The sequence below is a fragment of the Streptacidiphilus melanogenes genome, assembly GCF_000787835.1.
GTDB lineage: Bacteria > Actinomycetota > Actinomycetes > Streptomycetales > Streptomycetaceae > Streptacidiphilus > Streptacidiphilus melanogenes.
The window spans coordinates 1-57,383 of record NZ_BBPP01000021.1; the positions used below are offsets into that span (position 1 = coordinate 1).

General features: G+C 74.0%; 46 protein-coding genes (1 of these 46 running past the window's edge). 26 read left to right on the plus strand and 20 right to left on the minus strand.

Annotated elements, in window-relative coordinates; genetic code table 11:
• Positions 1-3,046 (plus strand): type I polyketide synthase (locus TR49_RS21875; protein WP_042384050.1); only part of this gene is annotated, 3,046 nt, incomplete at its 5' end.
• Between the two features lie 80 nt (positions 3,047-3,126).
• Positions 3,127-6,600, plus strand: a complete 3,474-nt coding sequence (locus TR49_RS21880; RefSeq protein ID WP_084725237.1) for a type I polyketide synthase — start codon at positions 3,127-3,129, stop codon at positions 6,598-6,600.
• Positions 6,601-6,732: 132 nt separating this feature from the next.
• On the opposite strand, the gene TR49_RS21885 is transcribed toward TR49_RS21880, so the two are convergent.
• Together TR49_RS21885 and TR49_RS21890 are read right to left on the minus strand one after the other, a co-directional pair.
• Positions 6,733-7,014: a hypothetical protein gene (locus tag TR49_RS21885; RefSeq protein ID WP_042384051.1), complete on the minus strand. Its 282-nt coding sequence runs from the start codon at positions 7,012-7,014 to the stop codon at positions 6,733-6,735.
• Between the two features lie 121 nt (positions 7,015-7,135).
• Entirely contained in the window at positions 7,136-8,335 is a 1,200-nt protein-coding gene (locus TR49_RS21890; RefSeq protein WP_052434523.1) for a geranylgeranyl reductase family protein, read from the minus strand.
• Positions 8,336-8,738: 403 nt separating this feature from the next.
• Here TR49_RS21890 and TR49_RS21895 point away from each other — a divergent pair, with 403 nt between their 5' ends.
• Complete coding sequence (locus tag TR49_RS21895) at positions 8,739-11,462, plus strand: ATP-binding protein (RefSeq protein WP_052434524.1); 2,724 nt, start codon at positions 8,739-8,741, stop codon at positions 11,460-11,462.
• A gap of 57 nt (positions 11,463-11,519) precedes the next feature.
• Here TR49_RS21895 and TR49_RS21900 read toward each other — a convergent pair whose 3' ends face one another.
• On the minus strand, positions 11,520-12,053 hold the full coding sequence (locus TR49_RS21900; protein WP_042384257.1) for a hypothetical protein: 534 nt from the start codon (positions 12,051-12,053) through the stop codon (positions 11,520-11,522).
• A 190-nt stretch (positions 12,054-12,243) separates the two neighbouring features.
• Here TR49_RS21900 and TR49_RS21905 point away from each other — a divergent pair, with 190 nt between their 5' ends.
• The 4 genes from TR49_RS21905 (at position 12,244) to TR49_RS21920 (ending at position 18,676) form a co-directional block, all read left to right on the plus strand.
• Positions 12,244-13,512 (plus strand): alpha/beta hydrolase family protein, encoded by a 1,269-nt coding sequence (locus TR49_RS21905; protein ID WP_052434525.1) that lies wholly within the window; start codon positions 12,244-12,246, stop codon positions 13,510-13,512.
• 646 nt (positions 13,513-14,158) lie between these two features.
• Positions 14,159-14,587, plus strand: a complete 429-nt coding sequence (locus TR49_RS21910) for a hypothetical protein (RefSeq protein ID WP_042384053.1) — start codon at positions 14,159-14,161, stop codon at positions 14,585-14,587.
• Between the two features lie 62 nt (positions 14,588-14,649).
• Positions 14,650-15,597 (plus strand): hypothetical protein, encoded by a 948-nt coding sequence (locus TR49_RS40240; protein ID WP_052434526.1) that lies wholly within the window; start codon positions 14,650-14,652, stop codon positions 15,595-15,597.
• A gap of 295 nt (positions 15,598-15,892) precedes the next feature.
• Entirely contained in the window at positions 15,893-18,676 is a 2,784-nt protein-coding gene (locus tag TR49_RS21920) for an ATP-binding protein (protein ID WP_042384056.1), read from the plus strand.
• A gap of 40 nt (positions 18,677-18,716) precedes the next feature.
• On the opposite strand, the gene TR49_RS45040 is transcribed toward TR49_RS21920, so the two are convergent.
• From TR49_RS45040 to TR49_RS21935, 3 genes are all read right to left on the minus strand, one after another.
• Positions 18,717-18,947, minus strand: coding sequence for a WD40 repeat domain-containing protein (locus tag TR49_RS45040; RefSeq protein ID WP_042384263.1), 231 nt, complete (start codon positions 18,945-18,947; stop codon positions 18,717-18,719).
• A 124-nt stretch (positions 18,948-19,071) separates the two neighbouring features.
• Entirely contained in the window at positions 19,072-19,995 is a 924-nt protein-coding gene (locus TR49_RS21930) for an LLM class F420-dependent oxidoreductase (protein ID WP_042384057.1), read from the minus strand.
• 148 nt (positions 19,996-20,143) lie between these two features.
• On the minus strand, positions 20,144-20,653 hold the full coding sequence (locus tag TR49_RS21935; protein WP_042384058.1) for an SRPBCC family protein: 510 nt from the start codon (positions 20,651-20,653) through the stop codon (positions 20,144-20,146).
• A gap of 420 nt (positions 20,654-21,073) precedes the next feature.
• Here TR49_RS21935 and TR49_RS21940 point away from each other — a divergent pair, with 420 nt between their 5' ends.
• Entirely contained in the window at positions 21,074-21,628 is a 555-nt protein-coding gene (locus tag TR49_RS21940) for a nuclear transport factor 2 family protein (protein ID WP_042384059.1), read from the plus strand.
• Between the two features lie 15 nt (positions 21,629-21,643).
• Here the strand turns inward: TR49_RS21940 and TR49_RS21945 are convergent, their stop codons facing one another.
• From TR49_RS21945 to TR49_RS21955, 3 genes are all read right to left on the minus strand, one after another.
• A complete protein-coding gene (locus TR49_RS21945; RefSeq protein ID WP_042384061.1) occupies positions 21,644-22,486 on the minus strand; it encodes an ATP-grasp domain-containing protein in 843 nt (280 codons plus the stop codon).
• A 65-nt stretch (positions 22,487-22,551) separates the two neighbouring features.
• Positions 22,552-22,878 carry a putative quinol monooxygenase gene (locus tag TR49_RS21950; protein WP_052434527.1) on the minus strand — a complete coding sequence of 109 codons (327 nt, stop codon included), beginning with the start codon at positions 22,876-22,878 and terminating at the stop codon, positions 22,552-22,554.
• A gap of 239 nt (positions 22,879-23,117) precedes the next feature.
• Complete coding sequence (locus TR49_RS21955; RefSeq protein ID WP_084725219.1) at positions 23,118-24,281, minus strand: serine hydrolase domain-containing protein; 1,164 nt, start codon at positions 24,279-24,281, stop codon at positions 23,118-23,120.
• A gap of 148 nt (positions 24,282-24,429) precedes the next feature.
• Between TR49_RS21955 and TR49_RS44580 the strand changes: the two genes are divergently transcribed.
• The gene (locus TR49_RS44580; RefSeq protein ID WP_169790000.1) at positions 24,430-24,597 is read left to right on the plus strand and encodes a hypothetical protein; all 168 of its coding nucleotides are present in this window, start codon (positions 24,430-24,432) and stop codon (positions 24,595-24,597) included.
• 67 nt (positions 24,598-24,664) lie between these two features.
• Here TR49_RS44580 and TR49_RS21960 read toward each other — a convergent pair whose 3' ends face one another.
• Entirely contained in the window at positions 24,665-25,579 is a 915-nt protein-coding gene (locus TR49_RS21960) for a LysR family transcriptional regulator (RefSeq protein WP_042384063.1), read from the minus strand.
• 129 nt (positions 25,580-25,708) lie between these two features.
• Between TR49_RS21960 and TR49_RS21965 the strand changes: the two genes are divergently transcribed.
• The 3 genes from TR49_RS21965 to TR49_RS40850 all read left to right on the plus strand — a co-directional run bounded on the left by TR49_RS21965 (position 25,709) and on the right by TR49_RS40850 (position 27,155).
• Entirely contained in the window at positions 25,709-26,071 is a 363-nt protein-coding gene (locus TR49_RS21965; RefSeq protein WP_042384065.1) for a DoxX family protein, read from the plus strand.
• A gap of 93 nt (positions 26,072-26,164) precedes the next feature.
• The gene (locus tag TR49_RS21970) at positions 26,165-26,500 is read left to right on the plus strand and encodes a DUF3040 domain-containing protein (RefSeq protein WP_042384067.1); all 336 of its coding nucleotides are present in this window, start codon (positions 26,165-26,167) and stop codon (positions 26,498-26,500) included.
• Between the two features lie 103 nt (positions 26,501-26,603).
• Positions 26,604-27,155, plus strand: coding sequence for a COG4315 family predicted lipoprotein (locus TR49_RS40850; protein WP_042384068.1), 552 nt, complete (start codon positions 26,604-26,606; stop codon positions 27,153-27,155).
• 109 nt (positions 27,156-27,264) lie between these two features.
• Here TR49_RS40850 and TR49_RS21980 read toward each other — a convergent pair whose 3' ends face one another.
• Entirely contained in the window at positions 27,265-28,812 is a 1,548-nt protein-coding gene (locus tag TR49_RS21980) for an FAD-binding oxidoreductase (RefSeq protein ID WP_042384071.1), read from the minus strand.
• A gap of 534 nt (positions 28,813-29,346) precedes the next feature.
• Between TR49_RS21980 and TR49_RS43010 the strand changes: the two genes are divergently transcribed.
• A complete protein-coding gene (locus TR49_RS43010; protein ID WP_152627397.1) occupies positions 29,347-29,550 on the plus strand; it encodes a hypothetical protein in 204 nt (67 codons plus the stop codon).
• A 10-nt stretch (positions 29,551-29,560) separates the two neighbouring features.
• On the opposite strand, the gene TR49_RS21990 is transcribed toward TR49_RS43010, so the two are convergent.
• From TR49_RS21990 to TR49_RS22025, 8 genes are all read right to left on the minus strand, one after another.
• On the minus strand, positions 29,561-30,781 hold the full coding sequence (locus TR49_RS21990; protein WP_042384075.1) for a protein phosphatase 2C domain-containing protein: 1,221 nt from the start codon (positions 30,779-30,781) through the stop codon (positions 29,561-29,563).
• Complete coding sequence (locus TR49_RS21995; RefSeq protein WP_042384077.1) at positions 30,778-31,857, minus strand: hypothetical protein; 1,080 nt, start codon at positions 31,855-31,857, stop codon at positions 30,778-30,780. Before TR49_RS21995 ends, TR49_RS21990 begins: the two co-directional genes overlap by 4 nt.
• Entirely contained in the window at positions 31,850-33,580 is a 1,731-nt protein-coding gene (locus tag TR49_RS22000; protein WP_152627398.1) for a coiled-coil domain-containing protein, read from the minus strand. The genes TR49_RS21995 and TR49_RS22000 overlap by 8 nt, the downstream gene beginning before the upstream one ends.
• The gene (locus TR49_RS22005) at positions 33,580-37,122 is read right to left on the minus strand and encodes an acetate and sugar kinases/Hsc70/actin family protein (protein WP_042384082.1); all 3,543 of its coding nucleotides are present in this window, start codon (positions 37,120-37,122) and stop codon (positions 33,580-33,582) included. Before TR49_RS22005 ends, TR49_RS22000 begins: the two co-directional genes overlap by 1 nt.
• On the minus strand, positions 37,119-39,743 hold the full coding sequence (locus TR49_RS22010; protein WP_042384084.1) for a GTPase domain-containing protein: 2,625 nt from the start codon (positions 39,741-39,743) through the stop codon (positions 37,119-37,121). Before TR49_RS22010 ends, TR49_RS22005 begins: the two co-directional genes overlap by 4 nt.
• Positions 39,744-39,803: 60 nt before the next feature.
• A complete protein-coding gene (locus tag TR49_RS22015; protein ID WP_152627399.1) occupies positions 39,804-40,349 on the minus strand; it encodes a hypothetical protein in 546 nt (181 codons plus the stop codon).
• Positions 40,346-42,103: a coiled-coil domain-containing protein gene (locus TR49_RS46450; RefSeq protein ID WP_152627400.1), complete on the minus strand. Its 1,758-nt coding sequence runs from the start codon at positions 42,101-42,103 to the stop codon at positions 40,346-40,348. Before TR49_RS46450 ends, TR49_RS22015 begins: the two co-directional genes overlap by 4 nt.
• A gap of 126 nt (positions 42,104-42,229) precedes the next feature.
• Positions 42,230-42,592 (minus strand): hypothetical protein, encoded by a 363-nt coding sequence (locus tag TR49_RS22025; protein ID WP_042384087.1) that lies wholly within the window; start codon positions 42,590-42,592, stop codon positions 42,230-42,232.
• 149 nt (positions 42,593-42,741) lie between these two features.
• Here TR49_RS22025 and TR49_RS22030 point away from each other — a divergent pair, with 149 nt between their 5' ends.
• From TR49_RS22030 to TR49_RS22060, 7 genes are all read left to right on the plus strand, one after another.
• A complete protein-coding gene (locus TR49_RS22030) occupies positions 42,742-44,298 on the plus strand; it encodes a helix-turn-helix domain-containing protein (RefSeq protein WP_201776214.1) in 1,557 nt (518 codons plus the stop codon).
• 27 nt (positions 44,299-44,325) lie between these two features.
• Positions 44,326-44,931 (plus strand): TIR domain-containing protein, encoded by a 606-nt coding sequence (locus TR49_RS40255; protein WP_084725221.1) that lies wholly within the window; start codon positions 44,326-44,328, stop codon positions 44,929-44,931.
• A 28-nt stretch (positions 44,932-44,959) separates the two neighbouring features.
• A complete protein-coding gene (locus tag TR49_RS22040; RefSeq protein WP_152627401.1) occupies positions 44,960-45,712 on the plus strand; it encodes a hypothetical protein in 753 nt (250 codons plus the stop codon).
• A 17-nt stretch (positions 45,713-45,729) separates the two neighbouring features.
• Positions 45,730-49,239: a CHAT domain-containing protein gene (locus TR49_RS22045; RefSeq protein ID WP_042384092.1), complete on the plus strand. Its 3,510-nt coding sequence runs from the start codon at positions 45,730-45,732 to the stop codon at positions 49,237-49,239.
• A gap of 149 nt (positions 49,240-49,388) precedes the next feature.
• Positions 49,389-49,922: an RICIN domain-containing protein gene (locus TR49_RS22050; RefSeq protein ID WP_042384097.1), complete on the plus strand. Its 534-nt coding sequence runs from the start codon at positions 49,389-49,391 to the stop codon at positions 49,920-49,922.
• A 153-nt stretch (positions 49,923-50,075) separates the two neighbouring features.
• On the plus strand, positions 50,076-50,372 hold the full coding sequence (locus TR49_RS22055; RefSeq protein WP_042384100.1) for a hypothetical protein: 297 nt from the start codon (positions 50,076-50,078) through the stop codon (positions 50,370-50,372).
• 148 nt (positions 50,373-50,520) lie between these two features.
• A complete protein-coding gene (locus TR49_RS22060) occupies positions 50,521-50,757 on the plus strand; it encodes a hypothetical protein (RefSeq protein WP_042384104.1) in 237 nt (78 codons plus the stop codon).
• Positions 50,758-51,047: 290 nt separating this feature from the next.
• Here the strand turns inward: TR49_RS22060 and TR49_RS22065 are convergent, their stop codons facing one another.
• Entirely contained in the window at positions 51,048-51,374 is a 327-nt protein-coding gene (locus TR49_RS22065; RefSeq protein WP_052434530.1) for a hypothetical protein, read from the minus strand.
• A gap of 242 nt (positions 51,375-51,616) precedes the next feature.
• Here TR49_RS22065 and TR49_RS22070 point away from each other — a divergent pair, with 242 nt between their 5' ends.
• The 6 genes from TR49_RS22070 to TR49_RS22095 all read left to right on the plus strand — a co-directional run.
• Positions 51,617-52,975, plus strand: coding sequence for a hypothetical protein (locus TR49_RS22070; RefSeq protein WP_042384111.1), 1,359 nt, complete (start codon positions 51,617-51,619; stop codon positions 52,973-52,975).
• Between the two features lie 64 nt (positions 52,976-53,039).
• Positions 53,040-54,392 carry an AAA family ATPase gene (locus TR49_RS22075; protein ID WP_084725223.1) on the plus strand — a complete coding sequence of 451 codons (1,353 nt, stop codon included), beginning with the start codon at positions 53,040-53,042 and terminating at the stop codon, positions 54,390-54,392.
• Between the two features lie 5 nt (positions 54,393-54,397).
• Positions 54,398-55,624: a vWA domain-containing protein gene (locus TR49_RS22080; protein WP_042384114.1), complete on the plus strand. Its 1,227-nt coding sequence runs from the start codon at positions 54,398-54,400 to the stop codon at positions 55,622-55,624.
• 158 nt (positions 55,625-55,782) lie between these two features.
• Positions 55,783-56,421, plus strand: coding sequence for a hemerythrin domain-containing protein (locus tag TR49_RS22085; protein WP_084725225.1), 639 nt, complete (start codon positions 55,783-55,785; stop codon positions 56,419-56,421).
• 142 nt (positions 56,422-56,563) lie between these two features.
• A complete protein-coding gene (locus tag TR49_RS46785) occupies positions 56,564-57,091 on the plus strand; it encodes a hypothetical protein (RefSeq protein WP_369405334.1) in 528 nt (175 codons plus the stop codon).
• Positions 57,092-57,321: 230 nt separating this feature from the next.
• Positions 57,322-57,383: the start of an aldehyde dehydrogenase family protein gene (locus TR49_RS22095; RefSeq protein WP_042384285.1), read on the plus strand. 1,333 nt of this gene lie beyond the right edge of the window; the window shows 62 of its 1,395 coding nt (coding positions 1-62); the start codon lies at positions 57,322-57,324; its stop codon lies off the right edge, out of view.

The window sequence follows — 57,383 nt, forward strand, 5'->3', positions numbered from 1 at the left end:
TGTCCGTGGCATCCGCGTGGACTGGCAGTCCTTCCTCACCCACGAGGGTGCTCGCCGGGTCGACCTGCCCACCTACGCCTTCAACCGCGAGCGCTACTGGGTCGAGCCCGCCCTGACGACCGGCGGGGCCGATGTTGCGTCGGCCGGCCTGGCCTCCGCCGAGCACCCGCTACTGGGCGCCGCCGTCGAACTGCCCGACTCCGACGGCTACCTGTTCACCGGTCGGCTCTCGCTGCGCACTCACCCCTGGCTCGCCGACCACGCGGTCGGCGACACCGTGCTGTTGCCGGGTACTGCGTTCGTCGAACTCGCCGTCCGCGCCGGCGACCAGGTGGATTGCGGCGTCGTCGAGGAACTCACCCTGGAAGTACCGCTGGCACTGCCCGAGGAGGGGGCGCTCCAGCTGCGGCTGGTCGTCGGCGACCAGGACCACTGCGGCCGCCGGTCGGTGAACCTGTACGCACGCCCCGAGGAGTCGCGCACCGGCGAGCCCTGGACCCGGCACGCCAGCGGCACCCTGGTCGGCAGCACCGCATCCGCCATGGCCACGCCGGTCGACCCGGCTTCCTGGCCACCGGCCGGTGCGCGCGAGCTGCCGGTCGAGGGTCACTACGAGCGACTGGCCCAGGCGGGCCTGTCGTACGGCCCTGCGTTCCAGGGCTTGGAGAAGGCCTGGCAGCTCGGTGACGCCGTCTACGCCGAGGTTCGGCTGCCGGAGGAGCAGCAGGCCGAGGCGGGCGCGTACGGCCTGCACCCGGCGCTGCTCGACGCCGCCCTGCAGGCCCTGGCGCTCACCCCTGCCCCGGCCGAGGATGCGACGGCCGAGGACGAGCCACAGAGCCGTCGCCCGTTCGCATGGAGCGGCTTCACCCTGCACGCCGCCTGCGCCTCCGCGCTGCGGGTGCGGCTCACCCCGGCCGGGCCCGACGCCGTCTCGCTGAAGGTGGCCGACAGCGCCGGCGAACCCGTCGCCTCGGTGGACTCCCTCGTGCTGCGTCCGGTCTCGGCCGGGCAGTTCAGCCGGGGCTCGGCGGCCGGGCAGCACGACTCGCTGTTCCGCGTCGAGTGGACACAGCTGCCGTCGCCGTCGCCCGCGGCGAACGGCGTGAAGGGCTCGAACTGGGCCGTCCTCGGCGACGACCTCCTCAAGTTCGGCCCGGCGCTCGAACGGACGGGTGCGGCACTCCAGTTCTACGCCGACCTGGACGCGCTCGGTGCCGCGGTGGCTGCAGGCCGTCCCGTGCCGGACGCCGTCCTGGCGGCCTGCGCGTTCGAGTCGGCAGGTGACGGCCTGGTGGCTGACGTCCACACGGCGACCCACCGCGCCCTGGCCTTGGTGCAGGAGTGGCTCGCCGAGGACCGACTCGCGGCGTCCCGCCTGGTCCTGGTGACCAGCGGTGCGGTGGCCGCCGGTCGCGAGGACCGCGAGATCGACCTGGTCCATGCCCCGATCTGGGGGCTGGTGCGCGCCGCCCGGCTCGAGAACGAGGACCGCCTGGCGCTGGTGGACCTGGACGACGACGAGGAGTCCCGTCGCCTGCTCCCGGCCGCGATCGCGGCCGGCGAGGCCGAGTTCGCGCTGCGCGCAGGCGCCGTGCACGTGCCGCGGCTGGCCCGGGTCGCGCGGCCCGCCGAGGACGACCACGCATCGGCACAGCAGGGGACGTCCCGGGCCTGGGACCCCGAGGGGACCGTCCTGATCACCGGCGCCACCGGTGGCCTCGGGGCGCTGCTCGCCCGGCACCTGGTGACCGAACGCGGCGTCCGCCACCTGCTGTTGACCAGCCGTCGCGGCCCGGACGCGCCCGGCGCGGACGAACTTATCGCCGAACTGGGCGCGTTGGGCGCGCACGCGGAGCTGGTGGCCTGCGACGCCGCCGACCGCGATGCGCTGACCGCCCTGCTGGCCGCGGTGCCCGCCGAGCACCCGCTGACGGCGGTCGTGCACACCGCCGCCGTGCTGGACGACGGCGTGATCGGCGCGCTCACCCCCGAGCGGGTCGACCGCGTGCTGTGCCCGAAGGTCGACGCGGCGGTGAACCTGCACGAACTCACCGCGCACCTGGACCTGGCCGCCTTCGTGCTCTTCTCGGCCGCCGCCGGCACGCTGGGCGGCGCGGGCCTGGGCAGCTACGGCGCGGCCAACGTCTTCCAGGACGCGCTGGCTCGCCACCGCCACGCCCGCGGCCTGACCGCGGTCTCCCTGGTGTGGGGGCTGTGGGCCGAACGCCGTGGCATGGCAGGTCGACTGAGCGAGGTGGATCTGGCCCGGTCGGCGCGCGGGGGAGTGCTCCCGATGACCGCCGAGCAGGGCCTGGCCCTCTTCGACGCCGCGCTCACGGTGACCGACGAGCCGGTGCTGGTGCCGATGCACCTGGACCTGAAGGCGCTGCGGGCGCTGGCTGCCGTCCCCGACGCGCTGCCCGCGGCCTTCCGGGGCCTGGTGCGGACGTCGGCCCGGCGGGTCGTGCAGGGAACGCGCACCGGCGAGCAGCCCGAGGCGGACGGCCTGGCGCGCAAGCTGTCCGGCCGGTCGGCGGCCGAGCAGCAGCGGCAGGTGCTCGACCTGGTCCGCGACCACGTGGTCGCCGTGCTCGGCTACACCTCCGTGGACCTGGTCGGCGCGGGGCAGGCCTTCCGGGAGCTGGGCTTCGACTCGCTGACCGCCGTCGAACTCCGTAACCGGCTGAACGAGGCCACCGGGCTGCGGCTGCCCGCGACCCTGGTCTTCGACCACCCGACCCCGGCGCTGCTGGCGGAGTACCTGCTGGCCGAGGTCGCCCCCGACAGCCGTCCGGCGGCCTCCCGCCTGACCGACGAACTCGACCAGTTGGAGGCGGTCCTCGCCTCGCTCAGCCCGGACGACCGCGCGGCCGTCGCCCCCGACGACGCCGCCCACGCGCAGATCGCGGCGCGTCTGCAGACCCTGCTGGCGAGCTGGAACGCCGTCGGCGGCGCCGACGGGAGCGTGGACGCGGGCGGCATCGACGACGCGACCGACGACGAGATCTTCGACTACATCGACAAGAGGTTCGGCAAGGGCTGAGCGCAGCACCGCACACCCTCCCCCCGCAACCCGCGACCCCGCCAGCCTTCACCCCGACGATCCGAATGGGCACCGCTCCGATGGCCAATGAAGACAAGCTCCGTGAATATCTCAAGCGCGTGCTGAAGGACCTCGACGAGGCCCACACGCAGTTGCGCGACCTCGACGAGAAGGCGCACGAGCCGATCGCGGTCGTCGCGATGAGCTGCCGCTTCCCCGGCGGGGTGCGGAGCCCTGAGGAGCTGTGGCAACTGGTGGCCGCAGGCGGCGACGCGATCTCCGGCTTCCCGACCGACCGCGGCTGGGACGTCGAGGGGCTGTACGACCCGGACCCGGACGCCCAGGGCGCCTCCTACACCCGTGAGGGCGGGTTCCTGGCGGGCGCGGACCGGTTCGACGCCGGGCTCTTCGGCATCGCGCCGCGCGAGGCGCTCTCCATGGACCCGCAGCAGCGCCTGCTGCTGGAGACCTCCTGGGAGCTGTTCGAGCGGGCGGGCGTCGACCCGGCGACCCTGCGCGGCAGCCGGACCGGCGTCTTCGTCGGCACCAACGGGCAGGACTACGTGCCGGTGCTGATGCGTTCGGCGGAGAGCTTCGAGGGCCACCTCGGCACCGGCAACACCGCGAGCGTGATGTCCGGCCGGCTCTCCTACACCTACGGCCTGGAGGGGCCGGCGGTGACGGTGGACACCGCCTGCTCGGCCTCGCTGGTCTCCCTGCACCTCGCCGTCCAGGCGCTGCGCACGGGGGAGTGCGCGCTCGCGCTGGCCGGTGGCGTCACGGTGATGCCGAACCCGGGCACCATCATCGAGTTCAGCCGCCAGCGCGGCCTGGCCGCCGACGGCCGCTGCAAGTCCTTCGCGGGTGCGGCCGACGGCACGAACATGGCCGAGGGCGTGGGCCTGCTGCTGGTCGAGCGGCTCTCCGACGCCCGACGCAACGGGCACCCGGTGCTCGCCGTGGTGTCCGGAAGCGCCGTCAACCAGGACGGCGCCAGCAACGGCCTGACCGCCCCGAACGGTCCGTCCCAACAGCGGGTGATCAAGCAGGCGCTGGCCAACGCGCGGCTGACCGCCGACCAGATCGACGCGGTCGAGGGGCACGGGACCGGCACGACCCTGGGCGACCCTATCGAGGCCCAGGCCCTGCTGGCCACCTACGGCCGACGTCGGTCCGAGGACCGGCCGGTGTGGCTGGGGTCGGTGAAGTCCAACATCGGGCACACCCAGGCGGCGGCCGGCGTCGCGGGTGTGATCAAGATGGTGATGGCGCTCCGGCACGGCGTACTGCCGCGCACCCTGCACGTGGACGAGCCCACGCCGCACGTCGACTGGTCGGCCGGTGCGGTGCGGCTGCTGACGGAGAACCAGCCGTGGCCGGAGACCGGGCGTCCGCGCCGGGCGGCGATCTCGTCCTTCGGCATCAGCGGCACCAACGCCCACGCGGTCCTGGAGCAGGCTCCGGAGACCGGGGAAGAGACGGTCGTCGAGGTGACGGGTGCGCCGTCGGTGCTGCCCGTCGTGCTGTCGGCGAAGAACGACGCCGCGCTGCGGGCCCAGGCCGAGCGTCTGCGCTCCTTCTCCGACGAGGTCGAACTCCTCGACCTCGCGCACTCGCTGGCGACGACTCGGGCGGGGTTGGAGCACCGCGCGGTGGTGCTGGCGGCCGACCGGGACGAACTCGCGCGCGGCCTCGACGCGTTGGCCTCGGGCGAGCCCGCCGCCCAGTTGGTGCGGGGGACCGTCGTCGAGGGCAAGCTCGCCTTCCTCTTCACCGGGCAGGGCAGCCAACGCGCCGGCATGGGTGCCGGGCTGTACGAGACCCACCCGGCGTTCGCCGAGGCCTTCGACGCGGTCTGCGCGGAGCTGGACCGGCACCTGGACCGCCCGCTGAAGGACGTCGTCCTCACCGGTGAGCAGCTCGACGAGACCGGCTACACCCAGCCCGCGCTCTTCGCCGTCGAGGTGGCGCTGTTCCGGCTCGCCGAGTCCCTGGGCCTGCGACCGGACTTCCTGGCCGGGCACTCCGTCGGCGAGCTGGCCGCCGCGCACGTCGCCGGGGTGCTCTCACTGGCGGACGCGGCGACGTTGGTGGCGGCGCGCGGTCGTCTGATGCAGGCACTGCCGGCCGGTGGTGCCATGGTGGCCGTCGAGGCGACCCAGGACGAGGTCCTGCCGTTGCTTGCCGCTCGCCAGGACGAGGTGGGCATCGCCGCCGTCAACGGCCTGATGTCGATGGTGATCTCCGGCGCCGAGGACGCGGTCCTGGAGGTGGCCGAGAAGCTGGCCGCCGACGGTTGCCGGACCAAGCGGCTGATGGTCAGTCACGCGTTCCACTCGCCGTTGATGGAGCCGATGCTGGCGGAGTTCCGGGCCGTCGCGGAGTCGTTGGAGTTCCACGAGCCGCAGATCCCGATCGTCTCCAGCCTCGACCAGGGCGCCGACCTCACCACGGCCGAGTACTGGGTTCGGCATGTCCGCGAGGCCGTCCGATTCGCCGACGCGATGCGGGCCCTGGAGCGCGAGGGCGTCCGCACCTTCCTGGAGCTGGGCCCGGACGGAACCCTCGCCACACTCGGTCAGGACTGCGTCGCGGACGCTTCCTTCGCCACCGTGCTGCGCCGCGACCGCGCGGAGGCGGAGACGTTCACCACCGCGCTGGCGCAGCTGCACACCCGCGGCGTCGCGCTGGACTGGCCCGCGTTCTTCGCCGGCACCGGCGCCCGCCGGATCGACCTGCCCACCTACCCCTTCCAGCAGCGCCGCTACTGGCCGGATCCCGCCGAGGACGCCTCGGAGACCGCGCGTGCGGCCGCCGTGGACGAGCAGTTCTGGTTGGCCGTCGAGCGCGAGGACCTGGACGCGCTGACCGTGACCCTCGGCCTCGACGGCGACCAGCCGCTCAGCGCGGCCCTGCCCGCGATGTCCGCCTGGTTCCAGCGCCAACGCACGGAACGGCCGACGGCGACACCGACGACGACCGCCGAGGAGGGAGCCGAGGGCGTCGACTCCGAGGAGCCGCTGCCGGTCCGGCTGGCGAGGCTCTCCCCGGTCGAGCGCGACAACGCGCTGCTTGCCCTGGTCCGCAGCAGGGCGGCGATCGTGCTGGGCTACCCGGGACCCGAGGACATCCCGCCGGCCCAGGCGTTCAAGGATCTCGGCGTCGACTCCCTGATGGCGGTCCTGCTGCGCAACGGCCTGGCCGAGGCGACCGGTCTGTCCCTGCCCCCCTCGCTGGTCTTCGACCAGCCGACGCCCGCGGTGCTCGCGGCCCACCTGCGGGACCAGCTGTTCGCCGACGGCGCGAACTCGGCCGCCTCGGTGACCGACGAACTCGACCGCCTCGAGGCCGCGCTGGCCGCGAGCACCGCCGACGGCGTCACCCGCGCTCGTATCCAGATGCGCCTGCAGGCTCTGGCCGCCCGCTGGTCCGAGCCCCCGCAGCCGGGCTCTGCGACCACCTCCGACACCCCCGACGACCTCCTCGACGTCGACCACCTCGACGCAGCCTCTGACGAAGAGCTCTTCGCCTTCATCGACGACAGCCTCACCTGACGCGAGGACGACGTGAACCGGACCGGGTCCCGGGCCCGGCCCGGTTCAGCTCACGTCGAGGCTCGGCAGACCTCGGAGTCGACGGCGTACTGGACCAGCAGGGAGGCCCGGATCTCCGGCTGCGGCCGGAGCTCACAGCCCGCGGATGGCCTCGACGAGGTCGGACCCGTAGGAGGCCCAGCAGATGAGTGAGCCGTCGGTGTCGAGTTGCCCCATGTACCACTCGTCATCGGCTCGGGCGAGGCACAGGTCGTGAAAGGACAGGATGAGGTCGGGCTGGAGGACCTCGTAGTCGACATGTCCGTGCTGCTCGACGACGACGAGTCGTTCGAGTGAGAGCGGAACCGCTTCGGCATCGCCCGACGCCGAACGGACCCGCTCGATCGTCCACCCGTCCGGGAGATCTGCGTTCACTGCCGCATCGTCGCAGCCCTCGCGTCACTCGGCCAGTCGTTGCATTGCGGATGAGTTGCCGGAGGCCTTCCGGGCCTGGGAGACCGAGCTGCGCTCCGCCGCCCGGCGGCTCAGCCGACTGTCAGGATCGCAGGTGGGCGAAGAGCCTGGCCAGCAGGCGGGTCGTCATCTTGCTGCCCATGACGGCCGGGTTGAGCAGTGGGCGGTAGCCGTAGCGGGCGAAGACCTGTTCGGCGACGAGGTTGCCGAGTCGGTAGTGGGTGCGCCAGCGGCGGTCGACCTCGGTGGGGTAGTGCCGGAGGGCCTGCTCCCTGCGGGCGCCGGGAGGCCGGGTCAGAGCCAGGGTGACCGCCCCTGCGGCGATCTCGCCCGCCTCCATGGCCTGTGCGATGCCCTCTCCGCTCCACGGGCTGACCATGCCCGCGCTGTCCCCGACCACGAGCAGGCCGTCACGGTACTGCGGCCGCCGGTTGAGACCCATCGGCAACGCGGCGCTGCGCAGCGGGGACTCCGCGGCGGACTCCTCGAGCTTCCATTGCCGGGGAAGCCGGGTGACCCACTGCTGGAAGGTGGCGCGCAGGTCGGTGGCGCCGTGGCGGTGGTGGGGGACTCCGCCGAGGCCGAGGTTGATCCGCCCGTCGGCGAGCGGGAAGAGCCAGCCGTAGCCCGGCAGGGCGGCGTCGTCGCCTGCGCGGCTCACGTCCGCCCACAGGTGCAGGCGGTCGTCGTCGTGGAAGGCGTCGGTGCGGTAGTAGCGGCGCGCGGCGGTGGCGATCGGGGTCCTGGTGTCGCGCGGCCACCCGGTGGCGAGGGCGGAGCGGGCCGAGACGCCGTCCGAGGCGACCACGATCGCGGCACGGTATTCGACCGGTTCACCGTCGGCGGAGGTGGCGCTGACACCGACGACGCGTCCTGCGGCGTCCGTCAGCGGGGCGGTCGCCTTCGTGCGGGTCCGCAGCCGTGCGCCGGTGGTCTCCGCGTGGCGGGCGAGGAGCTCGTCGAAGTCGTGCCGGCTGCGGGTGAGTCCGAAGTCGGGGTAGCGCCCGGTGTCGGGCCAGTCCACCTCGATCTCGCGGCCGTCGCAGTGGACGTGCACGCCGCGGTTCCGTCGCCAGCCGGGCGCCGTGATGTCGACGCCCATACGGAGCAACTGGTGGACGCCGCGCGGGGTGAGTCCGTCGCCGCACACCTTGTCCCGAGGGAACGCGTCCTTCTCCAGCAGCACGACGTCCACGCCCGCGCGTGCCAGATGCACCGCGGTCGCGGAACCCGCCGGGCCCGCGCCGATGACGACGACCTGCGCGTCCAGTCCTGTCGACATGCCGACTCCCCTGTGTTCGGGCCAAAGTAGCAGTCGGTAGCGGCAAGCTGACGGTGATGCTGTGAACGTGTTGGAAGTGTCGTGCGGCGAGACTTCGAGATCCCGCCTCATGAAACACGGTCAGGCGTGGGCCGGGAACGCCTTCGGGGCGGTGGGCGCCGGCGGTGGTCGCCGGCCCCGCGGCCACGACCGCCAGGGACGAGGCGAGGATGCGGGGCACGGACAGGCCAGTGGCGAGTGATCGCCTCATCGCTTGTCCGAAAGATCGACTACTTCGATGCCTCATCCTCGTTCCCGGCCGGTCGACCGGCCGTGGCGTCGGCTGGGCGTCCGCCTGTCGTTTCGCTGCGCGCGCGGAGGCCAAGGCCATAGGGTCGAACGAGGGGACCCGGCGCCGGATGGCATGGAGATCCGGTTCGCACTGGGCACGATGGAGGGGACGTCCGTGGAGTTCGGGTCGCTGCTGCGTGGCCATCGCGTGAGGCTCGGCTGGACTCAGGAGGAGCTCGCTGACAGGTCCGGTGTCTCCACGCACGCGATCAGCGTGCTGGAACGAGGCCGACGCCGACCACGGCCGTCGTCCGTGCTGCAACTGGCGCGGGCCCTGGGCCTGGACGAGGCCGATCGGCAGCAGCTGATCGGGCTGGCGCGGGAGAACGAGCCCGACAGCCGACAGGGCGAGGCCCCCTTGTCGGGGCCCCGCTGCCAACTGCCCGCCGATACGAGGTTCTTCGTCGGACGAGACAAGGAAGTGGGCTGGTTGCTGGGTCTGGCGGAGCCCCTGTCCAGGGGCCCGGTCCCGGCCCCTCCGACGGTGGCGGCGATCGCCGGAATGGGCGGAGTCGGCAAGTCGGCCTTGGCCGTCCACGCCGCGCACCGGCTGCGTGACGGTTTCCCCGACGGACAGCTCTTCATCGACCTGCACGGCAACACCCCGGGTCTGGACCCGCTGACCCCGCGTGACGCCCTCGGCTCGTTGCTGCGCGGGCTGCAGGTGCCCGCCCAGGCGATTCCGCACGGCGTCCAGGAGTGCGCCGCCCTCTACCGCGAACGTCTGGCCGACACGCGCGCACTTGTCGTCCTGGACAATGCGGCGAGCACCGGTCAGGTCCGTCCGCTTCTCCCCGGGACGGGGGGCTGCCTGGTCCTGATCACCAGCCGTCGACGGCTCACCGGCCTCGACGAGGCGAGCCTGCTGGACCTGGGCGGCCTGCCGGACGGGGAGGCCGTGGACCTGCTGCGCAGCGTGTCAGGCCGTGGGTTGACACCCACGGATGCCCCGGCGGTCCAGGAACTGATCACCCTGTGCGAGCAGCTTCCGCTGGCCATCAGGATCGTCGCCGCCCGTCTGCGCGACCGCCCGGCACTGAGCATGCAGGTGCTCGCCGGACAGCTCCGCGACGAGCAGGGGAGACTCGGTCGCCTGAAGGACGACGACCGCGATCTGACAGCGGTGTTCGAGTCGTCCTTCAAGGGGCTTCCCGAGACCGAGCGGCAACTCTTTCGCCTGCTCGGTCTCGTGGTCGGACCGGACTTCGACACGTACGCCGCCGCCAACCTGGCTGCGACCACGACCGATCTGGCGGAGCAGTCCGTCGACTCCCTCGTGCGCGCCAGTCTGGTCAGCGAGCAGTCACCCGGGCGCTACCGCTTACACGACCTGACCCGCTTGTACGCCAGGAGCGTCCTGGCGCGATCCGACCGGGACGAGAGGGAGGCCGCTCTCGCTCGGCTCCTCGACTACTATCAGCGCGTCACCCAGGCGGCGGACCGCTTCATACGACGTCACGACCGCCCTGGCGAAACGCCTCAGGCACCGAGCGTGACGGCAGGCCCGGAGATCCAGGACGAGGCGGAAGCCCTGGCCGTGCTGCGCGCCGAACGCCCGAACCTCCTGGCGACCGCCGCAGCCCTGGCGACGGACGAGCCGTCCCGGCTCGTCGCGCTGTCCGGCTCCGTCGCGGCCTTCCTCCGGCAGGACGGTCCGTGGCCGGACGCAGTCGCCCTGCACACCCAGGCGGTAACGCAGGCACGAGAACTGCACGACCGGCTGGCCGAGGCCAACTCCCTGCACGACTTGGGGCGGGCCCTGTTCATGATGGGTGATCTCCCGGGGGCCACCGAGGCCGTCGAACGGGCCTTGACGTTCTACTCGGAGCTGGGCGACGACTTGGGCGAGGCGAACGCCCTCCAGGAGCGCGGCCGGTTCACCATGGCCACGGGAGACTGGGAGACGGCCGGGAAGGACCTCTCCCATGCCCTCGAGATCTACCGGGGCATGGGGAACCGGCTGGGTGAGGCGTTCACCCTCTACGAGCTGTCCCGGGCCGGACGACTGGCGGGCGACGGATCCGAGGCCGTCGGTCTGCTCGCGGCGGCCGGCGACATCCTCGAACTGCTGGGACATCGCTTCGGGGAAGCGGCTGTCCTGCTGGAGCTGGGCCAGCTCAAGCGCACGGCCGGTGTCCATGCCCAGGCTCTGGCCCTCCTGGAACGAGCCGTGGTGAACTTCCGGCTTCTCGGCCACCGCCAGGCCACCGCGGTAAGCCTGCTGGAGATCGCCCGCGTGCACGAGGACGCCGGTCGGCATCAACCCGCTGGTGAGTTGGCACAGCGGGCGGTGAGTCTGCACCGGTCTCTGGGCGACCGCCAGGGCGAGGTCACCGCCCTGTGGGTATTGGGGCGGGTGCAGCGTGGGGCTCTCAAGCTCAGCGCGGCGGTCGACTCGCAGGAGCGAGCGCTGGCCCTGAGCCGCGAGCTCGGCTACCGGCTCGGGGAAGCCGGCGCCCTGAACGAGCTGGGCCGTCTGTGCACCGCCAGGGGCGAGTACCGCGAGGCCGAGCGACTGCTCCAGCAGGCCCTTGCCCTCCACCGATCGGTCGGCATCCCGCAAGGGGAGGCCGAGACGCTCTCGAGCACCGGCGATCTGCTCGCCGCGACGGGGCACCCGCGAGACGCCCTGACCGCATACCGTCAGGCCGCCCGGCTGGCCCGCGAGATCAACAGCGCCGCCGACGAGATCCGAGCGCTCCAGGGCGCGGCCAAGTGGGAGAGCGGCCCCCAGGCGGCATCCGACCTCCGACGGCTCAGCGAACTCCGTGAACGAGCTGGTACAGAAGTCGGATGAACGTCGGCGTCAACACGTCGCGCTGATGACGGTCGCGATCGCGGCGGTCGCGGCCCCTCAGCGGTGGGGCGGCCCGGCAGGGTCCCCGGACGGCCACGCCAAGGTGACGCTGCCGCCCACCGGCAGTGCGTGCCAGCACGCGGCGAACTCGTCCAGGCGGGCCAGGATGCGCTCGACGAGCGGCGGGTCGCTGATGCCCGATGCCGACGCCCTTGAGGCGAACCAGATCGGAAGGTCCGCCCGCTGCCCCGCCCGCTGCTTCCACAACGGCTCGCACAGGGAGGCCAGCGTCTCGGACCGGGCCATGTCGGCGTGCTCGGCCTGGCTCGGCGGCCGCTTCGCCTCCCGGCGGGCCTGACGCCTCCTGGCGACCGGGTCGGCTGCCCAGAAGATGTTGTTCCGTCCGGCCGCGATGCGGCCGAAGGCGCCGCGGGACAAGCCCGCCTCGGCTTCGACCAGGAAGTGCACGGCGTCATGCGGCAGGTAGTCGTCGTAGCCCGGCCCCTGACGCGGTGCCAGTTCCGGACCGTGTTCCCGGACGACCGCCATCCGGTAGCGGCGCCCGGACAGCTTGGTGAACGTCACATCCATGCCCAGGACGGTAGCCACCGCCGCGGGAAGATCGCACGCGAATACCGCCCCGGTGCGGGGGCCGCCGCCCATCGGCGGTACGGCTCTCCCGAGGAGCGACACGCGTGGTGGCACGATGGCCCGCCGGGAGGCGCGTTGCGAAGATCGAATGCGTCCGCACACCACAGCGCCGCCTTCGAAGGAACCTCCCATGCGCAGTTCTCGTCTCGTCGCCGCCTCGGTGGCCTGGGTCATCGCGTCCGGTCTCGTCGTCTCGACCACGGTCCCGGTCTGGGCCGTGGCCGCCCCGCATGCCGCACCCGCGCCGACCGCGTCAGCGAACCCGCCGAAGGGAGTGACGCTCACGCTCCCTGCGCCGCGGGGGCAGTACGCCACCGGAGAGTCGACCTTCCGGCTCGTCGACCACGACCGCGCCGACCCGTGGGTGCCCAGCCGGCCCTACCGGGAGCTGATGATCAGCGTCTTCTACCCGGCGGTGCACACGGGCGGGCAGCCGTCGACGCACCAGTTTCCGCCGTCGGTGGCGGCGGCGGTCGGGCGATCGGTCGAGGAGAACGCGCAGTTGCCCGCCGGGCTGGTGGACTGGGCCGCGACCAGGACGCACTCGGTGAAGGACGCCGCGACGGCGCCGGGCCGTTTCCCGGTCGTCCTGTACTCGCCCGGCGCGGGGGACGCGCGGGACTGGAACGTGTCGCTGGTCGAGGAACTCGCCTCGCACGGCTACGTGGTGGTCACCATCGACCACACCGGGGAGGCCCCGGCGACGCAGTTCCCTGACGGTCACGTGGTCGGCAACGCCACGGTGCTGGCGGCCTGGGACCAGGCGTTCCGGAACGGCACGACACTGGCCTTCTTCACGAAGCTGATGGACGCGCGGCAGGCCGACACCGAGTTGGTGCTGGACCGGTTGGGGTCCCTGCCGCACCGGCTGACCGAGGGCATGGACCTGGACCGGATCGGCATGTTCGGGCACTCCGCGGGCGGGTTCACCGCGGCGAACGCGATGTACGCCGATCCGCGGATCAAGGCCGGCGTCAACATGGACGGCACTCTGGAGTACACCGTCAAGCCCGACGGCACCAACCTGAGCGAGGTCGCGCTGCACGGGCTGAACCGGCCGTTCCTGCTGATGGGCAGCAGTGGCCAGGACGCGAGCGATGTGCACATCGAGCCGTCGTGGGCGTCGTTCTGGCAGCACCAGCACAGCTGGAAGGCCGACGTCACCCTGGACGACTCCGAGCACGCCTCGTTCACCGACGCCGAGGCCCTGCTGCCGCAGCTGGCCGGCCGGGTCCCGGCGGCCACGCTGGCCGCTGCGGTCGGGACGGTCGAGTCGCACCGCGCGGTGGCGGCGGACCGGGCCCTGGTGACCTCGTTCTTCGACCGCTTCCTGAAGGACTGCGACGACCGCCTGCTGGACGGCGGACCCTCGCGGTACCCGATCACCTTCGTCCGGTAGCGCGTGCCCCGCCCCCGGTGGGCGATCGGTCAGGAGCCCCCGGTCGAGGGCAGGGAGTGCCAGGCCAACGCCGGGGAACGCCATGCTCGACCATGAAGCCGTGGCCGTGGGCGGCCGGCTGAGGTGCCATCGCCCGCTACCTGGACGCGTTGGCGGGCAGGGCAGCTCGTTCGGGGCCTCCGGGGTGGACGTCGCCGTGACCGGGGCGGGCGACACCCCCGTGGCCCCCGCCCCGGTCACGGCCGGCGGATCCGGACTCCCTGCCGGACGCGACCATCCTGGGCGCGGGCCGCGCTCGGCTCCATGGCGTTCGCCTGGCGTTTGCCTGGTCCTTGCCGCGTCGGCGCGGGATCGCCCCGGCTCACGCCCCGGCGCCGCTCTCACGCGCCCTGACCCTACGTGGGCTGCGGGTTTTCGAACGGGGCCGTCGAGCGCGGTGCCCGATCGGCGGTTGGCGGTCGGCTGTCGGCAGCGCACGCGGCAAACGCCATCCGAACGCCATGGAGAAGACCGCGGGTCCGGCCAAGAATCCTTCTGCCGGACGACCGGCGCCCAGGCGCAGATGCATGCATCGACGCGCCCGGAGACAAGCGGTTCCGACCGTCCGTCCATCCATGTGACAGCACGAGCAAAGGATCACCGCATCATGTCGGCTACGCGTACCAAGATCGCAGCCCTCGCCCTGACCGCCACCGCGCTTCTCGGCGGCGCCGTCATCACCGCCGCCCCGGCCGGCGCCGCCAGCGGATCGGCCAGCGCCCAGTTCATCCCCGACGGCTGCGGCAGCGACGTGCAGGGCCTGCGCGTCTGGGAGGCCAACGGCTACGCCGGGGAGTGCGCCGAGGTCTTCGGCACCTGGCACGACACCACCGGCCTGACCTGGCCCAACGACGGGCACGCGCTGTGGGGCAGCGCCGGCAGCGCCGAGAACGACAAGCCCGGCTACCTGGCGTCCCTCTACACCAAGCCCTGGGGCCAGGGCAGCGTGGTGAGCCTCGCCTACGCCCACTCCTCCTCCAACTTCGGCAACCACGGCTTCGCCGGCTCCATCGGCTGGTGGCCCGCCTGGAACTGACCGACCCACCCGGGGGCCGGTCGTCGGCCCCCGGGCCCGCCCGTCCCGGAAGAAGAACCAGAGTGGTGCCGAAACTCGTCCAAGCGGCGGCCGTGCTGCTCGCCGTCGCCGTCCTCACCTCCTGCGCGGGCCACCCCGCTGCGCCGCCACCCGACGGCACCGGCCCCTACGCGGGCGTGCCGGTGCCGCAGGCCGTGCCGGTGACCGCGGCGCCGGCCCTGGCACAGGACTTCACGCTGCCCGTCGACGCCTACGAACTCACGTCGCAGCAACAGGCATTGGTGCAGAACGCGCGCAACAGCCTGACCGATTCCTGCCTGCGCAGGTTCGGGCTGAGCGGCGACCTGCCGACGGTGTTCCGCGCCACCACGCCGCCGAACGCCTTTCGCTACGGCCCGGTCGACCTCGGGCAGGCCGCCGACGGCTACCACTGGATGAAGGACCAGGGCAGGCGTCAGAACCCGCACCTGGACGCCGACCAGAGCTTCAGTCCCGTCGAGCTCGACGTGCTCAGCGGCAAGGGGCCGCGCGAGGTGCACGGTCTGCCGGTACCGCAGGGCGGGTGCGCGGGGGAGGCCGACCGCGCCCTCGCGGCGGGCGGCGGCAGCACCTCCGAGCCGGTGCTGGCCGAGCAGATCGACGACTCGTACACACAGTCCCAGTCCAGCCCGCAGGTCCAGCGGGTGTTCCGGGAGTGGTCCGCCTGCATGGCACGCCACGGTTATGACTACGCGACCCCCACCGGGCCATCCGAGGATCCGCACCTGCTCCCCGCCCCCTCCAGCCCGGACCCGGGCCCGAGCGGCAAGGAGATCGCGGTGGCCCGGGCCGACGTCGCGTGCAAGGACAGCGTCGACCTGGTGGCCGTGTGGTCCTCGGTCGAGGCGGCGATGCAGCGTCAGGCGATCCAGCGGCACGCCGGGCAGCTGCGGACGCTCCAGCGGCAGAACGCTGTCACCGTGCGCAACGCCGCCGCGGTGCTGGCCGCCGCCGGCGGGACGTCCAACTGAGGCCTTTCTTGCGGATCAGGCCGGGGGCGTTGCCTTCCCCCAGCCTCGGGCCGGGGTACCCCCGCCTCTGGCCTGAGATCCACGCATCCTGACGCCGCGGGCCGTGCGGCGGAGCACGCAGACTGCCTGCGGCCGAGCCGGCCACCCGTTCCGATTCCCACCCATTCCGACTCCCGCACCCGGAGGCCGATGACGCTCAGTGATCTTTGACGCACAGCCGGTCCCCAGGGATACCATACGAACGACCTTGCTCAGCCTCAGCGCAGGGCGTCGGCCACGGGGGACGGGGACAGCGATGAGGTTCGGATCGGCGCTGCGTGAGGCCAGGCTCAAGCGCGGCTGGACGCAGGAGGAGCTGGCCGCCCAGTCGGGTGTCTCGACCCACGCGATCAGCGTCCTGGAGGCGGGTCGCCGCCGCCCCCGGCTGTCCTCCGTGTCCCGGTTGGCGCAGGCCCTCGGTCTCGACGACGCCGCGCGTGAGCATCTCGTCGATGCCGCCCGCGCCCAGGTCCCCGCAGCTGCCGCGGGCCGCGCGCCGGACGCCCGCACACCCGCGCCGCATCGGTCCGGCTCCGGTGGCGCTGTCTTCCAACTGCCGGGCGACACACGCATGTTCACCGGGCGCGTCGCCGAGGTCGACCGGCTGGTCGCCCTGGCCCGCCGCTCCCGTGGCGCGGGCCGCTCCCGGGCCGTGGTGATCTCGGCGATCAACGGCATGGGCGGAGTCGGGAAGTCCGCCCTCGCCGTCCACGTCGCCCACAGGTTGAAGGACCGTTTTCCCGACGGCCAGCTCTTCCTCGACCTGCGCGGCCACACCCCGGGCACCGAACCCCTGTCCCCGCTGGACGCGCTCGGCCACCTGCTGCGCTCCCTCGGGACTGCGCCGCAGCAGATCCCGGCAGACCTGGGCGCACGCGCCTCCCTCTACCGGGACCGCCTCGCCGGCACGAGGTCCCTGGTGTTGCTGGACAACGCGGCAGGCAGCGCGCAGGTTCGCCCGCTCCTGCCCGGTGAGCCCGACTGCCTGGTCCTGGTGACCAGCCGCAAGCGCCTGTCCGGTCTCGACGACGCGCACAGCCTGCCGCTCGACACGCTCTCCGAGGCCGAGGCGTGCGAACTGCTGCACGAGGCGGCAGGATCCGGGCGGCTGGAGGCCGAGGACCCGGCGGTGCGTGAACTGGCCGGCCTGTGCGGACGGCTGCCCCTGGCGGTGCGGATCACCGGGGCGCGACTGCGCCACCGACCGGTGCTGCGCGCCGAGGACCTGGTCGCCGAACTGCGGGACGAGCGCCGCCGACTGGAGCGCCTGGAGGACGAGGACCGGGGCCTCACGGCCGTCTTCGACAGCTCCTACGAGGCCCTGCCGCAGACCGAACGACGCCTCCTGCGGCTGCTGGGGCTGGTCCCCGGGGACGACTTCGACCCACTGGCGGCGGCCAACCTGCTCGGGACCGACGAGCGCACCGCGGCGCGCCTGCTCGAATCGCTGCTCGACCACAACCTCCTGGCCCAACATGCCGTCGGCCGCTACCACTTCCACGACCTGGTCCACCTGTACGCCCGCGGCCTGCTCGACGAGCCGGCGCTGACGCCCGAGAACGACGCCGCACGGGAGCGGCTGCTCGACTACTACACGTTCACGGCCCGCGAGGCCGACGGCGCACTGGCCCACTACGCCCGCCCGAGCCGCCGCTCCGCCGGCAAGCCCCCGAGCGCCGCCGGACGGCCCCTGGACCGGAACGGCGCCCTGGAGTGGATGCGCGCCGAGCGCAGCAACCTTCTCGCGGCCGTCGCGGGCGCCTCCGGCCGGCGCGCCGCGGTGCTCACCGCCGCCCTGTCCGCCTACCTGTACCTGGACGGGTCGTGGGCGCTCGCCGCCCCGCTGCACGAGGCGGCGGCCGCCGCCGCGCGGGACTGCGGGAACCGTTCCGCGGAGGCCGCCGCCCTGTGCGAGCTGAGTCGGATCAGGCATGCCATGGGCGAGTACCCGGGCTCCGTCGAGGCGGGTGAGCGGTCACTGGCCGCCTTCCGGGAGCTGGAGGACCGGCACGGCGAGGCGGAGGTCCTGTGGGACCTGGGGCGGACCGAGTACGTCCTCGGCAACTACCCGGCGGCGTCGGCCCGGATCGAGGACGCGCTCGACCGGTTCCACCGGCTCGGCGACGGCCGCGGCGAGGCGGGCACCCTCAACGACCTCGGCCGCGTCCGCATGCTGACCGGCGAGTACGCGGCCGCCGGCGAGCTGCACGAACGCGCCCTGCGGATCTGCCAGGAGCTCGGCGACCAGTCGGGCGTGGCGACGGCCCTGCGCGACCTGGGCCGCGCCCGCTACTCCAACGGCGACCCCGTCGCCGCCGTCGACCTGCTCGGCCGCTCCTTGCTGATCCTGCGTGAGATCGGCAGCCGCATCGGAGAGGCCAGCTCCCTCCACGACCTCGGCCACGTCCACCACGAGACGGGACGCCACGAGGAAGCGGCGGTGCTGTACGAGCAGGCCCTGACCATCTTCCAGCAGATCGGCAACCGCCAGGGCGAGGCCAACTCCCTGTGGAACCTCGGCCGCACCCGCCAGGAGGCGGGCGACTACGCGTCCGCGACCGACCTCTACGACCGGGCCAGGGTCATCCACGAGGCCACCGGCAACCGTCACGGCGTGGCGGCGACCCTGCGCGAGAGCGGACACGCGCACCATCTCGCCGGCGACCTCGCGACCGCCGAGGCCCTCTACACCCAGGCCCTGCCCCTCCTCCGGGAGATCGGCAGCCGACCGGGCGAGATCACGCAGCTGACCCTGATGGGAGCCCTGGCACTCGACACCACCGGCCCCGAGGCGGCCCGGGCCCACTACCAGGAGGCTCTGGGCCTGGCCCGTCTGACGGGCAGCTCGGTGGAGTCAGCCCGCGCACTGGAGGGGTCGGCCCGCGCCGCCGCGATGCTCGGGCAGCGTGCCGAGGCACTGCACGACCTGCGCGAGGCGGTCTCCCTCTACCGCAGCGCCGAGGCGCCGGAGGCCGCATCCGCCGCCGTGCTCCTCTCCGAGTGGGAGACCGCCCCGGCCCCGGAACCGCTCCGGACCTGATCCCCCGCCGACCGGACCGGCCCCATGCGGACGCACCCGTTCAGCTGCGGTGCCACAGGCGGACCGTGGAGTCGTTGCCGCCGCTGGCGAGGGTCGTGCCGTCCGGGCCGAACGCAACCGAGTCGACGAGGTCGCCGGTACCGGTGAGGACGGCGGTCGAGGTGCGGGAGGCGAGGTCCCACAGGCGGACCGTCTCCTCGGCAGCGACGACCTGCTGTCCGTGGTCGGCGGCGTGGGCCACGAGAGTCGCCCGGGGACGGTCGACAGCCATCTCGTCTGGCTGATCCGGATCCTCGACGGTCGGATGGCCGAGATGTGGACCTACCGCCGGCAGACGCCCCTGACACTGCGGTCCCCGCGGGTGTCGGCGGCGCTCTCGCCTGCGTCGGGCCCGGTCAACCCAGCTGGGGCATCACCTGGTCGGCGACGAGCGCCAGGTGCTCCAGATCGTCGAGGTCCAGGATCTGCAGATAGATCCTCGTGCTGCCGGTCTCCGCATAGCGGCCGATCTTCTCGACGACCTCGGCGGGAGTCCCGGCCAGACCGTTCTCCTTGAGCTCCGCCACCTCCCGTCCGATGGCCCTCGCGCGGCGGCTCACGTCGGCGTCGTTGCGGCCCACGCAGGCGACCAGGGCGTTGCCGTAGATGAGGGAGTCGGCTGCTCGTCCGTGGGCCTGAGCGGCCTCGCGGACGCGTGTGATCTGGGCGGCGGTTTCGGCGACCGAGGCGAAGGGCAGGTTGAACTCGTCGGCGAAACGCGCGGCGATCTCGGGCGTGCGCCGGGCGCCCATGCCCCCGACGATGACGGGGATCCGCTCCTGCGCGGGCTTCGGCAGCGCGGGGGAGTCCTTGAGCCGGTAGTAGCGGCCCTCGAAGTCGAAGGTCTCGTCCGGTCCGGTGCTCCACAGGCCGGTCACGATCGCCAGCTGCTCCTCCAGCCTGCCGATCCTGGCGGAGGGGAAGGGGATCCCGTAGGCCGTGTGTTCGGCCTCGTACCAGCCCGCGCCGAGACCGAGTTCGATCCGGCCACCGCTCATCTGGTCGACCTGTGCGACCTGGATGGCCAGGACTCCGGGCAGCCGGAACGTCGCGGCGGTCATGAGCGTCCCCAGCCGGATCCGGGAGGTCTCACGCGCCAGGCCGGCGAGCGTGATCCACGCGTCGGTGGGCCCGGGCAGGCCGCTCACGCCGCCCATCTTCAGGTAGTGGTCGGAGCGGAAGAACCCGTCGTAGCCGAGGTCCTCGGCGGCTTGGGCGACGCGCAGCAGCGTTCCATAGCTCGCACCCTGCTGAGGCTCGGTGAAAATGCGCAGATCCACGCGGCCACGCTACGCCGATCGGCGGCGGCCTGACGACAGACGCGCGGCACCAGGCCGGTCCGCGGCCACCACGTCAGCCGCCCGTCCGGGAGCTCGGCGGGCCGGCTGATCGACCCCCGCCTGCAGGTTCCCGGCAACGGCGCCTGCGTCAGCGATCGTGTGCGCCGGCCGACGGGGTGGTCGTCTCCAGTGAGCGCTTCAGCGCGGCGAGGGTCGCCGTCATGTTCCGGCGGTTCCACTCCGCACGGCCGCCCGTGCGGAGGACGGTCTCCGTGGTCCAGGCGCTGAGCCGGTCGCGGCGGTCCTGCCAGAACTGCTCCACCAGGGTCAGGCCCCCGTCGGCGCCGCCCGGCGTGAGGCGGAACCCCCAGCGGGCGACCGGAATCGGCCCGAAGCTGACGTCCCAGGCGAAGGCGCGCCCCGGCTCGGCCTCGACGACGCGGCAGACGGTGCTCCAGCGGATGCCGCCCTTGCGGTTGTGTCCCTGGAACCGCGCGCCCGGCACCGGACCGGCCGGGGTGCCGCGCCAGGCAGCGCCGGTGCACTCCGGGCTCCACTCGCCCATCCGCGTCACGTCGCTGACGGCGGCCCAGACGGCCTCCGGCGCAGCGGCGATCTCCGTCCGGACGGAGACGGATTCACGGCCGGCACTGGTCATGCGGACCTCCTCGTGAGGCATGGTGTCCACCGCATCGCACCGCGCGCGGGCCCGGCGCGTCAACGTGCGCCGGGTCACCCTGGCGTCGGCTCAAGACCGCCCCCTCATCCTGCGGGTGCGCTGCCGACGACCTTCGCCAACTCCTCGTCGGACTCAGGGGTCAGACGGTAGAACCCCTGCAGGCTGATCGCCCGCTCCAGGCGGCCGTCCACACCGGGGTCGCTACTCGGTTCTCGGCCGGTCGGGTCGGAACCGGGCGGACAGCCGTGGACAGGGGTGAACAGCCTCCGCTTTCGGTAGGCGTGGAGAGTGGACACCGCCCCTGGCGAGACTCGTCCTGTTGCGACTCGGGGTGCGTGGAAAGCATGCCGCGCCCCGTAGTTCATCAATCGACATATCGCCACCTGAAGGGGCATCACCATGAAGTCCAACCCGGCCCGTGTCATGACCGCGCTGATCGGCGCCACCGCTGTCTGCGCCGTGATCGGCACCACCGCCTCGGCCGCCGCACGGCCCACGCAGTCCGCACGGCCCACGCAGTCCGCACGGCCCACGCAGTCCGCCGGGCTGCACCTGCCGAGGGCCGTCGCGGACTGGGCCGCCGCCTGGAACGGGCTCGTTCCGCAGGCGCTCGGTGCCGTGTTCACCGACGACGGCAGCTACACCGACCAGGGCGTGGGCGTGACCTTTCACGGCCGCGCAGCCATCTCCGGCTGGAAGGCCCACTCCGACGACCTCATCGACGACGTCCACGTCGTCGTCCGCGCTGCCTACCGCGACCACGACCGCATCACCGTAGAGGCCGTCTACTCCGGCCACCTCAAGGGCGCACCCAAGCCCTTCGCCGTGCCGATGGCCACGCTCCTCGAGGTCGACAGCCGCCAGCGGATCAGGTCCGACCAGGACTACTACGCGCTCAACGACGTCCTCTCCCAGTCCGGCCTGCCCGCGGACTGGACCCCGCCCACGCACTGAGCGTGCGCGCTGCTGCTACCGGCCCTCGGCCGGCGTCTCGAGGAAGCGGTGGAGGGAGGCCGTCGTGGCGGTGACGAAGGCGTCGCGGGTCCGGTCCGGGAGGAGGTCGAGGGACAGGTAGGGGTTGAGGTCCTCCAGCTCGACCAGAAGGAGTTCGCCGTGCTGGTCGCGGCAGGCGTCCACGCGCTGGATCCCGTGGTCGAGGGTGTTCCAGTCGACGAAGCGGCGGGCGAAGGCGAGGTCCGCGTCGGTCGGCTCGTAGGGCTCCAGCGCCCAGCGCCGCTCGGGGTCGGGAGCGTAGAGGGCGTACTGGCAGGTGTCGTCGACGAAGTAGAACGACACCTCGTAGCGGAAGTCGATCCGCGGCTGGACCAGGATGTCGCCGAAGCGTAGCTCGCCGAGCCGCTCGGGCGGGAGAAGCCGCAGCCCGATGGAGTCGGCGCCGACCTTCGGCTTGACCACGTACTGCGCGACGTCGGGCAGAGCGCCCAGATCCTCCGGTCGGTCGACGGTGGGGATGACCGGGTACCCGGCGGCGGTCAGGTCGAGCAGGTACTGCTTGCCGGCCATGTCCCCCCGCCCCGTGAGCGGGTTGTAGACGCGTGTCCCGCGCGCGGCGGCGCGCTCCCGGAACGCCTCGTACTCGGCCTGGTAGTGCAGCACCGGGCCGCTGTTGCGGACGACCACCGCGGAGAACACGTCCAACAGCGCGGCCGCGTCCAGCGGGTGGCACAGGGCGAGGTCGAAGTCGCTCCGCAGGCGCGAGGTCAGGAAGATGTCCTCGTCGCAGTAGCGTCGGCCCCGGGCCTGGTAGGCGAGGTCCGTCACGAACAGGACGCGGGGGCGGGCGGCCGACATGGTGCACCTCTCGGTTCGGTGGCGGCCAACCTACACGCCCGGTCCCTCGGCCGCGGCCGCGGGGATCAGGACCCGGAGTCCTGGCCACCGACGTGCACGGCATGGCCGTACAGGCCCTCCGGCTGGCGCGCCAGAAGCGGAGGAACCCGGCGGGACACCGCCGCCACCGCCTCGGAGCGCGTCATCGCGTCGTGTGCGGCCTTGTCGGTCCACAGCTGGGTCAGCCAGAGCGTGTCCGGGTCGTCGACGACCGCGTTGATGCTGTACGCCAGCAGGCCGCAGTCCTCGCCTCCGGCGCGGAACCCGTCGCGGAGCAGGGCCATCAGCTCGTCCCGCCGTCCGGGCAGCGCGGTCATCCGCCCGTAGACGCTGAACATCTTCTCCCCGGACATGCGCGTTCACCCTCTTGCTCGATCAATTCGACTGGGAGCCTGCCATGTTGGTCCGCCCAGTCTGTCACGCCGCCCCTTCCGGCGGCGGCGGACGACCTCCGGGCGGCGTGGCGGCGCCGCTGAGTCCGTCCGAGGATGTTCAGCAGCCGGTCGCGCTGCTCCTGCGGGAGCCGTGCAGTGCTGGTACCGTCGCGCGGTGACCATGCCCGAGTCCTGACGAACGCCGGCAGGGGTACGGATCAGGAGCAGAACACGGCCGTCTGGACCGGGCCGAAGGCGGACGACCGGGGGACCGGGGGCTGGTGGAGGAGGTCCTGGCCGAGGTCGAAGACCGTGCCGACCAGGATCAGTTGGCGGTCGGCGTCGGCCGAGGTGAGGGAGAGGCTGGTGAAGCCGGGACCGCCGCCGTCGGTCTCCCAGACGGGCGCTTCGCGGCCGTCGCCGCAGTCGACCGCGCCGCGGGTCACGCCGAGTGCGTAGCCGTCGTTCCCGGGGACGTCCGGGACGGTCTCCAGGGCGCGCTGCTCGGCCGGGGGCAGCAGGCGACCGGCGAACAGGGCGTGGTCGAAGGCGGCCAGGTCGCCCAGGGTGGAGATCATCGCGCCGGCCGTCCAGTCGTAGGACGGGCTGAACACGGTGACGTCGCGGTGCGACAGGTCGTAGCCGTGCAGGTGGGGGCCGTGGATCTGCGGATCGGTGAGCGGGAGGGTGGTGTGGGTCAGTCCGAGTGGGCGCAGGATCCGGTCGGTGATCTCCTGGCCCGCGCTGCGGCCCGTGACCGCCTCGATCACCAGCCCGGCCAGCAGGTAGTTGGTGTTGGAGTAACTCCAGCGGGTGCCGGGGGCGAACAGCGGCGGGTGGGCCATCGCCTCGGCCACGACCTGGCGCGGAGTGTAGACGTAGCCCATGTCGTGGCGTTGCAGGTACGGCGCGAAGAAGGCCGGGTCGGTGGTGGGGTCGTCGATGCCGCTGGTCTGGTTCAGCAGCTGGCGCACGGTGACCCTCCGGCCGTCGTTGCCGGAGCCGGAGACCACGCCAGGCAGCCACTTCTCCACACTGTCGTCCAGGCCGAGCCGGCGCTCGGCGACCAGTTGGAGCAGCACGGTGGCCACGAAGGACTTGGTGTTGCTGGCGATCCGGAACCGGTCGCCGGCGTCGGCCGGACGCCCTGTGGCGACGTCGGCCCGCCCGGCCGCGGCCGTGGCGCGGTCGTCGCCCTGGCGGGCGTAGGCGATGGCGGCCGGGTACCCGTCGGTGACGGCCTGGGCGGTCGCGGTGCGCAGGGCGGCCGCGAGCGGCGGGCGCGGCGCGGTGCCCGAGGTCGCGGGGACGGCGCTCGCGGGAGCGGCGGCACAGGCGAGCAGGGTGGCGGCGGTCAGCAGGACAACGCGGCGGCGGCGCATAAGGGAGACCTCGTCGTGGGGTGCGGGCGTACGGTGATCGTTCCTGCGCCCAGCCTGGCAGCGGCCGCCCCGTGCCGCCCATGGGGCCGGCACCCGATGGCGCCCGGGGGACAACCCCACGGGCACCGGGCCGGAGTAGAGTCGGGCCATGGGACGACAGGCTGGGGTCGCGCTCTACGTGCTGGCGATGGTGGCCGTCGTGGTCGGCGTGGACGTCCTGTTCTTCCGTCACCAGTTCTGGCCGCGGCTGATGGTGAACGTCGGGATCGTGCTGGTCTTCGGTGCGTTCTACCTGAGGTTCCTGAAGCACTCCTGAAGCACTTCCTGAGCACATCCGCCTGACCGCATCCGCGCGGCTCGACGTCAGGTGACGGTCGGACGGTTCAGTCGACCGGGTGATCGAAAGCCACCGCCGTGACGTCGCGGCAGCACCGAACGAAGTCCTGGACGACGGGGTTGGCGTCGTCGGCCGGGGTCCAGGCGACCGCGACCTGGCTCGGGCCGACGCCGGTGACCGGACGGTAGGCGATGCCGGGGCGGGCGTAGAAGCGTGCGCTGGACTCCGGTGCGAGGGCGACGCCGTAACCGTTGGCGATCGCGCTGAGCCAGTCGTCCGGATGCTCCGTGACGGCGCCGATCCGCGCGGGGTGGCCGCCGCGTCGGTCCAGGGCCAGCCAGTACGCGCGCCAGGAGCCCGTCTCGGCCGGGGCGGCCACGAACGGCTCGTCCAGGAGGTCCTGGAAGGGGACCACCTCGCGGGCGGCCAGCGGGTGGGAGTCGGCCAGCGCGACGCAGCGGGGCTCGGCGAACAGCACCTCCAGACGCAGCGCGTCCTGGCCGGGGAAGGGGGTCCGGACCAGGGCGACGTCGACATCCCCGCCGGACAGGCCCGCGGCAGGGTTGGACCAGGCAGCCTGCCGCATGTCGGCGCGCCAGCCGGGCCGGAGGCGGGCGAACTCGGCGACGATGCGCGGGGTCGCCTCGTTGGCGGCGCTGGCGATGAAGCCGACCCGCAGCACGCGGGCGGCCCGGCTCGCGGCGGCTTTCGTCTCCCGCAGCACGCGATCGACGTCGTCCAGCAGGGCGGGGACCTGCCTCGCCAGGGCCCGGCCGGACGGGGTGAGGGCCATGCCGCCCCGGGAGCGGAGGAACAGCGTCACGCCGAGTCGGGCGTCCAGCTGCTTGATCTGCTTGGTCAGCGCCGGCTGGGAGACGAACAGGCGCTGCGCGGCACGGGTCAGGTTTCCCTCCTCGGCCACCGCGGCGAACGCGCGCAACAGGCGGGTGTCGACATCCATGCCATCAGGTTATGGACAACGCTATTGGACCCAGGATCGGGGCCTGGCCAGGCTGGTGGGCACGGGGGAGACCAGCCACCGCAGACCAGCCACCGCCGCGGGGTGACGCGGCCGAACGGAGGAGGACGGGTGTCGACGGCATACTCGACGGCGTACGTGATCGTTGCCGGTGTCGTGATCGTCGCGAACACGTGGAGCGCATGCGCGAACTTCACGCGGGCGCAGTTCGTCATCGCCAACATGGCGGAACTGGGCATCCCGCAGTCGTGGCTCCCGGGGCTCGGCGTGCTGAAGGCCGCCGGCGCGGCGGGGCTGCTGCTGGGGCTGCTCGGCGTCCCGTCCGTCGGCCTCGCGGCCGCGGTCGGGCTGGTCCTGTACTACGTCGGCGCCGTCGTCGCGCACGTCCCACGGCGTGCCTACCGGCTGGTGCCGTTCGCAGGCGGCTACCTGGCTCTGTCGGCGGCAGCGCTGTCGCTGGCGGTCGCGCGATGACCGGGCCGGTGGCCACTTCCGGTCGGTTGCGCCTCGCACGCTGACACCGGGCCTCCAGCGGGTACACCTAGAGGGAGGGGACGGAGGTGGGCCATGCTGTCACAGCAGGAACGGCGAACCCTGGCCGCGATCGAGGAGCGGCTGAGCGGCGAGGATCCCGAGTTGGACCGGCTGCTGGCCACCTTCGACCGGCCGCAGGAACCCGCCCGGTGCCGGACCCGCCATCGGGCGGCCTGGTGGACACTGTTCCTCGGCCTCTGGCTGCTGGGCGCCGCGTTCCTGTTCCGCAATGCCGACGTCCTGGTTCTCGCCTTCATGGCGCTCCTGGCCGGGGCCGGGTGCTGGCTGGTGGTCGCCGCGCGGGCGGCGCGCCGCCGTCGTGAACCGTGGGGGCCGGCCTCGCGTCCGGAAAGCGGCAAACAGGGCTGAACCCGCGCATGGCGGGGAGCGTATCCCTGGACAGGCCCCCGCCTTCGGCGGATCGACCGCTTCGCAGCAGGTGACGCGGTGGCCCCAGCGGAAGAAGCCCGTCATGAACCGTGTTTTCGCCGTCCCAGCCGTCGCCCTCGCCGTCGCGGCCCTGGCCGTCGGATGCAGCTCAAGCACCAAGAACGCGGTCTCCACGCCGCCCACCTCCGGCGGAGCGTCCGCTTCGACGTCCACTGCGGCCCTGCACACCGCGAGCTCGAAGTACGGACAGATCCTGGTCGACAGCTCCGGCCGGACGCTCTACCTCCTGACCGCGGACACCGGCGGGAAGTCCACCTGCTCCGGCACCTGCGCCTCGTTCTGGCCGCCGGACGTCACGACCGGCACGCCGAGCACCAGCGGCGTCACCGCCTCCATGGTCGGCACGACCACCCGCACCGACAACACGACGCAGGTCACCTACAACGGTCACCCCCTGTACACGTTCGTCAAGGACGCCAAGGCCGGCGACGTGAACGGTGAGGGCATCACGAACTTCGGCGGCACCTGGTACGTGGTGGGCCCCAACGGCAACGCGATCATGAGCGTACCCGCGGCCTCGACGCCGAGCCCCACCGGCGGCAGCAGCTCGGGCGGCGGGGGTTACGGCTACTGAGGTCCGGGCCCGGGAACACCCGGGCGGCGCGGCGCGTGGGTCGGGGCCCACCGGTAGGCGCCGCGCCGCCCGGGCCGTGCCTCTCGCCCGGGCTCTGGCCTTCGCTCGTTCAGGCGAAGGCCACGTTCTGCCGGAAGGCGAAGACCCGGTCGGGGTCGTAGTGGCGCGCCACCGACTTCAGTCGGCCGAGGTTGGCGCCGTAGTAGGCCTGGCCCCAGTCGGGCAGGCCCGCGTCGATGTAGTTGACGTACGCCCCGGTCGCGCCGAGCCTGGCCAGCCCGTCGCGGATCTCGTCGACGGTCCGGGTCACCGCCTTCTTGGTGCCGGGCGTCGCACTGGCGTAGATCTGGGCACTCGCGAGCGACGTGCGGTGCGGGAACGCGGTGGCGTCGGGGCGCAGTTGCGAGACCGCGCCGCCGAGGGAGTCGAGCAGCAGGGAGACGCCGGTCCGCCCGTGCATCAGGTCGGCGACGCGGCCCGCGTCGAGCGGGTGGGGCCCGAGCATGCGCGAGACCGCGACGAAGGACTCGCGTGGGAGCTTGCCGCCCTCCGAGACCGGGTGGCACTGCGCGAGGGTGTCGTTGGAGCAGCCGGCCATGTACTTCATCGCGTCGAGGTAGCTCTTCGGCTGCACGCTGCGCGTGCTCGGCTTCACACCCGCGGCGGCGATCAGCCGGTCCAGCAGCCGGTTCGCCTCGGTCTCGCCGCCGACGTAGCAGCCGACCAGGCGCGGGGTCGACGGGTTGCCGCCGGCGACCTGGCAGCTGGCCCACAGCTCGAACGGGGCCTTGGCGACCCACTCCTGCCACGCCCCGATCAGGGCGGCGGACGAGCCCTTGGGGAAGCCGAGCGAGAAGACCGTCAGCCCGGGGGCGGGCGCGGTCTTGAACGTGAACTGGGTGACCACGCCGAAGTTGCCGCCGCCACCGCCGCGCAGCGCCCAGTACAGATCGGGCTCGGAGCCGGGCGAGGCGGTGCGCAGGTGTGCGTCGGCGGTGACCACCTCGGCCGCCGCGAGGCGGTCGCAGGTCAGACCGTACTTGCGGGTCAGCACGCCGATCCCGCCGCCCAGGGTGAGTCCGCTGACGCCGACCGTGGGGCAGGAGCCGGCCGGCAGCAGCCGGCCCGCGTTGGCCAGGGCCGCGTAGACCTCGATCAGCCGTGCGCCGGCGCCCACCAGTGCGGTGCCGTCGGGGCGCACGTGGACCTGGGCCATCAGCCGCAGGTCGATCACCAGCCCACCGTTCGGGATGCAGTAACCGAGGTAGCTGTGACCGCCGCTGCGGGCGGCGATCGGGATGCCGTGGCCGCGGGCGACGTCGAGGCAGGCCTGGACGTCGGCCGGTGAGGTGCACCGGGCGATGGCGGCGGGACGCTGACCGTCGTTCAGCTCGTTGAAGCCGAGCCGGTAGACGGCGTAGCCGGGGTCGGCGGGCAGCACCAGCCGACTGCCGAGCCGTGCGCGCAGCGCGCGCCAGTTGGGCGGCGTGTGGGCCAGGAGGCGGGCCCGGGTCGGCCACGCGTCGACGGACGGCGCGTCACCGGCACCCGCCCGGCGGACGGCGCCGCCGAGTGCGGCCGCCTGGTGGGCTCCTGCCAGCACTGCCGCCCCGCCCGCGCCCAGCGCGGCGAGGAGCCTCCGTCGGTCGACCGTCATGCCTGTGCCTTCTTTCCGGTGGTCGGGGCGCGCTGTGCGGCTGACGCCGCCACGATCCGTACCCGCTCCCGCGCGTGTGGCGCGCCGCGCTCCCCCGTTCGGCACACGGTCGTACACGTTCGACCTACCGGCGTGCGGCGTGGCGGGCCGTCAGAAGAGCGGCAGGACCGCAGGAGCCGGTTTCCCGCAGTGGCGTGACACGGTGTCACTCACGACCGCTCCGCCCGCAGTCACGCCCGGGACGCGTGCGTGGTTCCCGGTGGGGATCGTCGGGCACGGGGACGCCGGTTCGGACGGGCTGCCGGGCGTCCGCCCAGGACGGTCGCGGGCCGAGCGCGTGCGTCAGCGCGGCGGTGCCGACGGGGGTGAGCGGACGGCGACGGCCCGCTCGGTGCCCGATCCGGCCCGCCTCGATGAGGCCGGTGAGCAAGGCCGTGCCGAGGGCCGCCGAGATGGGGACGCTGTTCACCATGCCGGTGGTGGCCGCCTCCGTGCGCGCCGCCCGCCGGGGCCGGCCGGGCCGGCCCCGGCGGGGTGACCAATGCGCTGCGGCAGACCGGCACTGCTCCCGGCGTGGCCGTCTCCGGGACGATCGCCGGATCCGGCGCCTCCCCGGACCGGTTCGTCGCCCGCCCGCACGACCTCGCCGCCCTGGGCGGGGCGCTGTGGCTGGCGGCCCCCACCCTGACCGTCTTCGCGGTGCCGACGACCCGAGGGGCCGAAGCACGGTGCGGCTGAAGCCGCGGGCTCAGTGCGTGCGGCCGTGGTCCCAGACGCAGGCAACGGTGCGGTCGCCGTCCGCGGAGCGGATGTTGGCGTTGACGTCGGAGAGGAACGTGATCAGGTGGGGCCGCCGGGTGCGCCAGCGCCGGGCGAACCAGGCGCCTGCGCCCGGGGCGCGGAGCAGCTCGGCCATCGGGCGGGAGGCGAGCACCAACAGGTCGCCCGGCCGGGTGGTGACCCTGGCCCACTGGAGCTCCGCCGACTCGCCGGACCGGCCGGGCAGCAGCGCGCCGCGCAGCCCGGGGTCCGGCTCGAACAGGGTCTCCCAGGCGGCCCCGGCGTCGGGCCCGGACCCGCCGGCGCGCAGCCCCAGCAACACCGCGTCGCCCGCGCCGAACAGCACGTGCTGCCGCTCGTCCAGGTCGCCCAGCTGACTGATCAGCGCGAACACCGAGGTGCCGGCCTGACGGTCGGGGTCGGCCGCGCCGCTGTCGACGGCGTTGGCCCGGGCGACCAGCCGGACCGACTCCGCCGCACCCGCCAGCGCCGAGCGCAGCGCCGCCTCGAGGGCCGCGTCGCGGTTGCGGGCGAAGACGGCGACGCCGGAGGCCAGCGCCCCGGCGGCCAGCCGCGTGGCCAGGGCCCGGCAGGCGGCGTCGGCCCCCGTCTGGGAGAGGGGCGCCTGCGCGGCGCCCGCCGCGACGGTGCTGAGCAGCACCGGCGCGCCGAAGCCGTCCACGAGGCGCAGGTTGACCGCGTCGCGGCGCTGCTCGCGGTCCTCGCGGTGACGGCTGCCGCGTACCGACGCCGCCCGCACCACCACCGGACCCAGGTCCGCGCCGTCCACCACGCTGTCGGGGGCGGCCTCGCGTCCGATCGGCAGAGAACGCGGCACGGTCGGGGCGGCCGTCTCCAACTCCGGTGGCAGCACGTCGTCGTGCTCCGCGAGCCGCGCGGCCAGTTCCTCGGCGCGCCCGCGCTGCTGCTGCCGTTGCTCCGTGACCAGCTCCAGCTCCTCGCTCAGCCCGCTCTTCTCCAGGACGAGCCGCTCGGCCCGCTCGGTCTCGACGGCGCGTGCGGTGCGCTCGGTGTCGAGCTCGCCGGAGAGCCGGGTCGTCAGCGTGTTGGCGGTGGCCAGCTGCCGGGCGAGACCGCTCGCCACGGCGCGCTGGCGCGCCAGCAGGTAGATCCCGGTCGCGAGCAGGACCGTCAGGATCGCGACGGCGGTGTAGCCGATGGCGTTCATGGTCTCTCCGTCTGGGGCGAGGTCTGCCGCGCAGGGTCGGCGGACGTGGTGGGGGACGGGCGCTCGGCGGTGGTGACGAGTCGTCGATGCAGGCGGCGGGCCGGGGCGAGGGCGGCGAAGGTATGACAGCGCCGCCAGGCCTCGGCGGGGTTGGGCAGGGTGGCCGGGCCGTCGGCCGGGGCGCCGCGCGGGGTGTCGTTCGAGGCGTCGGGCGTCGTGTCCGTCGGAGTGGCGACACGGGTTTCGGCCAGGACTTCGGCCACGGCTTCGGGCAGGGTGCCGGGTTGTCCGTTCGGCCGGGAAGCCTGGGCTGGATGCGGTCGAGTCGGCCTGGCGGAATCCGCCTGCGCGGGTACCGCCGCCCGCAGGAGCAGCAGGCGCAGTGCGGACACGAGGCGCAGGCGGGTCAGCCGTACGGTCAACGGTTCCTCGGTGCCGTCGTGCGCGGAGGCGCCGGCGTTCGCCGCCACCGCCTGGTCCGCCGTCAGGTCCGCGGCGGCCGGGTTCGTGCGCCACGTGCAGCGGTCCAGAACGTCCCGCAGCAGCGGCGTGAGGCCGCTCTGCGTGGGGCGGTCCGCGAACCAGGCCGGGATCACGGCACGGACCGGGACCGTGGGCCACGGCGCCGGCCAGGACGCGGTGCGGCCCAGGCACCAGCCCGCGACGGAGTCGAGACCGAGGCCGCGCCAGTCGTCGTCGGCGGCGACGACCAGCACGGTGGCCGGGGCGCCCGGTCCGGCGAGGAGCGAGGTGAGCCGCAGCCCGGGCGGGTTCGGGCCCGCGTCCTGCCGCGGGTCCGGCACGACGTACCAGAGCAGGTGGGCGTCGACGGCGCCGGCCGCCCACCCGACCGACCCGGCCGGGAGCCGTGCGGCCGCCCGGTCCCGCAACTTCCGTGCCCCGGACGCCCATCCGGCGACGGCCAGGCGCAGCCGCGGCACGCCGCCCGAGGCCACCGTCCGCACGTCCGCCGCGAGCGCGGGCGTCACCCCGCAGGCCCGGGCCACCGGCAGCGCGGCCAGCGCTTCCACCTGCTCCGCCGCGTGCGCGGGGAACCGTCCGTCGGGCTCAGACATCGACGACTCCGCAGACCAGACGCCCCTTCTGGACCACCTGGCCGTCGCGCTCCCGAACGACGGGGACCGACTCGACCCACTGCAGCACCGGCTTCGGCCGCGGGCTCAGGTCGTTGCGCTCCAGGTACGGCCCGGACGCGTCGCCCAGTGTCAGCAGCTGCAGCAGTTGACCGGGGTCGGTGAGGGCACGGCACCCCGCCTGCTGCCAGATCGAGGCGAGCTCGGGCAGCGCCGCGTCGCGGTGGCGGCGCCACCAGCTGTCCGCCGCGGCCGGGCAGCGGTGGTGGACGGCCAGCAACTCGTCCAGCTGGTGCAGGCGTTCGGCCACCGGCCGGGACCAGCGGTCGCCCGAGCCGCGGGCGGCGAGGGCTACGCCGAGCCGGGCCAGCTGCTGGACCGCGTCGTTGCGCAGGCCGTCCGCCTGCCAGGGCCGCCACTCGCGGGCCTGGGTGCCCAGATGGCGGCCGAGCAGCGGGTCCAGGCGCAGCAGCAGCAGGGTCTCCCGCACCCGGACCGCGCCGCGCAGCAGCAGGTCCCCGGGCTCAGGGGCGTCCAGGGTCCGGTTCGCCAGCTTCTGGTGGTCGCCGTTCACCGCGGCCACCTCCCGCAGCAGTGACCTGACCTCCTCCTGCGCGTCGGTATCCAACTCGGGCCAGGAAGGCGTCGCGACGGTCAGGCGCAGCGCGGGCACGGCCTCGGCGAGGGGCAGCGGCGGGACCGCGAGCACGACGGTCGCGGCCCGGGAGTCGTCGGAGGGCTCCGCCGTTCCCGGGTCGATGCCGAGGTCGCGGGCCACGTCGGCGAGCGCACGGGCCTCCGCGCGCCGCTCCTCCTCCGGCAACCGGAGCAGGGCGAGGTGGAGGACCGTCCACAGCGCGGCGGCGCCGTCGGCCTCCGGGCACAGGTCGTCGCCGAAGCGGCGGTCCCGCTGCCGGGCACGCTCCCACAGGTCGTCGGCGGCACGGGAGAGCCCGACGTGGAGCAGCAGCTCCCGCTCCCGGGCGCGCTCCGCGCGCGCCTGACGCAGCGCCAGCTCCTCGCGCTCCAGAGCGGCCCGGTCCTGGGCCAGCAGACGCAGCTCCTCGTCGGCCTGACGACGTGCGTCCGCCGCGCCCGCGCGGCACCTGGTCCGCTCGTCGACGAGCCGCCGCAGTTCGGCCTCGTGGGCCTCCAGCGCGGTGCGCTCCCGCGCGAGTCCGGCGCGTTCCTCCTCCAGGCGGGACAGGGCGGTCCCGGCGGAGGCGCGGGCCGCGTCCCGTTCGCCACCGAGCCGGGCCTGTTCCTCCTCCGCTTCCCGCCGCTGCTGCTGCGCCTCCTCGCAGTCGGCGCGCGCCTGCCCGGCCTCGGCCGACAGGCGGGTCAGGGCCTGCTGATGGCCGTCGCGGTCGCGGCGGGCCCGGTCCCGCTCCACCTCGGCGCCGGGCAGCGCGGCCGTCAGCTCCGCCGACTCCGCTTCGAGCGCGGCTCTTTCGCGACGCGCCTGGTCCAGCAGCCACTCGGCGTCGCCGCGGTGACGGCGCAGATCCGCAAGACCGTGGGAGACCCTCTGCGCGGCGTGCGCGGCCTCGAAGGCCGCGCGGGCCGCGGCCGTGGCCCAGTCGACGGGGTGCGGATCCGCCTCCAGCGCGCGGGTGCGCAGCTGCTCCAGCGCCTCGGGCGACAGCGCCCGCGCCGCCCCGGTCACGTCGGCCCGGTCCGGCCCGGTTCCCTCTTGACGAGTCATCAGTGTTCCCCGCTCTCCGGGTCCCAGCCCCGGACGTAGTCCCCGGCACGGCTCTCCATCGGCACCCGGTACACCCAGCCGGGGCGGTCCACGGCCTCGGTGAAGTTGGCCGCCTGGGGATGCGGGAGCGCGCCGCGGTGCACGCGCAGGATGCCGCGCGCGTCGAGCGTCATCCGCAGCCGGCCGGTGCGCACGTCCGGGTTGCCTGCGGGCAGGTGGAGCCGGCCGAGCGGCAGCGGCGCCTCGGAGCCCGGGGCGCGCAGGTAGAGGTGGAGGTGCTCGGCCGGCCGGTCGAGCGTGAACTCGGCGACCCGCCCCGGCGTCGGCGCCACCAGCGGGTCGGGGTGCGCACCGACGTGGAACAGCTCGGGGAAGTAGGAGAGCACGTCCTGCTCGCCGTCCTCCGCCCCGGCGGGGAAGAGGTCGACGGGGGCGAACTCCGCGCTGCCCCACTCCCCGGGTGAGGCGCAGATCGTGCCGGCCAGCCGGATCGTGTCCCGGCCCGCGCCGGTGCGGACCCGCGGGTCGGCGACCTCGCGCAGGTCGATGGTGCCGCCCGGGGTCGGCGGCTGCTGGTCGGGCAGCGCCAGGTGCTGCCGCTCGCCGTGGCAGAACTCCAGCGTCAGGGTGAGCCGCTGGTCCACCACCACCCGGAACCGCATGCCCGGCGTGCCGTCGAAGTCCCAGGCGGGGGAGGCGAGATCGCAGCCGTCGCGGGCCGCGCGCTGCGCGATGTCGACCGCACCCCACGGCAGCGGTCCGCTGCCGTGGCGGGGGCGGCGGATCTCCGCGACCTGGATGACCCGGCGCCACCGGGAGGTCAGCCCGAGCGTGCCGGCCGCGTCCAGCTCCTCGTAGGGGGTGCCCGAGGCGAACAGCGGCGCGTCCCGGCCCGCCATGGCGCGCAGCGTGAAGTCGCACGGCAGGCAGGAGAGCAGGCTGCGGGAGACGAAGGCGAGCTCGGAGTGGGCCATCGGCCCGCCGCCGTCGCCGAACACGCCCGCCCGGGCGCGCATGTCGTACAGCCAGGCCGCGCCGATCGAGGTCGCCTGCTTGGCCAGGAAGCCCGACTCGGTGGCGAGCCGGCTCGGATCCCAGCCGGGACCCGCCCCGTCACCGCCGGTGGTGGCCTCCACCAGCGCCTCGCCGACCAGTTGGCGCACCTCCGGCATGGCGCTGCTGCGGCCGCAGAGCACCACCTGGTCCAGGGACGGGACGGTGCCGCCCGTCACGCCCTCCTCCTCGATGCGGGTGAAGGCGTCGCGCACCAGCCCGGCGGCCATCTCCGCGACCTCCCGCAGCGCGGGTTGCAGCAGCTGCCGCAGCTCGGCGGTGGGCAGCGGGACCGGCGGCGGGGAGGCGTTGCCCTTGCCGACCTTGCCCAGCAGCTCCGACAGCTCCTGCCGGGGGAAGAGGAGCGTCCCGTCGGCGGCGGTCTCGAGCCCGGTGTCGGTGGCCCCGCCCAGCGCGCGCTTGACCCGTTCGGCGACGATCCACAGGATCGCGAACGCCTCCTCGCGGGACTCCCGGACGCTGGTGTCCAGGCCCAGCTCACGGCCGTGCAGCCGGGTCTCGGTGGGGACCGCCCGGCTGAGTACCCGCCGGACCTCCGGGCTGACGACGGTGTCGCGGTGGTGGCGGACCTGACGGGCCAGCAGGCCGGACAACGTCTCGCCCTCCGCGAGGGCCGGCATGCCGCCGAGGACCAGGCTCTGGCCGAGCACGTCCACCAGCCGGGCCTTGAGCCAGTAGAAGACGTGCAGGGTGAGCAGGTCGCCGCCCAGCTGGCGGTGGCCGATGGTGCCGAGAATCCGCGGCTCCAACTCGTAGTCGCGGCCCGAGACGAACGCGTCCGCCGCGCTCAACCGGGGCGTGCGGTCCCGCAGCTCCAGTTCGAGCAGGGCGATGTCGGTGGTGCCGCCGCCGATGTCGACGACGAGCATGGTGCGCGTCCACGTTCCCGGTCGGCCCGGCACCGGCCGGGACGCGGCGCGCATGGCCTCAAGGCCCAGGTCCAGGTCCGCGGTCAGGTCGCGCATGACGAAGTAGAGTCCCGCCGCCAGTCCTTCGTCGACCGTCAGCTGCACGTCGGGCACGGACAGGCCCTGCTGGACCAGGCGGCGCAGCAGCACCCGGTACTCCGGGTAGGCGGAGGTGGGGTAGGTGAGCAACACCGTGCCGAGCTGCGGCGGCTTCCCCGGCGCGCCCGCGTGGTTGGCCTGCTCGGCGCGCTTGACCAGCAGGTGGAACAGGTGCTGAGTCAGGTGCGCCGCCGACGGGCCCTCCGCGCCGTCCTCGGCGATCGCCTGGGTCAGCAGACGTCGCTTGAAGGCGCGCAACGTGCCCTGCCCCTCGGGCGCGAGGGTGAAGCTGTCGTCGCCGTACCGGGAGACGCGGACCGCGTCGGCGGCCGTCTCGTAGCGCAGCAGTTCGCTGGCGGGAGCCGCGGTCTCCGCGCCGCCCTGGAGGTAGCGGTAGAAGACGGGGCCGAGCTGGTGGAAGTCCAGTGCGGGGGTGCGCACGGCGGCGGTGACGATCTCGTGCATCCGCTGCGCGAGCCAGTCGCGCAGTGAGCGGTCGTCGCTGAGCGAGCGGGTGTTCTCAACCCAGAGCAGCAGCCGGGTGGCCGCCTCCGGCTCGTCCAGCCGGGTCAGCAGTTCGGCGCCGGAGACGCGGACGCTGCCCAGGTCCAGATGTCCGCCACGCAGGTCGTCCAGGTGCTGCTTCCACGCCACCGGCGCCTCCTGCGGCGGCGCGGTGAGCGCGCGCAGACCGGCCGCCAGGCGGGCGAGCTGGTCCCGGTCGACGACGCCACCGGAGCTGCGCGACAGCACCAGGGTGACCGTCGACGCCGTGCTGCCGAAGTCGACCGCGGCCGCCCAGCCGTCGCCACGACGCCGGTCGGCCGGGCGGAGCACCAGCTGGTCCGGCTGCGCCCCGCGGGTCATCGGCAGCGGGCGGCCGGGCGGCCAGAACTCGAGCGTCACCGGCCCGGGGGCGCGCAGGTGGCTGCCGGCCCCGGTGGCGGTGTAGGAGACGTCCCAGTTGACCACGAGGGAGACCGGCTGCGGCGGTTCGCCGGTGGCCACGGCCCCGGACCCGGTCGGCGTGGACGACGCGCCCGGGACGGCCGGTGCGGGCTGGGGGAAGAACAGCGCGGCCGGGAGCCGGGCGCCGTGCGCGATCCGCAGCAGCCCCTCGACGGCCACCTGGCTCGGCGGCCGCCCCGCCCACGCCCGCGCGAGCGCGTCGGCGAGCTCCGCCGGGACGGGCATCCCGTCCCGGTCCAGCACGCTGATCCTGGCCGGCAGGGTGGCCACCAGGTTCGCGGCCGGGCCGGACTGTTCGAGCTCGACGTCCGGCAGCAGGTAGCCGCGCTGGTCGGCGACCAGGCGGAAGGCCCCCGGCCCGTCGGCGAGCACGCGCGCCGCGGCTGCGGTCGGGGCGGCCAGACCGGCGGCGGGCCGGTTGCCGTAGGCCTGGTCCACCGGGTCCTCGCCCTCGGCGGGGACGCTGAACCTGACGGTCAGTTCGCTGCTCATGCCGCTCCCGTCCGCGCCGAGCCGTCGGCGTCCCAGTAGGAGATCAGTTCGTCGAGGGTGCGCGGGCTGCCGCCGCCGCTGGGGTCGCCACCTGGGTCGGTCGGGCCGCCGCCGTCCGGCGCGTGACCGCCGGGGCTGTCCTCGCCGTCGCCCGGGCGCTGCGGTGGCGGGGTGAACGCGGCGGTCTCCAGAACGAGTTCGGAGATCCGGTGCAGACGCTGGTGCAGCTCGCGCCGGACCCGGCCCTGCAGCCAGTGCAGTTGCAGGGTGCTGTAGTCGGCGGCGGCGTCGGCGACGGCCGCCCGCATCTGGAGCACCGCGAGCGGGTGACGGCCGCGCCGGTCCGCCGTCGGGGTGGCCGCCAGCGCGTCGGTGTGCCAGGGCAGCGCGTGCCTGCTCTGCAGCGGGAACCGGTCCTGCGGCTGCTCCGGCAGCGAGGCGGCGAGCCGGGGCAGGTGGCGCAGCAGGCTGTCGACGAGCGAGCGCAGGTCGAGCCGGGCCAGCAGCCGACCCGGCGCCTCGCCGTCCTGGGCGTGACGCTCGAAGACCCGTGGCAGCAGCGCCGCGGAGTCCTCGTCCGAGGCGATCCACTCCCGCGTCGGGTCCAGCTGCGGCTGCCAGTGGGCGTACCACTCCTCCAGCCAGGCGTGGACCTCCGCCTGGATCCCCTCCGACTGCCGCTCCAGGACGCCGAGGAAGGCGCGCTCGAAGACCTCGGTGCTGTCGGACGGCGCGGCGGCGGTCGGCTCCGCCAGCGGGTCGAGACTGTCCTCCGGCGGCGGCGCCGAGCGCCGGACCAGCAGGTCGCCGCTGTTCCTGGCGCGACCGAGCACCTGCTGCCAGTACATCCCGTCGTAGACGGAGGACCGCACCTGGCCGGCCAGCCGGGCCGCCTCGCGGGGCGCGGGCCCGTGCAGCGGTACGGCCGTCCCGTTCCGGTCCACGGCCAGCCGCGCCATCACCGCGAAGTCGCTCTCCATCTCGTCGAGGATCTGACGCAGCGCCTGGAACATGCCGCCTGCGCGGGCGTAGGCGTCGTCCGCGATCGGGACGTCACGGCGTTCGATCAGCCGCAGCTTGCGCAGCTCGCCCAGCAGCTCCTGTCCCGCCCGGCGGGCGCGTTCCAGCTTGTGGTCGCCGCCGTGCCGTTGCACGTGCGCGCCGACGGCCTGCCGGAAGGCGGCGACGCCGCCGTGCTCCTCGTAGGCGCGCAGCCGTGCGCTCCACGGGTTTCCGGGTGCGGCCTGCTCCAGCTCCGCCGCGTACGGCAGCCAGCTGCGGACGGTGGACTGGGCGCCGGCCGTGCCGATGATCACTGCTCGGGTGTTGTCCGAGACGTCGTCGTACGCCAGCTTCTCGCGCACCAGCGCGCGGATGGGGGAGACCAGGTGGACCCGGTCCTGGGTCGCTCTGGGGCCGACGAACTGCGGTGCGAAGGCGTCGAGGCTGCTCAGGCAGTCGGTGCGCTCCAGCCCCGCCTGCAGCGAGCCCGGCGCTCCCTCGACCACGGGTACGGCGATCCGGTCGAACTTGTTGCTGACCACCAGCGCGGCGGTTTCCAGCGCGGAGCTGCTGCGGTCCGCCGCGAGCATCGTCCAGAAGTCCTGGGCGTCGGCGGACGGCATGTGGTCCGAGGGCAGCACCACCACGATGGAGTGCATGTCGCGCAGCGTCTGCCGGCTGAGGTGGCGGTCGCGACCGTAGGAGCCGGCCGCGCCGATGCCGGGGAAGTCGACCAGCTGGACGCTGTTGGCGCCGAACTGGGCGGTGAGGTCCCAGTGTTCGGGATCCACGACGACGGTCTGCTCGATCCGCTCCACCAGCGGGAAGCTGGCCCGCAGCACCGCGTCGTCGGTGCGGAGGTCGGCTCCGCCGAAGTCCAGGTGCTGCGGCGCGGGGGCGCTGGTGTCGGGCAGGGCCGGGGGTGGGAGCTCGACCGCGGCGCGGACCCGGTCGCTGTGGATCACCAGTGGCGCCGGTGCGTCGAGCAGTCCGTGCTGGCCCAGTTGGGCGTCGCGGATCCGGCCGAGCTCGCGCGCGGTCTCGCGGTGCGCCTCGTTGATCTCGATCTTCGACAGGCGGCTGACGCCCGCGACCGGCTCCCCCCACAGGCAGCGGTACCAGCTGTTGAACCGCGCCCACTCGCGCGGATCGCGCACCGGGTCGTAACCCGTGAGGAAGGAGCGGGGTTTGAGGTCGAGCCCGGCGTGCTCGATCCCCTCCACCAACTGGGCGAAGATCTCCTGTACGCACTCGGCGAGCCGTTCGGTGCTCATGAAGCGGATGCTGGTCTCGGGTCGGATCGAGGTGCCGTCGCCGCGCAGGCCCTGCTCCAGGGTGAGCACGGTGATGTTGCCGGTGGTCGGCCGTTCCTCGACGGGGAGCAGCCCGGGGCGTCCCAGGGCCGTGCCGATCAGCAGCGACTTGCCCACGGAGAAGGGCCCGACCACGCCGAGCGCGATCGGCGCCTGCACGCGCCGGTTCAGCCGGCGCGCGGCCTCGCGGATGACGCTGCGCTGCCGGTCCTCCTCCTCGTCGCGCGGCTGGTCGAGGGTGCCGAGGTAGTCCTGGACGGCGGAGGCGTACTCTTCGAGCTCTGCCAGCGTGAGCTGACGCTGCACGGTGACCTCCCTGCTGCGGGGTGGAGTCGGGTGCGGATTCGGAGGCGGGACAGCCGGGATTCAGCTGCGGATGAAGAAGAGTTCGAGTCGGACGGAGTTCGCCGGACCGCTTCCGTCGAAGTAGGGGCGGATCAGTTTCGGGCTGTTGACCGGGAAGAACGCGGGATCCCAGCTGTGCACGTGCGGGGCGACGGCCTGGGCGAGCTGCTGGCTGAGGTCGATCGAGACGCCGCAGCCCGAGCAGGAGGCGGCGGACCCCCAGACGAACACCATCGCGGCCTGGCGCCCGGAGAACCCGCGGACGGCCGCCAGGATCTGCTGCCGGACCTTGTCCAGGGCGGACCGGTCGCCCGCGATCACGGCACTCACGTCGACGTTGCGGGCGAACACCGAGCTGCTGTTCGGGTCCAGCCCGGGCGGCGTGCTCCGCGTCGCCCCGGGTGAGGGGCTCGCCCCGTGCGTGGGTGTCGGGTGGGCGCCGGCGGCCGCGCTCGGCGTGGTCACCTGCTGGCCGCCGAGCACGACGACCACGAGCATCAGCAGCACGTCGGCGAAGAGCCACCCGGCCAACTGCGGCAGGCTCCTGCCCCGCCCGCCCGCCGTCACGTCGCCTCCTCGCCGGGCCGGGCCGCGCCGTCCGGCTGCGGCGCGGGTGCCGATTCGGGCAGCGGTGCGGGGGCTGGAGCGGGACGTGGTGTGGGGCGCGGTGTGGGACGCGGCGCCGGCACCGGGTCCGGGCGGACCGCGTGGGCCGTGGCAGCGGTGGCGCGCTTCCCGTTGGGGGAGGGCGACGCGGGCGTCCCGGGCTCCCCGGCTGTCGGTCGGGCATCGGCTGGGCTCCGGAGCGGGGCGGGCGCTGCCACGTCCGTCGGCGGTGGGACGGATGCGAGCCGCTCCAGAGCCCGGACGAGCGATTCGACGGCGGCGCGGGACTCCGCGGCGGAGGCCAGCAGGCGCTGCTCGGAAGCGAGTTCGCGCTCGAAGCCGCGCTCGCGGGCGCTCTCCTGGCGGGCGAGGGCGGTGTCGAGGCTGTGGAACCGGTCGGTCAGCGCACCGCTGCTGCGCTGCACCTCCGCGTACAGGGAGGCGGCGAGCGCGGCGACCGCGTTCTCGTAGACGACGCCGATGTGTTCGGCGCCGGAGTCGGCCGCGTCCGCGAGGCGGTCCGGCAGGGCGGCGAGGTCACGGCCGAGCGAAGCCGCCGCGTCGGCGAGCTTCGTGGACGACCCCTCCAGGGCGACGCGGGCGTCCGCAAGTTGACGGCCCGCCTGTTCGGCCTGACGCTCCGCTCGCAGGTCCGCCTCGGCGAGGCGCTCGGTGAGGAGACGGTCCATCTCCTCGGCGCGTTCCTGGGCCTGCTGCTGCAGGAGTTCCAGCTGCCGGCTGCCGCGGTCCGTCGCCTCGGCCGTCACGGTCTCGAAGCGGTCGGCCGCGCGTCCCGCCGCTTCGGCGAGGCCCTGGGCCGCGGCCGTCGACGCCTCCTGCGCCGCCCGGGACAGGGCCGCCGCCGTGCTGCTCACGCTCTCGCCGAGCCGCTCGGCCTGCTGCTCCAGCTCGCGGGTCGCCGTCGCCGCCTGCGCGGCGCTCTCGGCGATGCGCCGGGTGCCGTCGGCGAGCGCGGTCGCCGCGGCGCTGAGGGCCGTGCCCGCGCCGGTGATCTGTTCGGTGGCCTGGACGGTCCGGTTCAGCAGCGTGGCGGTGCGCTCGTCCGCGACGGCGGCGAGCTTCAGCATTTCGCGCAACTCGGAGGCGGAGTCCTGGAGTTGCCGCACGAAGGTGACCGGCTCGGTGTGAGCCGCGGCGGTGGCGCGGGCCTCGGTCTCGGCGAGGGCGCCGGCCAGCTCGCGCAGCAGCTTGCGGTCGTCCTCCTGGTCGCGCTCCTCCACCGCCTGCCGCCACAGCGTCAGCGCGACCAGGGCGGCCAGCAGCACCACCGTGTACAGGACCAGGAAGTCGAAGCGCAGGAACGCGACCAGATGGCCGCCGAACCCCTGCTGCCACAGTTCGAGGAAGGTGCCGGTCACGTGCGCCGACTTGTCGCGCTGCTCCGCCCGGTAGGCGAGGACGGCCGCGCCGAGGCCCGACCAGGTCAGCAGCAGCGGCAGGAAGACCAGGACCGAGGAGGCCAGCCCGGCCCTGCGGGCCCAGACCGAGGATCTTCGGCTGCCCGGTGCCAGCGCCTCCGGGCCCGCGTGGGCGGCCGCGAGACCGCCGCTGGACCACTGCGACAACCCCGCCCCTGACTCGACGGCCCGAGCGAGCCGCCGCAGCAGCGGGCTCACTGTCTCCAGGCGGGGCTCCCGCGCCAGCGCGTCCAGCCTTCGCGCCAGCGGCCCGCTGTCCAGTATCTGATGTGCCATCGTCACCGCCCCCGTCCGGAAGGCCCGGTCGCTGCCAGCGTAGAGACCCGATCGCGGAGATGTGAGGGATTTGCGTTGATCACATCACCGTTCCTTCAAAATTCCGGTTGTGGCCGACCGGAGTGCTCAACTCCCCGGCAGGGAAATGCCGGTGAGGGCGGTGAGCCGCCTCCGGGTCTCCTCGCTGAGGGTCGCCAGCGCGCCCAGTCCCACGGTGAGCAGCACCTGTTGGAGCGCCTCGCGCACCGCCCTGGAGTCGGTGTCGCGCCGGTCGGCGGCGGTCCACAGCAGTTCCAGCCGCACTCGCAGGTCCTCGCGGGAGGGCGCGGTCAGATTCGCCCACAAGTACCGGATCTGGCCCTGCAGTTCGTGAATCGCAGCGATGTCGGCGTCGACGCACGACGCGGCCGGCGTCTGTGCGCGTCCGGGTTTCCTGCGCGCCGGCTCGCGGGGGTCGGGTGAGTCCTCGGGCACGTTGTCCTGCCGCACGGCGTGTCCCTTCGCTCGTTCTCGGTATTCACAACGTAGGGACGGGAGTTGGATGCGGGTAGCGTTGCCCGTCTCCACTCGCCGCCCCCGGGACAGCGGGCCGGTCGAAGGGGGCACGACAGCCGAAGTGCGAACGTATGCTCATTTTCGTGAACCGATCGGATCTCGAACGCCCCGCGCCGCCGAGCGGCGGCCTGCGCGCGCGACGCGAGGCCGCGGGTCTGAGCCTGCAGGGCCTTGCCGTGCGCAGCGGGTACAGCAGGTCCTACCTGAGCCGCGTCGAGAACGGACGACGGGCGCCGACCCCCGCAGTCGTGCGCATCTACACCGAGTTGACCCCGGCCGGAGCAGCCGACCGGACGCCGATGCAGGCCCCGACGCCGGCCTCGAAGCCCGCCCCGACACCGCCCCCGCGACGGGCTCCGCGACACATCCCGGCCGCCGCCGGCCCCGACCTCGGCGTCACCTGGTTCGGCTCGGAGGTGCGGCGCCTGCGCATGGCGGCGGGAAAGTCCTTGGACGCGCTCGGCTCCGAGGTCTTCCTGTCCCGTCCCTACCTGGGCAAGATCGAGCAGGGCGACGCTCGGGCGAACTACCAGCTCGCGCTGTCCCTGGACGCCGCCCTGGACGCGCGGGGCAGCCTCACCAGGCTCTTCCTGGAGGAGTGCGCGCGGGTCGGCCCGGTCGCCCCGGACACGGACATCCTCTCCCGAGGCCCGGAGCGCGCAGCCGAAGGCACTGCTGATCCGGCCGAGCGCGCAGCCGCGGCCGCCGTGCGGCTGCAGGCCCTGCGGATCCGCAGCCACCAGGCGGGACCGCACTCCATCGTGGGCGAGCTCGGCGACGGCGTCGTGGAACTCCACGGCCTCGTCGGCCGCGCCGGTCCCGGCGCCGCCGACCCGGTCTGGCCGGTGATGCTCCGTTACGCCGAACTCCTCGGCTGGACGGCGCAGGAGACCGGACACGACGCGGTCGCCCTGCGCTGGACGCGCGCCGTGGCCGACTGGGCACGCGCGCTCGGGGACGCCGACGCGCTGGGCTACGCCCTGGTCCGGCACTCCCAGTGGGCCCGGCGGCGCGGAGACGCCGTCACGGCCGCCGAGCTCGCGCGCCAGGCCGGGGCCGTCCCCGGGATCTCGTGGCGCATCGCGCAGTTCGTCGCCCAACGGGAGGCGCAGGCCTGCGCGCTCGCCCGGGACGAGGCCGGGTTCCGCCGGGCCCTCGACCGCTACCACGCGCTGCTCGCCGCGCCTCCGCACGGCGAGACCTCCGGTGAGTCGGCCGTCGAGTCGGCCGTCGGGTCCTCCGCGAAGTCGACCCGCGAGCCGCTCACACCGTGGGGGCCCGCGCCGGACCCCGTCTTCGAGCGTTCCCACCTCTTCGAGGCGACCTGCCTGGTGGACCTCGCCGACTTCCGCACCGCGGCGTCGCTGTTCGACCGGGGCATGACCCGTCTTCTCACGCCGCGCACCGGCTACTCCCGCCTCGCCGTCCGCCAGGCCATCGCCTGCGCCCACGTCGGCGAACTCGACCAGGCGTGCCACGTCATGCGGGAGGCCCTGCCGACGGTCTCCTGCCAGGGCTCGGCGTCACTGCGCGGTGACTTGAAGGCGCTGATCCGCGTCCTGAACCGGCACCGCCGCGCTCCCGCCGTCCGCGCCCTGCTGCCCGATCTGACGTCGGTCGCCCGTGCCAGGAACCTCTGACCCCAGACAGCCGAGGAGCAGCCGTCCATGGCCGACCGAAGACACTTGATCTTCATCAACTACCGTGGCTCCGACCAGAACTGGGCCACGGAGCTGGTCTACGCACGGATGACCGCGGCGTTCGGCGTCGACGCGGTGTTCAAGGCGGGCAATGCGATCCGCGTCGGCGAGGCGTTTCCGCCGGTCCTGCGGCGGCAGGCGGCGGGCTGCCCCGTGATGCTCGCCTGCATCGGCCCGGGCTGGCTGACCGCGGGTCCGCCCGGCGGCCCGCGGAGCCTCGACGCGCCGGACGACTGGGTGCGGCGCGAGATCGCGATCTCGCTCCAGGCAGGGAACCACGTGGTGCCGTTGCTGATCGGCAACCACGACGAGGTGGCGGTCCCGGCGGCAGACAGCGTCCCCGAGGAGATCAGGGCCATGGTGGAACGCCAGGCCTGGCGCATCGCGCCCGGGGCGGGCCTCGACGTCACCTTCCCGATGCTGGTCGACAGGCTCGCCGAGCTCGTCCCGGAGCTGGCCGAGCGCCGCACCGGGACTCCGCGCCGCCCGCGCGGCGCCGAGCCCGCAGCGGAGAACACCGCCGCCCTGCTGAGCCGCACCCTCGACGACGTGGACCACTACGGCGACTGGTGACAACCCCTCCTGACTCCCTGGAGCCGAGATGAGCACAGCAGTCCAAGGACCCGCTGAACCGGCCGGGTTGCGCGCCTTCCTCACCGACCCGGATCCGGCCCCCGGTGAGGATCCCGACGGCGCGCCGCTGGCCGAACGTACCTTCTACATCGACCCGGAGGCGCGCGGTGTCCGGTCGCGGTTCGTCACGGCCGGAGGCGTCCAGTTCAACCGGGCCGTGCCCTACCGGGTGCCGGTCGAGGACCTCGAACCCATGGCCAGGCGCCGTGAGAACCTCGACCACGTGCGCCTGGAGCTGCTGAAGTTCCACTTCACGATCCGCGAACTGCCGCGCGGCAGCAGCTACGAGACGGTGCGCATCCGCATCACGCTCGACCCGCCCCACCCGCTCATGCAGTTGCGACCGCGCAGCGACACCGCACAGACGCAGCAGACGCGGTCCTTCAGCCAGGACGTCGAGCCGCTGCTGCTGAAGCTCCTTCAGCTGAACCTGAAGTACACCTCCACGACCAGCGTCAACGTGACCGAGTCGAAGCCGGTGGTGACGGCGCTGGACCTCAACGCGGAGGGCTTCGGCTGGACGTACCAGGCACAGAACGGGACCCCGCTGTCGCCGGGGCTGCGGCAGACCGTCGCGGTCCTCGAACTCGGCACGGACACCGACGAGATCTCCGGGGTCTTCGACGCCGAGGCCACGGTGTCGCGACGGCTGCTCGGCCTCGTCCGGCACAGCTCCACGGTGCCGGTCCAGCCACCCGTCCCGTTCCGTATCAAGCTGTGAGGGGGCCGCGCACGTCGGTGACGGAGGAGGGGGACGACGAGTTCCTCGCCAGGCTCCGCCGCATCGGCGAGGACCCCCTCGGCAGCGGCGCCGCGGACCCGGCCACCGCGCGCCGGGCGGGCGCGTTCCTGCGGCGCGAGTACCGCGACCACGGCGCGGTGCGCCCCGTGGTGGCCTACCCCCTCGGGCTCTACTACCTGCGCCGCAGCGCGGCCCCCGGAGTCTGGCCGCGCCTGCCCGCGCGGAACATCGCCGTCGAACTGCTGACCCCGGTCTTCCTCGCCGACACCCAGCCCATTCCCGTCGACCTGCTCCCGGCCGTCCTCGCCGAGGCCCGGCGGCGCGCCGCGCGCGAGCTGCGCGGCGCCCTGGAGACGCACGAGGCGGACGGGCTCGGCCGGGCGGCCGCGCAGTGGCGGCGCGTCGCCGCCGCGACGCCCCACGGCGCCGCCGAGGCGGTCGAGGTCGCCGAGGGACTCGGCGTCGCCCTGGTCAACCTCTTCGACCACACCGGGGACCGGGCGGAGCTCGACGACGTCGTCGCCTTCTGCAGTGCCGTGCTGGAGCGCCTGCCGAGGGGCGCGTCCCCCGGACCGACGCGGATCATGCTGTCCTCCGCGATCGCGACGCGGTGCGACCGCTTCGGCTCGCCCGACCTTCCGGGCGACCTGGCGACGGCCATGGCGCTGATGCACACCGAGCTCGCCTCCCGCGACGGGCGCGACCGGGTGCCGCTGCTGGCGCTGCTGGCCTCGATGCAGCTGACCCGCGCGGAGTTCACCGAGGAGCCCGCCCACGCGGACGAGGCCGTCGCCTCGGCCCGTCAGGCCGTCGAGCGGGCGGAGCCTCGCCACCCACTGCGGCCCACGCTCGAAATGGGACTGGTCTGCACGCTGCTGACGCGGTACTACCTGCGCGCGGACCCGGAGGACCTCGCCGAGGCGCTCCGGCTCGGCGTCGTCGCCGACGCGACCGGCGCCCATGCGCCCGACGGCGGCGGATCCGTGGCGGCGACGGCGGGCGGGCGGATCGCCGCCGCGCTGGCGCTGGCGCAGAGCGCGCTGGCGGACAGTGCGTCGCCGAACCTCGACCGTGCCGTCGAGCTGCTGCGGGCCGCCACGTCCGAACTCCCGGACGCGAGCCCGGCCAAGCCGCAGCTGCTGCAGACCCTGAGCGAGGTGCTGCGGCACCGCCACCTCGTCGGCGGCGGTGAAGCCGACCTGGACGCGGCCGTCGACGTGGCCCGGCTCGCGGTCACCCTGGAGGACGCCGCGGACCCGCGCAAGCGGGCGAAGGCGCTGTCGCTGCTGAGCTGGTTGCTGGGCGCCCGCCACGAGGAGACCGGCGATCCGGACGACGCCGACGCGGCGGTCGCGGCCGGCCGCGAGGCGGTCGCGCACGTCCCGGCGGAGGCCCTGCCCGCCGCCTCCGCGTTCCGGTGGGCACTGGTGCTCACCCTGCGCTACGAAGTCCGCGGCGAGGCCGCCGACCTCGAGGAGGCGCTGGGGGTGCTGCGGCGGCTCGCCACCTCACCCGGAACCCCTCCCCGGTTCCGCACGGGCGCCCTGGTGGGCTTGGCACAGACGCTGCGCCGGCGCGCCGACCGCACCGCGGCCGACCTGGACGAAGCCGTCGACCTGCTGCGGCGGGTCCTGGCGGGGCCGGACACGGACGCCTACAACCGCGCGCTGGCCGAGTTCAAACTCGCCACGGCCCTCGCCGAGCGGTTCGACGAACGAGGGTCCCGGCAGGACGCCGCGGAGGGCCTGGAACTGCTCGCCCGGAGCCTCCACCTGACACCGGTCCCGCCCAGCCTGCGGCTCACCGCCGCCACCACCGCAGCCGACCTGGAGGAGCAGGTACGGGAGCCGGGCTGGACCGCACGAGCGGCGGGACACCTGGCGACAGCGGTGGAACTGCTGCCGCAGACGGCCTCTCGGACCCTCCACCGGGCGGACCGGCAGCGCCTGCTGGGGGAGTCGTCCGGACTCGCCGCCCGCGCGGCCGCGTTCGCCCTGGCCGACGAGCGTCCCGGCGAACCCCCCGAGCAACGCGCGGCCCGCGCCCTCGGCCTGCTGGAAGCCGGCCGCACCGTGCTGCTGAACCAGGCGTACGACACCCGTGGCGACCTCGACGGCGTCCGGCGGGCCGCGCCCGAGCTGGCGCGCCGCTTTCTCGCGCTGCGCGCGCAGTTGGACCGTGATCCCCTCCTCGACGTCCCCGCCGCTCCGTCCCCTCCGGCCGCTGTCGCCACCGGGGGCGTCGTCACCGCCGCCCAGGTGCTGCCGTTGGAGGCGGCGGCCGGCGACCGCCGCCGGGCCGCCCTGGCCTTCGCCGAGGTCGTCGAGCAGATCAGGGCCCTGCCCGGCCAGTCCGACTTCATGCGCGGCCCCGACCCCCGGGAGTTGACGGCCCAGGCGGCCCTCGGCCCGGTCGTCGTGGTCAACGTCGCCGAACTGCGCAGCGACGCCTTCCTGGTGACTCCCGAGGGCATCCGCGCGCTGCGCCTGCCCGCCCTCACCGCGGCTGCGGCGGCCGACGCGGCCGAACACCTCCATCGGGCGCTGGAGACCGCCGACTCCGACGGCGTGTTCCAGGTGCTCGGCTGGCTCTGGGACGCGGTCGCGCGGCCGGTCCTGGACGAGCTCGGCCTCGACCGCGCGCCGAGGCCGGACGGGCCCTGGCCCCGGATCTGGTGGGTGGCGAGCGGCGTGCTGGCGAACATGCCGCTGCACGCCGCCGGGCACTACGCCACCGGCCCGAGCCCCCGGGACGACAGCGACGGGCAGCGGCCGCCGGACTCGGTCCTCGACCGGGCGGTCTCGTCCTACGCCCCCAACGTGCGCACCTTGCGCTACCTGCGCGAGCGCTCGGCCCGGCTCGCGACCGGGGCCGGCCGGAGCCACGGCGGCCTTGTCGTGGCGATGGGCAGCACCCCGGGCAGTGGACTGCGGGACCTGCCCAACGCGGGCCCGGAGGCCGGGTTCGTCGCCGACGCCCTGCCCGGCGCGGTCCTGCTCGCGCACGGCACGGGGGATGACGCCGTGCCGCCTGTGGTCGGAGAGCCGACCAAGGAAGGCGTGCTCACCGAGCTCCGGCGCAGCCGGATCGCCCACTTCGCCTGCCACGCCGAGGCAGACCCGGCCGACCCCTCCCGTAGCGGCCTGCTCCTGCTCGACGCACCACTGACCGTCTCGGCCCTCGGCGCCCAGGACCTCGACTGTGTCGAGTTCGCCTTCCTGTCCGCCTGCGGCACGGCCCTCAACCGCGTCCGGGACCTGCTGGACGAGGCCGTCCAGTTGGTCTCGGCGCTCCAGCTCGCGGGCATCCCACAGGTCGTCGGCACCTTCTGGGAGGTCGAGGACTTCCCCTCCCTCGCCGTGGTCCAGAGCTTCTACACCGAACTGGGAACGGACGTCGACCCCTCCGCCACCGCACTCACACTCCACCGGATCACCCGCCTCGTCCGCGACGAATGGCCGGACGCGCCTGCGGTCTGGGCCGCCCACATGCACGCCGGATGCTGAAGCGCCTGCTCGTCCTTGGTGGACCGCTCAACTCCGTTGCTGTGTAAGGGTTTCGTCATCAGCCACCCCCTCCCGGGGCGGTCGTCCGGCGCGCAGCATGGTGATGCGGCCACCAGGGGGGTGCCGCACCAATCCAAACGGGGTGGAACATGAGCAGGACTGCACACAACAGAGGTCTGCGCTGCCGGATCGGCGGGGGGCTGGCGGCGACCGCGCTGGCCGCGGGGCTGGCGCTGGGCGCCTCGGGCACGGCCAGCGCGGACTCGGGCTTCACGGTCCACCTGTCGCCGAACAACACCCTCGGGCTGCTCCTGGACGTGAACGGGGCCTCGCAGTCGCCGGGCGCCGGCGTGATCGACTGGTACGCCAACGGCGGCGCGAACCAGCAGTGGCGGTTCGTGCCGTTCGGCAACAACGTCTACGAGCTCGTCAACGTCAACAGCGGCATGTGCCTGACCACCGACGGCGTCGCGGGCGACGGGGTCTACCAGCTCCAGTGCGCGGGCGGCGCCCAGCAGCTGTGGTCGACCGGGATCACGCCGTCCGCGGTCGGGGCCTACCCCATCCGCAGCACCTACAGCGGCCTCTACCTGGACGTCTCGGGCAACACCGCGTGGCCCGGCGCGACCATCGACACCTGGTACTGGAACGGGCAGGGCAACCAGTACTTCGAGGCGCTGTGACCGGCGGGCGCCACGACTGAAGGCCACCGGCGGAGCAGTAGCGCCGGCTGAGTGAGGTAGGCGTCCCCGCCGCACCGGGGGCGCCTACCTCCGTGAGGAGCGCCCGGCGCTCCGAAGCGGCGGTACGCCGACTCCGCGTGGGATCATGCCGACATGAGCAGCGACGTTGCCATCGACGTGAACGCCTTGGCCATCAACGTCTCGGTCCCGGACGCCCTCCAGTGGACGGACACCCGGCGGGGTGAGGAGTTCACTCTCACCACGATCACCGTCCGACTCCTCAAGGACGGGCACCTCGCGGCGAAGGCCTACGGCCGACCGACCGCCGGCGGTCGCGGCGCGTACGTCTCGTTCCCGGTCCCCGACAGGCCCGAGCTGGCCGCCCTCGTGGCCGAAGCCGCCGACCGGGCCGCGTCACTGTGGGGCGCCCACCTCGGCCTCGGCCGGTAGCCACCCGACGGCGGCCGGAAATCGCTGCGCCGGCAACGGAGTTCACGGCCGAAACGCGCATGGGCGGCGGCCGCGCGGGGCAGGCGACCGGAGGACCGGCTCGGCCCGCGTCGTCGCCGAGGCCGGCGCCCGATGGGAGGGAACACCCGTGAACACTCACCACCGCACCGCCCCAGCGGCACTCCGCCGCGCCGCCTGGGACCTCGTCGCCGTCGTCGCCGGCGTGACGGCGGTGCTCAGCTTCCTGGCGCTGGTGCTCAAGTTCAACAGCCTGACCGACTCCTCGCGCATCGTCGTCGCCTGCGTCGGCCTCGTCGCGGTCGGGGTCTTCGTCGCCAAGCGCACAACCGAACGCCACAAGTCCGACCGGCCCCAGGACCGGTGAGGCCCGGGCCCTTGGCTGCGAGCACGGGAACCCCGAACGTCGCCAGGACAGGTCACTGAGGAGCAAGGTCCTCGAGGCTTTCGACCAGATCCGGATGGGTGTGCAGCCCGCACCCCTCGTAGGCGTAGGCACCGCGGCCAACTGCGGAACCCCTTGCTGCCGCAGCAGGTCGGGCAGCGCCCTGTTCGGAGGCACTTCCGGCAGCGTCATGCCCTGACACGCCACGCGCCATTCAGTGCTGAGACGCCGGCGTCACGGTCGTTCGTGCTTTCCCTCCGTCAACTGGGCTGTCACTCGTCGCTGGGACAAGCGGCGTGGCTGCGCCACCATGAGCCGTCTCTCGCGAGTTGGTCGAGCGCTTGGAGTCTGCGCACGATGTGGTCCAGGAACGCGGAGGGGAGTCTGACCGCGTGGTCCAGGACGTAGTGAGGGAGTCCTTCCGGCCACAGGAAGGAGCCGTCCGTCAGATCGCGAGAACCGTTCACGCGCAGGCACAGCCTGCACCTTGCCACGCCCATCCACGAGGCGGCGACCTGCCCGTGGGCGAGGTAGTCCGCGACCCACTGCCGCTCGGACACGTCCCACCCCGGATCGACCAGATCAGCGGGGTTCGGCAAGGTCCCGTCCTCGGGTGTCGCCCAGAAACCGATCAGTCTGACAGGACCTTTGGGATGTTCTCGCTGTTCGGGCACATCGCCAGGCTTTCATGCGAACGGCGCCGGATCGAGCCCCGGTGTGCCCTGGCCGGCCATTCGGAGAAAACCGGTGGAAGGGCCGACGCTGCGGAGCTAACCTGCACCGCGATGAAGACTACTTCCCACCACAGAATGGGGGTCCCGTCCGCGCAAGGTGAGTGCTGATGGGCACTCGACCCGCGAACGGGGACTTCCGGACTCCCTCCTGGCGACTGCACCTGTGGCGGCGGGTGCGCGAGTTCGCCGTGCCGGAGGGCATGATCGAGACGGCGGCCGCACGGCGGGCCGTCGGTGACTGGGCGGGCGCGTGTGCGGCTGCTCGGGTGTACGTGGAGCTGGATCTGCGGATCGTCGCCTCGCGGCACGGCCGCGAGCTCGCCGGACGGGTGCGCGCGGACCTGCGGGGGCTCGCTCCGGACCTGCTGCGGTGGCACCTGCCGCGGACCGCGCCCGACGGGCTGCTGCGTCCCGGACTGACCGTCACCCTCGCCCGTTACGAGCGGCCGGACGCGGCCGGGCGGCGAGGGCGAGCGCTGCATCTCGTGGCCCGGACCCCACCGGGGTGGGCCGACGCCGGGCAGCGGTTCAGCCTCGCGCTGTGGGACCCCGCCCACCCGCACGACGACGCGGACCTGCACCCGCACCCGAGGCCGAGCCGGCGGTTCCGGATGGACCTGCACCGGCACCTCTGGGACGCCCGCGTGAGCGACGAGCTGCGGCACCGCTCCGGGTTCGACCGGCTGGACGAGTCCGTCGCCGAACGGTGGGCCGCCGAGGCGGAGCTGCTGCTCGGAGCCGAGGGGCGCCGAACCGGGCGCGTCGGGGTGCGGATCGGGTCGCGCCGGCTGCTCGTCCTCGGGAGGACCGATGCCGGAGCGCCCGTGATCACGGCCGCCACGGACGGGGGCGACGGCGCGCTGCCCCTGCTCCCCGACGCGGCGACCTGGGTGCCGCCGGACGCCGAGCTGCTCCGGGCCGGACTGATCGGAGCCGACGCGCTGCACCCGCTGGTGGCTTCGGCGTTGGCTCCCGAGCATCGTGCCGCTGCGGCTCCCGTGCACGAGAGTCCCAAGGAGCGCGTGCAGTTCGTCGAGTGCCGGGGCGCACGGCACCGGATCGCCGTGGTCGACGGCGTGTTGGCGCCGCTCGACCACGAGCCCGACGAGCTCCACCGGGAGGAGTTGCTGGCCGCCCTGGCCGGAACGCCCCTTCCCTGTCTGCGGGCTGTCGACCGGGCGCATCGCAACCCGGCCTCCCTGGACGACGTCCGCGGTCGGCTCGACCACGGCGACGTCGAGGGTGCGGTCGCGGTCGTCACGTCGCTGCTCGGTCCCGATGCCGTGCTGCGGGACGGCGCGCTCAGGGACGAGCTGGACGCGGCGGCGCTGCGGCGGATCGACCACGGCCTCTACCGGGCGGGCCTGGCGCCCTCCCTGGCCAAGGCGCTGCCCCGACCGCCCAGGCGGGACGACCCGGCGCGCCGCGCGCTGCGCACCCGCCCGCGCGACGGCGTCCGTCGCTGACTGACCAGAACCTTCCGCGCCGACCGGCGCCGCCACCGCTTCGACCGACCAAAGGTGATCACTCATGTCTTCCACCGCTGTCGCCGGACTCACCCAACTCGACGTCGCCGACGAACTGCTGGCCCTGCTGACCGACACCACCACGGAGCCGCGGGACGACCAGCAGCTCGAAGCACTGACCCTGGCCGTCGCGGCGGACCTGCCCGTGCTGCTCTGGGGCGAGCCCGGTATCGGCAAGACCGCCGCCCTCACCCAGCTCGCCGAGGCGCTCGACCTGCCGCTGACCACGGTCATCGCCAGCGTCCACGAGCCCTCCGACTTCTCCGGTCTGCCGGTCGTCGGGGACGATCCGTCGCGGCAGGGCGTGCCGCTGGCCCCGCCCGACTGGGCGGTCCGGCTGGTGCAGGCGGGGAAGGGCCTGCTGTTCCTGGACGAGCTGTCCACCGCGCCGCCCGCGGTCCAGGCCGCGCTGCTCCGCCTGGTGCTGGAGCGGCGCATCGGCTCCCTGCAACTGCCCTCGGGCGTCCGGATCGTGGCGGCCGCGAACCCGCGCGCGTCGGCCGCCGACGGCTGGGAGCTCAGTCCGCCGCTGGCCAACCGCTTCGTCCACCTCCAGTGGATGCACGACCATCAGGTCGTGGTCCGTGGCCTGGGCGGCACCTGGCCACGGGCAGGGCTCCCGCGGCTCGATCCGGAGCGGCTGCCCGAGGCGGTGGCCTTCGCGCGACGCGCGGTCTGCGGGCTGCTCGCCGTCCGCCCCCCACTGGTGCACCGCCTTCCGGAGAACGAGACCCGCCGGGGCGGGGCGTGGCCCTCACCGCGCAGCTGGGAGATGACGCTGCGTCTGATCGCCTTCGCGACCGCGGCCGGCTCGTCCAGGGACGTGCTCGGCCTCCTGGTCCGCGGGACCGTCGGCGACGGCCCAGGGCTGGAACTGCTCGCGAGCATGGACCGGATGGATCTCCCGGACCCCGAGACCCTGCTCGCCGACCCGGAGGCGGCCGTGCTGCCGGAGCGCGGCGATCTGCGACAGGCCGTGCTGGACGCGGTCGTCGCGGCGGTCCGCAGCCGCCCAGAGCCGGCCCGCTGGGACGCGGCCTGGAGGCTGCTGGTCCGGGCCGTGGAGACGGGCGCGCCGGACCTGGCCGTGGTCCCCGCGAGGACGCTCGCCTCGCTGCGGCAGGAGGGGTGGAGCGTGCCGCCGTCCATCGAGGCGCTGGCGGGGGCGGTCTCGCTCTCCCGACGCGCCGACCGGGCGGCGGAAGCGGCCGCGGCGGCGCTGTCGAAGGCGGGACCGAAGGGACCGAAGGCCGGACCGGCGGGCGGGCGAACGGCCGCACCGAGGCCCGGTCCGAGGCCAGGTCTCGCGGCGGGCGCGGGAACGGGCGCGGGGACGGGCGCGGGGACGGGCCGATGAGCGCGATGACCCCGGCCGCGCCGGCGCTCGACCTCGACAAGCTGTACGCCGCCCGCCTGCACGCCGCACGGGCCCGGCCCTACCTGGCGACGGCGCTGTTCGCCCTGCACCTGGTGGAGTCGCGCGGCACGCCCACCATGGCGGTCGACCGGCACTGGCGCTGTTACGCCTCCCCGGCCTTCGTGGACCGGACCCCCGAGGCGGAACTCGCGGCCGTCTGGGTGCACGAGGTGTCGCACCTGCTGCGCGATCACCACGGCCGCAGCGACCGCTACGCCCGCACCCACGGACTGACCAGCCCGGCCGAACGGCTGCGGATGAACATCGCGGCGGACTTCGAGATCAACGACGACGCCTTCGGGGACGGCCTGGTCCCTCCGGAGGGCGTCGTCATGCCGGGCATGGCCCAGCTCCCCGAGGGCCGGCTCATGGAGTCGTACCTGTCCCACCTGCGGCTCGGCGACTTCCCGCGCGACCTCGCGTGGCTGGACTGCGGCAGCGGCGCCGACGGACTCGACCGTCCCTGGGACCTGGGCCCGGACGGCGCCCACGGCCTGAGCGAGCAGGAGCGGGACGCGGTGCGCTTCCGGGTCGCCCAGGGGATCGCGGGCCGCCCCGGCCGGGCCTCGCCCGGGTGGCGGCGGTGGGCCGAGGAGGCGTTCCAACCGCCGCAGCCCTGGCACGAGTTGCTGGGCGCGGCGCTGCGGGCCGCGGTCGCCGGCGGGGGACCGGGCGGCGACTACACCCACGCCCGACCTGCCCGGCGCGCCGCGAGCCTGCCCGGGATCGTCCTGCCGGGCCTGCGCCGGATGCCGCCGCGCGTGTCCGTCGTCATCGACACCTCGGGCTCGGTCAGCGACGTCGAGCTCGGCGCGGCGCTGCGCGAGGTCGCCGCGATCTGCCGGGCGGTGGGATGCCGCCGCGACCTGGTCACCGTCATCCCCTGCGACGCCGCGGCCCACCGGGTGCAGCCGGTCTGCCGTGCCGAGGGAATCCCTCTCGTCGGCGGCGGCGGCACCGACCTGCGGGAAGGCTTCGCCCGCGCCCTGCGCGCCCAACCCCGCCCGGACGTCGTCGTCGCCCTCACCGACGGCCAGACGCCGTGGCCGGGCCACCGACCGCCGTGTCGCACGGTGATCGGCCTCTTCCCACGTCCCCACGACGACGAGGACTCCGACTACCGGCCTGATCCGCCGCCCTCCTGGGCCCGCGTCGTGGAGATCCGCAGCTGAGCGGCCCCGCACCGGAGGCGGCGCAGCCCCGGGCCGGGGCCATGGGGTGCGGGTGGGCCAGGAAAGGCGGACGCTGGTAGGGCAGACGCGCGCCGGGAGACCGTCGTGGCGGGGGTGCCGCGCGGCGGCCTCGGGGCCGAGGAACGAGGGCGGAACCGATGACTGACACGCATTACCGATTGGACTGGTCCGGCTCGATCGGCTGGCGGGGTGGCCACGTCGACAGCGGCGACCTGCTCGACCAGCTCGAGGCCGAGCACGAGAAGATCCGGCTGGGTTTCGGTGCCGTGCTCGGGACCCCCATCGGGGACCCGGACCGTAAGACGCAGATGGACAGGCTCACGCCCGTGATCGTGCGCCACGGCGTGATCGAGGACGAGCTCCTCTACCCGCTGATGGCGCGTCTTCCGGAGGGCGCGGACGGGGCGATGTCCCGGGTGGCCCACGACGACCACGCGCGGGCCGAGGCGGCCCTGCACGTGCTCGGGCTGGTCAAGGCGAACGACCCGACCTTCACCCGCGAGTTCGCCGTGCTGAACGAGCACGTGACCGGCCACATGTCGTGGGAGGAGGCACGGGTCTTCCCGGCCCTCCGGGCCGCGGTCGCCCAGGCGGAACTCGACGAGCTCGGGGCACGGGCCCGGGAGCTCCGGCAGCGTGGGCGTACCACCCCCCAGGCGCCGCCCGGCGTCCGTCCCCCGGAGGACCACTTCGCGCCGGGCGAGAAGAGCTTCCGCGAGCGCCTCCACGACCGGTTCACCCCGGCCGGCGGCTGGGGAGCCCTGCGCCCGCACTGACGGACGACCGAACCCGAACACCCGCACGCGATGGCTTGCCTCCTCGTCCCACTCCCTCGCCTCCGGCCCGACGTTTGCGCCGGGCCGGACGGGTCAGACGCCTCAGGACCCACGCGGAGGAAGACGAGGAAGGAGCCCTCGCATGCTGCTGCTCGGCCTGTTGCTGATCGCCGCCACCGCGGCGTTCACCGGCCTCGTGATCGCGGACAACCTGTCCGGCGGCCCGGACTACCAGGTGACGGTCCTCGGCCACACCATCGCCACCATGAACAGCCTGGAGATCTTCCTTTCCGGTCTCGCCCTGGCGCTGATCTTCTGTCTCGGCCTGGCCATGACGGGGACGGGCGGGATGCTGGCCAAGCGCCGCCGGCTGCGGCTGCGGGAGGCGCGTCACGCGCGCCACGGCAGGACCGGTGACGCCGTTCCGACCACCCCGAACGGCACCGGTTCGCCGGTGACCCAGCCGAGGACCACGGAGCCCGCGACGACGGCGCTCCCGACGACGCGGTCCGGTCAGGCGGCGGACGTCGTCGACCCCGTCGACGCCCGGGCCGGCTCTCCCACGGCCACCAGCACGACCACGGCCCCGGACGCCGAGCCCACCACGGCTCCCGCCGCCACGAAGACGACCGGGCGGCCGCGCCGCCACATGCACCTGTTCGGGCACTGAGCCCCGGGCACCGAGCCGGCGCCGCCACGGCGAGCAGACGGCCACCGCGCTGCGGCGCGGTGGCCGTCCGCTGCGCTCACGCGCAGCCCCGCGGTCCGCCCCGGGCTTCAGGCCGCGGTTCACGCCGTCCGGCCGGTTGCGGACGGATGCGGCGTGACCCAGAGTCAAGGAGGTCAGGACTCACCGCAGCCATGGATGTCCACGAAGAAGAGGACAGTGAGGGGACCGTCATGACGATCGCGACCGTCGATCCGGCCACCGGCCGGACGCTGGCGACCTTCCCGGCGCTCGA

Excerpts from the sequence above, each read along its gene's own strand:
- TR49_RS21880 (WP_084725237.1), top strand. The coding sequence starts at position 3,127 with ATGGCCAATGAAGACAAGCTCCGTGAATATCTCAAGCGCGTGCTGAAG.
- TR49_RS21890 (WP_052434523.1), bottom strand. The coding sequence starts at position 8,335 with ATGTCGACAGGACTGGACGCGCAGGTCGTCGTCATCGGCGCGGGCCCG.
- TR49_RS21895 (WP_052434524.1), top strand. The coding sequence starts at position 8,739 with ATGGAGATCCGGTTCGCACTGGGCACGATGGAGGGGACGTCCGTGGAG.
- TR49_RS21900 (WP_042384257.1), bottom strand. The coding sequence starts at position 12,053 with ATGGATGTGACGTTCACCAAGCTGTCCGGGCGCCGCTACCGGATGGCG.
- TR49_RS21905 (WP_052434525.1), top strand. The coding sequence starts at position 12,244 with ATGCGCAGTTCTCGTCTCGTCGCCGCCTCGGTGGCCTGGGTCATCGCG.
- TR49_RS21910 (WP_042384053.1), top strand. The coding sequence starts at position 14,159 with ATGTCGGCTACGCGTACCAAGATCGCAGCCCTCGCCCTGACCGCCACC.
- TR49_RS21920 (WP_042384056.1), top strand. The coding sequence starts at position 15,893 with ATGAGGTTCGGATCGGCGCTGCGTGAGGCCAGGCTCAAGCGCGGCTGG.
- TR49_RS45040 (WP_042384263.1), bottom strand. The coding sequence starts at position 18,947 with ATGGCTGTCGACCGTCCCCGGGCGACTCTCGTGGCCCACGCCGCCGAC.
- TR49_RS21935 (WP_042384058.1), bottom strand. The coding sequence starts at position 20,653 with ATGACCAGTGCCGGCCGTGAATCCGTCTCCGTCCGGACGGAGATCGCC.
- TR49_RS21940 (WP_042384059.1), top strand. The coding sequence starts at position 21,074 with ATGAAGTCCAACCCGGCCCGTGTCATGACCGCGCTGATCGGCGCCACC.
- TR49_RS21945 (WP_042384061.1), bottom strand. The coding sequence starts at position 22,486 with ATGTCGGCCGCCCGCCCCCGCGTCCTGTTCGTGACGGACCTCGCCTAC.
- TR49_RS21950 (WP_052434527.1), bottom strand. The coding sequence starts at position 22,878 with ATGTCCGGGGAGAAGATGTTCAGCGTCTACGGGCGGATGACCGCGCTG.
- TR49_RS21955 (WP_084725219.1), bottom strand. The coding sequence starts at position 24,281 with ATGCGCCGCCGCCGCGTTGTCCTGCTGACCGCCGCCACCCTGCTCGCC.
- TR49_RS44580 (WP_169790000.1), top strand. The coding sequence starts at position 24,430 with ATGGGACGACAGGCTGGGGTCGCGCTCTACGTGCTGGCGATGGTGGCC.
- TR49_RS21960 (WP_042384063.1), bottom strand. The coding sequence starts at position 25,579 with ATGGATGTCGACACCCGCCTGTTGCGCGCGTTCGCCGCGGTGGCCGAG.
- TR49_RS21970 (WP_042384067.1), top strand. The coding sequence starts at position 26,165 with ATGCTGTCACAGCAGGAACGGCGAACCCTGGCCGCGATCGAGGAGCGG.
- TR49_RS40850 (WP_042384068.1), top strand. The coding sequence starts at position 26,604 with ATGAACCGTGTTTTCGCCGTCCCAGCCGTCGCCCTCGCCGTCGCGGCC.
- TR49_RS21980 (WP_042384071.1), bottom strand. The coding sequence starts at position 28,812 with ATGACGGTCGACCGACGGAGGCTCCTCGCCGCGCTGGGCGCGGGCGGG.
- TR49_RS21990 (WP_042384075.1), bottom strand. The coding sequence starts at position 30,781 with ATGAACGCCATCGGCTACACCGCCGTCGCGATCCTGACGGTCCTGCTC.
- TR49_RS21995 (WP_042384077.1), bottom strand. The coding sequence starts at position 31,857 with ATGTCTGAGCCCGACGGACGGTTCCCCGCGCACGCGGCGGAGCAGGTG.
- TR49_RS22000 (WP_152627398.1), bottom strand. The coding sequence starts at position 33,580 with ATGACTCGTCAAGAGGGAACCGGGCCGGACCGGGCCGACGTGACCGGG.
- TR49_RS22005 (WP_042384082.1), bottom strand. The coding sequence starts at position 37,122 with ATGAGCAGCGAACTGACCGTCAGGTTCAGCGTCCCCGCCGAGGGCGAG.
- TR49_RS46450 (WP_152627400.1), bottom strand. The coding sequence starts at position 42,103 with ATGGCACATCAGATACTGGACAGCGGGCCGCTGGCGCGAAGGCTGGAC.
- TR49_RS40255 (WP_084725221.1), top strand. The coding sequence starts at position 44,326 with ATGGCCGACCGAAGACACTTGATCTTCATCAACTACCGTGGCTCCGAC.
- TR49_RS22040 (WP_152627401.1), top strand. The coding sequence starts at position 44,960 with ATGAGCACAGCAGTCCAAGGACCCGCTGAACCGGCCGGGTTGCGCGCC.
- TR49_RS22050 (WP_042384097.1), top strand. The coding sequence starts at position 49,389 with ATGAGCAGGACTGCACACAACAGAGGTCTGCGCTGCCGGATCGGCGGG.
- TR49_RS22055 (WP_042384100.1), top strand. The coding sequence starts at position 50,076 with ATGAGCAGCGACGTTGCCATCGACGTGAACGCCTTGGCCATCAACGTC.
- TR49_RS22070 (WP_042384111.1), top strand. The coding sequence starts at position 51,617 with ATGGGCACTCGACCCGCGAACGGGGACTTCCGGACTCCCTCCTGGCGA.
- TR49_RS22075 (WP_084725223.1), top strand. The coding sequence starts at position 53,040 with ATGTCTTCCACCGCTGTCGCCGGACTCACCCAACTCGACGTCGCCGAC.
- TR49_RS22080 (WP_042384114.1), top strand. The coding sequence starts at position 54,398 with ATGACCCCGGCCGCGCCGGCGCTCGACCTCGACAAGCTGTACGCCGCC.
- TR49_RS22085 (WP_084725225.1), top strand. The coding sequence starts at position 55,783 with ATGACTGACACGCATTACCGATTGGACTGGTCCGGCTCGATCGGCTGG.
- TR49_RS46785 (WP_369405334.1), top strand. The coding sequence starts at position 56,564 with ATGCTGCTGCTCGGCCTGTTGCTGATCGCCGCCACCGCGGCGTTCACC.